We start from the raw sequence: 47,024 nt of genomic DNA, 5'->3' as shown, positions 1-47,024 counted from the left end.
AGGCCGCAGGTTCGAATCCTGCCACCCCGACAAAAGCCGAACAGAAATGTTCGGCTTTTTTGCTTTAATCCCAACTTCTATGTTTTTCGTTTATATTCTTTACAGTACTACAAAAGAAAAGTTTTACATCGGTCAAACAAATGATATCGAAGATAGACTGAGAAGACACAATAGTGGACAATCATTATCTACAAAAAATGGTATTCCATGGAAAATCATTTATACAATTCAACTAGATTCAAGATCTGAAGCAGTGACTTTAGAATCTAAAATAAAGAAACGAGGTGCAAAAAGATATCTGTAAGACATCGATTTTAAATATCAATTGTAGCATAGAACCTTTATCGTGTCCCGCCTTAAAGCGGGAAGGCCGCAGGTTCGAATCCTGCCACCCAGACAAAAGTCTTTTCATTTTTTTTTTGAAAAGACTTTTTTTTTGCAATAAACTCAAAATCAACTAACCGGTTATTACATCCCAATTGTTTTATTGAATTAATTCAAAATTACATAATCAAATAAACAACTGAATCTAAACATAGCCCTTGATTTTAACCACGGGGACGCATTGTAATATCACACGATATACTTCCCGTGGTTAAAACCAAAGGCTATATTTAAAAAACTATATCTCAATCTATTTATCCATTTTAATGTAAGCAGGATAAGATTCATTATTTGGCAAAGTAAATTCTTCATCATAAGGCTGAACACCTTCTCCATTATGATATGAAGTTACACGTTTTGCACCAGTTGCCGTACTTCCTCCTGTACTGTTTACTACATTTTGAATATTCCCTGGCCCTGCAAAACGGGTAATGCACATTTTTTCCAACTTTACATTTAAACTATTAGGTGCTTCAAAACCATTTTTCTTATTTACTTTTCCATCAGTTCCTGTAAAAACCGCATAAGATCCCATACCAATACTATGATGTTCTTTTACTCTATTAGCAACTTTAAATGCCGCATAACCCTCAACTCTCCCATCCTGACTACTCCAGCTTGCCTGATTTGGAGCATCATAAGGCGGTTCGTTCTGGAAGAAAAAAGTTCTGCCACGTTCTCCCAGCCACAAAACCTCATATTCTTGATAATGTTCTGTGAATAACCCGTAAAGCGTTACATCATTGCCGGTTACTATAAGTCCGTTTTTACATCTATCTCTTGTCCAGCGTAAGTCTCCGCCTTTTTGCGAACCATGATCGGCACGCCATAACCAAAAGTGATCGCCAACGACATTGTTACTATTGATCTGCATCGAAACCTGAATCTGAATATTTTTTGACTGAACACCACCTACTCTGCAAGTAATATCTGAAAGCAATATAGGATCTGCCGAATGATCTGCTTTTACTACTTCATTGCCAATTCTAATTTGATACGTTGTACTATTAAAGGAATCCATCAAAAGTCCGGCAATAATAATCCCATCTTTATCATCTGCATAAATGCACCCCCAGGTATTTTTTTCTGTTGGCTCTAATGTTACAGATGCAATACCTGCACCTAAAAGCATCGCATCTTTTCTATTTACCTGAATTGGAGCATTCAATGAATAATGACCTGGGGTAAAAAATATATTTTTCCCCGCTTTTAATGCCACATTAATTTCTACATCTGTATCCCCTGCTTTAGTGACGTACCAATTTGTAAGCAAATCTTGAATTTCACCCTCTCCCATATCAGTTGATGACCAAGAAACTCCTACTCTATCTTTTTGCCATGCTGGAACAAATATTTTATATTCTCCATCATCATCTAAAAAAAGAAAAGGTTTTTCTCTAATAATTGGCGTTGTTGAAATTGGAGAATTCACATCATCAGCTTGTGGCGGATTAACACAACCTTGCCAAACCATATTATACGAACCGCCCATCACGTCTGAACCCGAAGGAAAAACAGCATTTCTAGTGTACCATTGCTGCTGTCCTCCCCAATTTGGTCTTGATGAGGCATAATGTGTATCGGCAATAAAACCGCCGCTTCCCCAAAAATTAGTATTCCCAATATCCGAAATATACTTTGAAGTACTTTCAAGCAACATTCTTCTGGCACTAGTTGACTGAGAAACTGTCCAGGCAAAATCACGCATTACGGTTAAATTTTCTATAGAACGCCAAAAAGTGCAAGTCGCATTTGCCCCTCCTGAAAGATGAGGTCTGGTAAAAATAGAACCTAATTTAACAGCCGAGGGAACTTTGCCCAAACCTCCAATATGAGAATAAAACCCTAATTCTATTGAATTCGACTCGACAGACGATGCAGAACCGGATCCTCCTGAATCATAAGTCTGCCCATTAACATTTGGTTTAAAATAGTAAGCTTGACGTTTTGTTGTCCATTCGCCATTTGCACCACCTAATCCAATAGTTTCAAATTGTGCATTAATGTCGTTTCTAGCAGTTTCTGCTTTTTCATATTTCCTGTCATAGAAATACATATTACTACCAAAAATCTGATTTTCTAACGAAATTAGTACTGTCATACCGTTACGAGTAACTTTATAATAGTTCTCATATTTATTTTTATTAGGTTTAACATCAGTAAATGAGAGCTTAGAAGTAGTACCAACCTGTATAAATTCAGATGCCAGACGACTTCCTCCTCTTGTAATGATATAATTTCCCGAAGAACCAAATGCCGGCCATGACAATGTTATATTGTGTTTCTTTTTATCATAAACAATTTTGTACTCTATATTTTCCTGTTGATTTTTTTTCTCAGATAAATCAATCATCTCAAAACTGCAAAGAATGAGCATAAAGGTAAATCCAACAAATGCCAAGGCTAACTTTTTAATCATAAATATTCTTTTTTGGTTTAATAGTAATAAGTTTTTCTAAAAAGCCAAAATACCAATAATCGTTAATCTAAAAGTCCGTTTTTAGTTCCTATTTTCTTATCAAAAACTATACAAAAGCTACCTTTTCATACCTTAACGACAGAAACAGCCGCTTTTAACATATTACCTTCATCTCAAGTAAACATTTTCATTTCCAATAATCATCTTCAAAAAAAAACACTTACTGCAAAATTGATATCGCTAGATTAAAATGAATTCTTCTAAAAGTAATCCTCTTTGATTACACATCAAATTAATAAAAAATCGGAATAAAAATTTGAAAACAAAAATCAATTAAAAAACAGTTCAAATTTTGCAAACTGACAAAAACTGGCAAAAAACCATAACGAATTGGAAAGGATCATCGTTAATAATTTCTAATGAAAACAAAATAAATATCCGTAAACACCCACCACACAACGGATAACCAAACTTTCTTAAATGTTAACAAAATAGATTTTCAAAAACCATAAATAATTGTATTTTTACGGTTCAAAATTCAGAAAATAAATGGGCAAAATCATTGCTATTGCTAATCAAAAAGGAGGCGTTGGAAAGACTACTACATCAGTAAATCTTGCAGCCGCATTAGGTGTTCTAGAAAAAAAAGTATTATTAATTGATGCTGATCCTCAAGCCAATGCTACATCTGGTCTTGGAATTGATGTAGAAACAGTTGAAACTGGAACTTATCAAATTCTTGAGCATACTGTAACACCAAAAGAAGCCATTTTAAAATGTACAGCTCCAAACGTAGATGTGATCCCTGCTCACATTGACCTTGTTGCTATCGAAATTGAATTGGTTGACAAAGAAAACCGTGAGTATATGCTTAAAAAAGCATTAGAAGAGGCAAAACAAGAATATGATTACATCATTATCGACTGTGCACCATCTCTAGGTTTGTTAACCCTGAATGCCTTAACAGCATCTGATTCAGTAGTTATTCCTATTCAGTGCGAATATTTTGCACTTGAAGGACTAGGGAAATTATTGAACACTATTAAGAGTATTCAAAAAATACATAATCCTGATCTTGACATTGAAGGTTTATTATTAACAATGTACGATTCAAGATTACGTTTATCTAATCAGGTTGTTGAAGAAGTTCAAAAACACTTTAACGATATGGTTTTTGATACTGTAATTCAGCGAAATGTAAAATTAAGTGAAGCTCCAAGTTTTGGTGAAAGTATCATTAATTATGATGCAACCAGCAAAGGTGCTGTAAACTATATTCATTTAGCTCAAGAGATTATAAAGAAAAACAGCAAATAGTTTTTATGACAAAAGTAATTAAAAAACAAGCCTTAGGAAGAGGATTATCAGCACTATTAAAAGATCCAGAAAACGACATTCAATCAGTAGAAGACAAAAATGCTGACAAGGTTGTTGGAAATATCATTGAACTTGAGATAGACGCGATTGAAATAAATCCATTTCAGCCTAGAAGCAATTTTAATGAAGAATCTTTACGCGAATTAGCCACTTCCATTAAAGAACTTGGTGTAATTCAACCTATTACTGTTCGTAAATTAGATTTCAATAAATATCAGTTAATCTCTGGAGAACGTCGTCTTCGTGCTTCTAAATTAGTAGGCTTAACAACTGTGCCTGCTTATATTAGAATTGCAAATGACAACGAATCTTTGGTTATGGCCTTAGTTGAAAACATTCAGCGTCATGACTTAGACCCAATTGAGATTGCACTTTCATACCAGCGTTTGATTGACGAAATTCAATTAACTCAAGAACAAATGAGTGAAAGAGTTGGAAAAAAACGTTCAACAATCGCGAATTACTTACGTCTTTTAAAACTAGATCCGATTATTCAAACTGGAATCCGTGACGGTTTTATCAGTATGGGTCACGGTCGCGCTATTATTAATATTGATGACTTAGAAGCTCAAACCGATATCTATCAAAAGATTGTGAGCCAAAACCTTTCGGTTCGTGAAACAGAAGCTTTGGTAAAAAACTACCATGAAGGTGTTCCGCCAAAAGCAGAAGGAAAACCAAAAGCTGATTCTGCATTCCAAGTAAGAGAGACACAAAAAAACACTTTCAACGACTATTTTGGTTCGAAAGTTGATATAAAAGTCGCTGGTAACGGAAAAGGAAAAATTACAATTCCATTTAATTCTGAAGCTGACTTTAACAGAATTATAAAATTAATAAACGGATAGTGAATAAAATTGTCCCCATCGGTCTATTGTTCTTTCTAACAGGAACCGTTTCTCTTTTTGCCCAGGTAAAAAAAGACACGGTTTTGGTCGTAAAAGACACTACTGCATTACAAGAAATAGATCCGCTTACACCAGCAAAAGCAGCTTTTTATTCTGCTATTCTACCTGGTTTAGGCCAAGCATACAATAAAAAATACTGGAAAATTCCATTGGTTTACGGAGCAATCGGAACCAGTTTATATTTCTACATAGACAACAACAATAAATACCGTGATTATCGTAATGCCTACAAGCGAAGACTAGAAGGCTATAATGACGATAATTATAAATTTCTAGATGATAGCCGGTTAATTGCAGGTCAGAAATTTTACCAAAGAAACAGAGATTTATCAGCTTTATTTGTTGTCGGTTTTTATGTTCTCAACATAATAGATGCCAATGTTGACGCAGCCCTGATTCAGTTTAACGTAAACGAAAGATTGTCAATGCGTCCAGAAATTTATCCAGCCGATGTAACATTTAAACCAAACGTTGGACTAACTTTTAATTACAAGTTTTAATAGATTCATTTCTATTTAACAAATCAAAAAAATATAATCATAATGAAAATTGCGCTTTTAGGATACGGAAAAATGGGTAAAGTAATTGAACGAATTGCTTTAGAAAGAGGTCATGAAATAGTTTTAAAAAAGGATGAATTTAACACCTATGACGGACTTTCAACAGCCGATGTTGCCATAGATTTCAGCGTTCCATCAGCAGCCGTAAGCAATATATCTGCCGCTTTTAATGCCAATGTCCCTGTAGTTTCTGGAACAACTGGATGGTTAGAACATTATGACGAAATGATCGCGCTTTGCAACGAGAAAAAAGGCGGTTTTATCTCTAGTTCAAACTTTAGTTTAGGAGTAAATATTTTCTTCGGATTGAATGAATATTTAGCTAAAATCATGAAACAATTTGATTCTTATAAAGTTTCAATGGAAGAAATCCACCACATTCACAAATTAGACGCACCAAGCGGTACTGCAATTTCATTAGCTCAAGGCGTTATTGAGAACAGCAACTATAATGAATGGACTTTAGAAGAAGCAAAAAACAATCAAATTCATATTGAAGCAAAAAGAATTGGAGAAGTTCCAGGAACTCATACTGTCAATTATGATTCTGCTATTGACAGCATAGAAATAAAACATACCGCACATAACCGTGAAGGTTTTGCCCTTGGAGCCGTTGTAGCTGCCGAATGGCTTGCAGGAAAACAAGGAATTTTCAGCATGAAAGACGTTTTAAACTTACAATAAACTGACAAGATTCAGAAAACGTAAAAAATGATTCTGAATTTAAAACTTAAAAATACATTATTATGACACTTTACTCTTGGTTCGTATTTTTCTTAGCTGTACAGATCATTCATTTTCTTGGTACCTGGAAATTATATCAGGCAGCGGGAAGAAAAAGCTGGGAAGCTGCAGTTCCGGTATATAATTCGATTGTTTTAATGAAGATCATCGGACGTCCAACTTGGTGGACACTGCTTCTTTTTATTCCAATTATCAACTTGATCATGTTTCCGGTTGTTTGGGTAGAAACTTTGAGAACATTTGGCAAAAAATCTACTTTAGATACTATTTTAGGGCTTTTCACTTTAGGTTTTTATATCTATTATGTAAATTATACTCAAAAATTAGAGTATCATAAGGATCGTAAATTAACTCCTGAGAATAAAACGGCAGACACAATCAGTTCATTGCTTTTTGCTATTATTGTTGCCACTTTAGTACATACTTATGTGGTACAACCCTATACAATTCCGACATCATCTTTAGAGAAATCTTTATTAATTGGCGACTTCTTATTTGTGAGTAAAATAAACTATGGCCCAAGAGTTCCAATGACAACGGTAGCATTACCAATGGTTCACGACTCTATTCCATTAACTAAGAGTAAATCTTATTTAAGCTGGCCGCAATTACCTTATTTCAGACTTCCTGCCATTCAAAAAATAAAACGATGTGATATTGTCGTTTTCAACTGGCCCGTCGATACAGTTCATTATTTCTTTGAACCAAAAGGAAGACCAGGCGTCATCAAACCTATCGATAAAAAATCAAATTATGTAAAAAGATGTGTCGGTATTCCTGGAGACAGCTTATCTATCAAAGACGGTTTTGTTTTCATTAACGGAAAAAAATTAGTTCTTCCAGAAAGAGCTAAACCACAATATTCTTATTCTGTAGCACTGGATGGAAAAACTCCGATTGATTTTGAAAGCTTATTCAAAGAATTAGACATAACAGACCCTGCAGGCTTTACATCTGAAAAAAGAGACACTCTTTACTTAGGTTCTTTAACAGAAGCAGGTGCTGAAAGATTTAAAAATACTCCGGGTGTAACTGCGGTAATTCGTAAAATTGACAGAACGAACGACAATAGAATTTTCCCGCATATCAATAAATGGAGTCAGGATAATATGGGACCAATCTACATTCCTGAAGCTGGAAAAACAGTTGCTTTAAATAATGAGTCACTTCCATTCTATAAAGAAATCATTACGAATTACGAAGGAAATAAATTAGAATTACAAGGTTCGAAATTTTTAATCAACGGAAAACCTGCAACTACTTACACTTTCAAACAAAATTATTACTGGATGATGGGAGACAACCGTCATAACTCTGAAGACAGCCGTTATTGGGGTTATGTTCCCGAAAATCATATTGTTGGAAAACCCGTTTTTATCTGGATGAGCTGGGACACGAATGGAAAAGGCATCAATAAAATTCGCTGGAGTAGAGTTTTCACTACTGTTGATGGTGAAGGCCAGCCACAGTCATACTTTAAATATTTCTTAATTGCTCTTGCCTTATATTTCGTTGGAGATTTTGTATGGAGAAAAAGAAGAGAAAATAAAGCATAATTAAAAAAATGTTATTTTTGTTTGCTTCGCCTGTTCGAGCAAGCTCTTGAGTCAGGTTTCAAGTTTCACGTTCTTAACGTTAACTTGAAACCTGAAACATTTAAACCTGAAACAAAAACAAAATGAATTCCTTACTACTTCCTACCTATTTTCCATCTATCAGTCATTTTGCTGTAATTGTACAATCTGACAAGATTACTTTTGAAATGGAAGATAATTTTCAGAAACAAACTAATAGAAACAGAACCTATATCTATAGTCCAAACGGAATTCAATTATTAAATATTCCCGTTAAACATTCAAAGGAAGCACATCAGAAAACCAAAGACATTTTGATCGAAAATGAATTTGACTGGCAGAAACAACATTTTAAGTCTCTTGAAGCAGCTTACAGAAGCTCTCCTTTCTTCGAGTACTTTGAAGACGATATCGTTCCAATTTTCGAAAAAAAACACACTTTTTTAATGGATTTAAACTTTGAAGTATTAGAGATTGTATCAAAATGTCTTCGAATGAAATTTGAGTTTGGAAAAACAACTGAATATTTCCACGAAACACCTGATTATTCTGATTTCAGATATTTAGCAAATGGAAAAAAAGACACTAATTCTTTTGAAAAATACACTCAGGTATTCAACGACAAACATGGTTTTATCAATAACTTAAGCGTTTTGGATCTGCTTTTTAACGAAGGAAAATTTGCTGCAGATTATTTAAAGAATCAGAAAATAGTTTAAGTTATGAGTATTATTTAATTTTCAATATTTACTCATAACTTTTAACTTCCCTCTAAAATTGATCGATTGAAAGCCTAGTCATAATTGGATAATGATCTGAATTTTCGAAATCAGGAAAACTTTCGAACTGTTTTACTTTCATTTTGCCGTCAGTAAAAATATAGTCAATTCGGGCTGGATAATATTTAAACTTATAAGTTGCTCCAAAGCCTTCCCCTGCTTCCTCAAAAGCATCTTTAAGTTTACCTTTAATGCTTCTATAAATATAAGAAAACGCACTATTATTCATATCTCCGCAAATAATAATTGGGTATTTGCACTTTTTGATATGCTCTTTAAAAATTTCTGCCTGCTCTTGCTGCTGCTTGAAACTTTTACTGATTCGAGCATAAATACGCTGTGATTTCTTTTGATTTACATTATCAATATCATCAGAAATCTCACTTACATCTGGAGATATTTTAATGGACTGCAAATGCATATTGTAAACACGAATAATATCTTTTCCGCGTTTAATATCGGCATAAACCACATTATTATCTGACTTCGGAAAAACAATATTCCCTTCATCAATAATTGGAAATTTAGAAAAAATAGCCTGTCCTGTTTTTATCTTTTTTCCATCTATAAAAATATAGCGATGCGGATACACCTTTAAATCCAAATGTGCTGAATTTGAGTATTCCTGAATACATAGAATATCAGGGTCTTTCTCATCTATAAAAACTTTTATATTTTCGGGAATATCATCGCGATCCAGCCATTTAAAAACATTAAAAAGACGAACATTATAACTCATAACAGAAAAGTCTTTTTCGTCTTGAACATATTCTTTAGCAGAAAATTTATAAAACTTGTTTATAAATGTGATTCCCGTTAGCAAAACCAATCCAGACAAAATAAGACGTTTTTTAAACTGAATTGCCCAGTAAACAAAGAACAACCCATTTGCAACAAAAAAAGCAGGCATAAACAATGTAAGCACCGATAAAAGCGGAAAACTCTTAGGTGCTAAAAACGGCATAATATAAACGCTGAATGTAAGCACAGTCAGCACTATATTCAAAAAGAACATTATCTTATTAAACCAAGAAAGGTTTTTCATATCTGTCTCCTACAAGTTTATTTTCCAGCTTTAAATAAAAACTCTTTTTCTTCTTTTGTCAGACAATCATATCCAGACTGGCTGATTTTGTCTAATATCTCGTCAATCTGTTGCTGCGTCTTGTCTTTCGTGACAATTCTTGATGTAGATTTTTGTGTAGGTTTTTGGTAATTTTTATGAACTTTTTTAAATGGGGTCGAAGGAGATTTTCTAAAAAGATTAGCAAAAAAATCTAATGTTCTAGAAACAATGGTACTCAAATCAGTACCATTCTGCAATAGTTTAATATAAATAAAGCCGAATAAAGCACCCGCAAGATGCGAAATATGTCCGCCAGTATTTCCTAGACGAAACTGCATTAAATCTAAGACCAAAATTACAGCGGTAATATGCCAGAGTTTAACATTTCCGAACAGAAACAGACGAACATCCATAAGCGGAGAATAAGTCGTTGCAGCAACCAAAATTGCCATAATAGCCGCAGATGCTCCAACTATAGAAGCTGCAGTTCCTAAAACATAAAAACTTAAGGCAAAAATAATTCCAGCAAAAATCGCACTCAAAATGTACAAACCTAAATATTGCTTTTGAGTAAAATAGGTTAAAAATAACTGGCTGGCAAAATTAAGCACCAACATATTGAATAACAGATGAAAGAATCCGTCATGAAAAAATGCATACGTTAGCAAAGTCCACGGTTTAAACATGAAAACCTGAGGATCCGAAGATAAAGCAATCCAGCTCGGAAAATCAAATAGACCAATTGAATATTGATAGAAAAATATCAAAGAAACAATAAAGCATGCGATGTTCCAATACATAACACGCATAGCAATACCTCCCAATCTATATTGTAATTTTAAATCATCTAGAATATTCATAGAAACTTCTTTTGTTTTTAGAATTCAATCTTAAAGTTATAAATTAATTCCAACGATTGTTATTGAACTGATTTTTTTTCCAGTACCACATCATTAAAAAACCAGTAATTGCACCTCCAACGTGTGCGAAATGTGCTATTCCTGTACCGCCTCCGCCGAACAAAGAAGTCCCTTTAACTCCTAAAAACAAATCGATTAACAAAAGTCCAGGAACAAAATATTTAGCTTTAATTGGAATTGGAATAAACATAAGCGCTAATTCAGCATTAGGAAACATAAAAGCAAAAGCAGTCAGCAAACCATAAATAGCTCCAGAAGCTCCTACAACTGTTCCGATATAAGCACTTGTAAACCCATCAAATTGAGCAGTGCTTACTAAAGTCTGCCATCTAGTATCTATTTTTCCTTGACTTAAAATATTTAAAATATCAGCCTTATGATAACCATTAGCAGATAAAATATTAATTGTATCTTCAAAAAAGTAATAGTTTACCGCTGTGTGAAGTAACGCAGAACCTAAGCCACATGAGATATAAAAAAATAAAAACTTTTTACCTCCCCAAAAATGCTCTAAAGCAGATCCAAAAGAAACCAATGCAAACATATTAAAGGCAATATGCATAATTCCTCCATGCATAAACATGTGTGTAATAGGCTGCCAAACTTGAAAACTTGGATTTTCTGGAAAGAACATCGCAAGATATTCATAAGAAATTGGCACTAACTGAGAGCCAATAAAAAATATAATATTAATAATTAGCAGTTGTTTAACCACTGGAGTCATATTCATCATAAAGCAAACTTTTTATCTATATCTTCCACACGCATGGTAATGAAAGTAGGTTTTTGAAAAGGTGAAATATTTGGATCTTTACAAGCAAACAAACCGTTTACCAAATTATCTTGTTCTTTTTCGGTTAAATAAGATCCTGTTTTAACCGCTAAACTTTTAGCCATTGATTTAGCAATGGTATCATTTTGACTGTAACTATTTGCTGGAATTCCATCTTGTAAATCACTCAATAATTGTTCGATCACCATAGAAACTTCACTTTCTGTGATATTAACTGGAATTCCCGATACCACAATATGATCTGTTTTCGAATCATCAAAAACAAATCCAGTTGTCTCCAAAGATGGTTTTAATTCTTCAATCTGTTTCATTTCTGAAGCAGAATAAAACAAATCTAAAGGAAATAATAATTGTTGGCTAGACGCTTGATTTACCGTCATATTCAATAAAAACTGTTCATACAAAATACGCTGATGCGCACGCTGCTGATCGACAATTATCATTCCTGATTTAATTGGCGAAACAATATATTTTTTATGAATTTGATACGTTTTCTGAGTTGCCTGTTCTACTTCATCATCATTAAACAAAGAAGATGTTACTTCTTCATTTTCGAATGTAAAGGGTGAACTTTCTATGGTTTCAGGATTTTCTGTATCCAAACCAACATATAAACTTTCCCAGCTTGCTGTTGGCTCTACTCGTTTAGAATAACCTGAATACGAAGAACTGGAACTTGACCCCGAACCTGAATAAGACGACGATGAAGATCCCGAGCTATAACTTCCAGAACTTGATCCAGAACCTGTTTTAGTATAATGCTGATTGGTCTTATCATCTGTAAAAGGATTGAATGTTCCATCAACTTGAATGGTTGGAATTCCAACTTCCACATCTTTATAATGATAAGGCGTATCCAAATTAGAATCTCGATCAAAATCTAAAACAGGCGCAACATTAAATTGTCCTAAACTATGTTTAATTGAAGCTCTTAAAATAGCATACAAAGCCGACTCATCATCAAATTTAATTTCTGTTTTAGTTGGATGAATATTGATATCGATTGTATTTGGCGGCACTTGCAGATACAAGAAATAACTTGGCTGAGAACCATCTTTTAATAAACCTTCGTAAGCTGCCATAACCGCATGATGCAGATAACCGCTTTTAATAAAACGATCGTTTACAAAAAAGAACTGCTCTCCTCTATTTTTCTTTGCAAATTCAGGCTTACAAACAAAACCCTGTATATTTATAATATCAGTATCTTCATTTACCGGCACCAGTTTTTCATTGGTTTTACCAGACATAATTCCCACAATTCTCTGACGATAACCTGCAGCAGGAAGATTATACATCTCACTTCCATTATGATAAAAGCTAAAATGAATATTAGGATGCGCCAACGCTACACGTTGAAACTCATCCATGACATGACGAAATTCAACTGTATCTGATTTTAAGAAATTACGACGGGCTGGAATATTATAAAATAAATTTTTAACCGCAAATGAAGTTCCTTTAGGCAAAACAGCCACTTCCTGCGAAACAAATTTACTTCCTTCGATTACGATATGTGTTCCTAGTTCGTCTTGTTCTTGTTTGGTTTTCATTTCCATGTGCGCAATCGCAGCAATAGAAGCCAAGGCTTCTCCACGAAAACCTTTTGTTCCAAGTGAAAATAAATCTTCAGCCTGGCGAATTTTTGAAGTCGCGTGACGTGCAAAACACAGACGCGCATCGGTAACGGTCATTCCAACACCATTATCAATAACCTGCACCAGCGATTTACCAGCGTCTTTTATAATCAATTTAATATCGGTTGCTTTTGCATCAACGGCATTTTCTAACAATTCTTTTACAACTGAAGCGGGTCTTTGAACCACCTCTCCAGCAGCAATTTGGTTAGCAACGTGATCAGGAAGCAATTGAATAATACTCGACATTAAGCAAAAATAGTTTTAGAGTTTAGATTAGTTTGTATAAACCAAGAAATACAAATTTAATGAATTTTGGTTGTCTTTTAGAAGAAGAGGTGTCATAAAAAAAACAAAAAAACCTATACCGTTATGACACAGTATAGGTTTAAATATTTTTAAAACAATTGTGTTTTATTCGTTTTCTATTTTTCTAGGAGAATCTTCTATTTGAAGCGCTCCCGAAGTTAACAATGGTTGATTAAAAGCGTGTGAAATCGAAGCCTGCTGACGAATGTAAGCCATTTTTATCGCTGCAATTGCAGCTTCAGTCCCTTTATTTCCGTGAACTCCACCGCTTCTATCGATAGATTGCTGCATATTATTATCTGTTAAAACACAGAAAATAACTGGGATATCCGTTTGCACATTTAAATCTTTAATTCCTTGTGTAACACCTTCACAAACAAAATCAAAATGTTTTGTTTCTCCTTGAATTACACATCCAATTACGATTACGGCATCAACATTTTGAGTTTGAAGCATTTTTTTTGCTCCGTAAATCAACTCAAAACTTCCAGGAACATTCCAGCGGATAATTTGCTGAGCAGGAACATCGCAATCGACTAGAGCGTCAAAAGCACCATTATAAAGCCCTTCTGTTATAGTATCATTCCATTCAGAAACAACAATCCCAAATCGAAAGTCTTTCGCATTTGGGATTGTGTTTTTATCGTATTCTGATAGATTTTTATTTTCAGTAGCCATCTGTATATTTTAGATATTAGATTTATAAAATTTAGACTGCTAAAATACGAATCTAAAATCTAAAATCTTAACTCTACAATAATATTTATTGTGCTAATCCGATCAAAGCATCAACGAATGCTGCTTCTGGAGCACTGTCGTAATTGTCTTTGATATCGTTAAAATATTTCAACGCATCTTCTTTCTGACCTAAAGCTAGTGCTGTTTTTCCTGCTTTTAATAAGAAACGAGGTGTAGTAAAGTCATTTTTATTAGACTCCGCTGCTTTAATATAGTAAGACAAAGCTTCTTTTTGGTTATTTTTTTGAGAATAAGCATCTCCAGTTGCACCTTTAGCCAACGCACTTAAGATAACATCTTCAGATTTAAATTCACCTAAATATTTAATTGCCTCATCAAATTTACCAGTATTTAAGTAAGCCATACCAGCATAATAGTTTGCTAAATTTCCAGCATCTGTTCCAGAATATTCGTCAGCGATTTTAATAAATCCGAATTTACCTTCTGAACCATTTAATGATAATTTGAATAATGAATCACTAGAAACACCGTTAACAGCTTTTTCAAAATTTTGCTGTGCAACAAACATTTCGCTAGCAGCCTCATCTTGTTTAGGAGTTGCAACAAATTTTTGGTAAGCCAAATATCCAATTGTAGCAACAGCAATACCAGCCACTAAACCAATAATGATTTTTTGATTTTTAGCCACCCAATCCTCAGTTTTTGAAGCTGTCTCATCTAATTTTGAGAAAACACCAGCAGTTGTGCTGTCTTTTTCGTCAATAACTACTTGTTGTTCTTCAGTAACCGCTTCTTTTACTTCCTTTTCTTTTGGTGTCTTATATCCTCTTTTATTGTAAGTTGCCATTTAAAATTTATTTAGTGAACGGCAAAAATAAAATTTTTCTTGAAACTGAGGTAAAAAATTTCAATTTTATCACTATTTTAAAAGAAATATTTTCATAATCTATTTTCTCTTCCGCGAAAGCGATAAAATAAAAGAACCTTAAACTTCTCCAAATCCAATTATATCGATAATTTTCGGTAATTTGCACCCTCAAATTTTCACTGCTAAAAAACAGTAATTTTTACATCTGGAGTTCCTAAAAATGCATCTTAACAAAATTTCATTATTCAATTATAAAAACTTTTCCGAAGCAAGTTTTGATTTCGACATCAAAATCAATTGTTTCGTGGGTAAAAATGGTATCGGAAAAACCAATGTTCTGGATGCTATTTACCATTTAGCTTACGGAAAAAGTTATTTTAATCCGCTGGCAGTTCAAAACATCAAACATGGTGAAGAGTTTTTTGTAATTGATGCTGAGCTGGAGAAAAACGAAAGAACTGAACAGATTGTCTGCAGTCTAAAAAAGGGACAGAAAAAGGTTCTAAAACGAAATGGAAAAGCTTATGATAAGTTCTCTGATCATATCGGATTCATTCCTTTGGTTATTATTTCACCTGCTGATAGAGATTTAATTATTGAAGGAAGCGAAACACGCCGTAAATTTATGGACAGTGTGATTTCGCAGTTAGATTCTACTTATCTGCATCAGCTTATTCAATATCAAAAAGTCATTGTACAGCGAAATGCTCTTTTGAAATATTTTGCGCTCAATCATACTTACGATAATGATACCTTATCTATATATAATGAGCAATTAAATGAATATGGAAAATCGATCTTTGAAAAACGAAAAGATTTCTTAGAACAATTTATACCTATATTTAATATACACCATCAAGCCATAACGGGATCTGAAGAATCGGTTCAATTGGTTTATGAAAGTCATTTGTTTGAAAAAGATTTACTAACACTTTTACAGGAAAACATTAATAAGGATCGTGCATTGCATTACACAACTGTCGGAATTCATAAAGACGATTTATCTTTTGAGATCGATTCGCATCCGATAAAAAAATTCGGATCACAGGGACAACAGAAATCTTTTCTGATTGCTTTAAAACTGGCTCAATTCGAATTTCTAAAAAAGCAAAGCGGTGTAAAACCTATTCTTTTGTTTGATGATATTTTTGACAAATTGGACGAAACCCGTGTTGCGAAAATTGTAGAAATGGTAAATAGCGAAACTTTTGGTCAACTTTTTATTTCGGATACGCATCCTGAACGAACAGAAGCCATTGTAAAATCTACCCATCAGACTTATAAGATTTTTAATTTGTAATTTTTGTTTCTGAAAAATTGATATAATTTGTATCAGCTTTCTACATTAATCCCAAATTAGAAATCACTAAATTAGCCTGAACAAAACTTAAAAAACAACTGCAATAAATATTAAAGGAATATGTTAACGAAAGAATCATTGCAATTTTTAGACGATTTAAAAAAGAACAATAACAGAGAATGGTTTCAGGAGAATAAAAAGAGATATGAGGTTTTCAAAAAAGACTATCATCAATTGGTAAGCGCTTTTTTGGATGTCATGAAACCGCTTGACCCTTCTTTAGATTTACTAGAAGTTAAAAATTGTACTTTCAGAATCAATCGTGACATTCGTTTTTCAAAAGACAAATCACCTTATAAAGCTCATTTAGGCATCTGGATGTCGGGCGGAACTAAAGGTTTGAATCGTGCCGGATATTATGTTCATATTGAAAAAGGTGCCAGTTTTATTGCAGGAGGATTTTATTCGCCTGAATCTGAAGACTTGAAAAAAGTCCGTAAAGAAATTGCTTTTTTCTATGATGATTTAGAAGAAATCCTGAACAACAAAGACTTTAAAAAAGAGTTTAGAAGTTTTGACACAAACGAAAACAATTCTCTAAAAAGTATGCCTCGCGGTTATGAAAAAGATCATCCAGCAGCCGAATTCCTAAAACTAAAAAGTTTTACAGCTTCTCAGCCCTATGATATTTCTGAAGTTACACAGAAAGACTTCGTTTCAAAAATGAGTAAAAAGTTAATCGCTTTAAAACCCTTGAACGAATTCATCAATCGCGCTTTAGATACTGAAGAATAAAAAAGATAGCCACGAATTCACGAATTAATTTTAAATAATTTGTGAATTCGTGGCTAAAAACACTTTTGTAATGAAAAGAAAAATACTTTTTCTTGGAGAATCTTACCGCGCCGACGCGATAACTTGGATGAAAGGCCTTAAAGAATTTGGCGATTTTGAAATTATCACTTGGGAACTTCAAACTTCAAATACGCAAAGATTCAACCGAATTCTAGAATATTTATTCGCTCCTTTTACCATTCGAAAAATCATTCGAGAAGAAAAACCAGACATGGTCATTGCGGAAAGAACAACGAGTTATGGTTTTCTTGCTGCATTATCAGGATCTAAAACTATCGCCATTGCCCAGCAAGGACGAACCGATTTATGGCCTGAAGAATCTAAATTGTATCCTCTTAAAAAATTCATTCAAAAACAAGCTTTCCAAAAAGCACATTTAATTCATGCATGGGGACCTGCCATGGCAATTCACATGAAAGCTTCTGGCGTTGATATGAATAAAGTTTTAGTACTCCCAAAAGGAATTGATCTATCTCTTTTTAAACCTTCAACCAACAATTCAAATAAAATTGAAGCGATTGTGACGCGCTCTTTAATGCCAGAATATCGTCATGATTCTATTTTAAAAGCATTTGGAGTTTTACATCAAAAAGGAATTGATTTTTCACTGACAATTGTCGGCGACGGAACAAGACTGCAATATTTAAAAGATTTGACCAAAGAACTTCAAATCGAAAACAAAGTAATTTTTACAGGAAGAATCCCAAATACGGAACTTCCCAAATTATTACAACAATCTAATATTTACATCAGCATGCCAATAACAGAAGGCGTTTCGGCATCTTTATTTGAAGCAATGGCTTGTAATTGTTATCCGATAGTGTCAGATATTCCAGGAAATCAAAGCTGGATAACACATCGAGAAAATGGACAATTGATTGAAGTTGATAACGTCAAAATGCTAGCCGAAGAATTAATATGGTCTTTTGAAAATCCTGAGTTTAGAAATAAAGCCATTATTCGAAATAGAAAGTTTGTGGAAGAAAATGCTAATTATGATATCAATATGAAGTCTATTTCTGAGAAATATCATGGGTTGATTGATTCTCGAAAATAGTTAACTTTTATTTTTAGGATAAGCCAAAGAAACTTTTCTATTCACAGCATTATAAACCACATAATGATAATTTTCATTTTCTCTTAAAAGAAAAACGTTTCCATAAGATTCATTTTTAGAAAAAACAATTTTATAATTATCCAAATCAACTAAATTTCTTTTACAATCTGTCACTATTTCTTCTGGCTGATTTCCATCTGTATTACTCCAAACATAATTATAGGATTTCCATTCTTTAACAAAAGAATCCAACATTTGAGCATAAAGCATTTTATCTCTATCATTTTGCAAATCGCCAGTACTAGGAATTAACCGTATCGCATCACCTTCTTTATAAATATAAAAAACACCTAAATCTTTAATAGAATCTTCTCTTTGTACTTTCTTCATTCCACATGTTAAGCCTACAAAACGAATATTTTCCACAACCAGATGTACATGATCATTATCAATCATTGCATAAGTTCCTGAGGTAAAAACAAAACAGTCTGTAAGACATTGCATTGTTTCACCGCATGAAAACGAACCATCTAAATTAAATTCTACACTACGGTAATAATTCTGTGCTTTTTCTTTTAGTAAAGAATATTCAGCAACATTTGTGTAACCAATTATATCCTTCGTTTCCCATTTACCTACAATGCTTAACTGAGCAAAATTAGGTGTTGACAAAAACAACCCTAAAAAGAGTAAAATCTTACTCTTAAGAAAAAAATATTTCATGATTATATCATTACAATTCTTTCAAATTTATAAAAGAAATCGATTTGTTTTTTGAATCTTGATATTTATTTAAAATCCATTCCAAATAAATTATAATCCTTACTTTTGACTCAGATTAAAAAGCCTTTTATTTATGGAAATCCAATCCAATTTTTCTTTAAAAAACTATAACACTTTTGGTATTGAAGCCAATGCAAAACAATTCGTTGCAGTACATTCGATTAATGAATTGAAAACTATCCTAGAAGAAAACAAAAACGAGAAAAAATTTATTTTGGGAGGCGGAAGCAATATGCTATTAACGAAAGACATTGACGCTTTGGTAATTCATATCGATTTAAAAGGTAAAAAAACAATCAAAGAAGACGATGATTTTGTCTGGGTTGAAAGTCAGGCTGGAGAAACCTGGCACGATTTCGTTCTTTGGACAATCGACAATAATTTCGGCGGACTAGAAAATATGTCGCTCATTCCAGGAAATGTCGGTACAACGCCAGTTCAGAATATTGGAGCTTACGGAACCGAAATTAAAGACACTTTTGTTTCTTGCGAAGCGATGAATATTGCCACTCAGGAAATGAAAACTTTCGACAATGCCGAATGTAATTTTGGTTATCGTGAAAGTATTTTCAAAAATGAGGTTAAAGATCAATACATTATTACTTCAGTTATTTTTAAACTGACTAAACGCAATCATAAAATCAATACTTCTTACGGCGACATTTTAGCTGAATTGGCTAAAAACAATATTTCTGAGCCAACATTAAAAGACGTCAGCAATGCTGTAATTGCAATTAGACAAAGTAAACTTCCTGATCCGAAAGAACTTGGAAATAGTGGCAGTTTCTTTAAAAACCCGATTTTATTGAAGTCTGATTTTGAAAAGATCCACCAAAAATTTCCAGAAATGAAGTTCTATGAAGTTTCGGAAACTGAAGTAAAAGTTCCTGCAGGATGGCTGATTGAGCAGACAGGCTTTAAAGGAAAACGTTTTGGCGACGCGGGAGTTCATAAAAACCAAGCTTTGGTTTTGGTAAATTACGGAAACGCAACAGGACAAGAAATTTTAGCGGTTTCTAAAGAAGTTCAAAAAACTGTTTTTGAAAAATTTGGAATTCAGATTGAAGCAGAAGTAAATGTGATTTAAAACATTTTCTCTGTATTCAATTACATAAAAGACCAAACAAAATGACCGAGAACATTTCCATAAAAATTACAAATCCTGATTCTGATGAAGCCTTTCCAATTTTAGAGGAATTGTCTGCAAATCTTCATCTTCGTTTTGGAAGTGATGGAAGAAACTCATTTACAGACTGGGAAAACAATAATGAAAGTTTTGTTTTTGTTGTTGCCGAGATGAATAATGAAATTGTTGGATGCGGTGCAGTAAGACCAATAAACAAAACTATTGGCGAAGTAAAACGAATGTATTCTAAATTCTCCAGAAAGAAAATTGGACAAACTATTCTAACTTTTCTGGAAAAAGAAGCCAAAAAGATTGGTTTTACAGAGTTAGTTTTAGAAACTAGAGTCAAAAATGAGAGCGCTGTACATTTCTACCAAAAACAACAATACAAAGTAATTCCTAATTACGGGAAATATATAAACAGGCCAGAAGCCATTTGCTTTGGAAAAACCTTGAAATAAAAGAAAGAAAATGCACATACCAGATTTATACAAAAACGAAAATCAGGAAGAAATCAGAACCTTTCTAAAAGAAAACAGTTTTGGAATCCTGATCAATCAGACCAACGGAAAATTATGTGCAACACATATTCCGATTGAACTTGAAATTAATACTGATGGGAAAGAAATTTTACAGGGACATATTTCAAAACTAAATCCGCAGGCAGAAGGTTTTAAGGAAAACGATCAGGTTTTGGCAGTTTTTACTGGCCCTCATAGCTATATTTCCTCTTCTTGGTACGACCATGAAAATGTTCCAACCTGGAATTACATAGCCGTACATGTTTATGGAAGAATTAAAATTGTTGACTATGAAACTTCTGTGGAACAATTGAAAAAATTAGTTGATAAATATGAAGTTAATTCTGTAAATCCCGTTCGAGTTGAGGATTTATCAGCCAAAACAATGCGTGAAGCGAGAGGCATTTTTGGTTTTGAAATAGAAATTGAAGAAATTCAGGCCACAAAAAAGCTATCTCAAAATCGAGACGATCACAATTATAAAAACATAATTTTGGAATTAGAAAAAACTGAAAACCCTCAGTCTATTGCTGTTGCAAAAGAAATGTCTAAATGCCGAAAGTAAATTAAGCTTTAGCTATTGAATTTAAAGAATTCATAAGTACATTTGCAGTCGCAGAACGTGAAATTAAATAGAACCAAATAAATCAGATGCTTATATACATATTTTACTTTTTTATTACTATTGTTGTTGTTCAACTATTTTATTATCTCGGAATTTTTGGAAAGTTTGCTTTTAGCAAACCGCAACATATTACGCCAAAAAACCTTCCTGTTTCTGTAATTGTATGTGCAAAAAATGAGGAAGAAAATGTAAAAAAATATATTCCGCTTTTGGCACAGCAAAATTACCCTGATTTCGAAATTGTCTTAATTGACGATGCTTCGAGAGATGAAACTCTTGAAATATTTGAAGAGTTTGAAAAAGAATTCTCTAATATTCGTCTGGTAAAAGTAGAAAACAATGAAGCTTTCTGGGGAAATAAAAAATACGCTTTAACACTTGGAATAAAAGCAGCAAAAAAAGATTATCTTTTATTTACAGATGCCGATTGCTATCCAAGTTCTAAAGATTGGATTACCTCTATGTCTTCGCAGTTTACTATGAACAAAACGATAGTTTTAGGATACGGAGGTTATGAAAAAGTAGAACGCTCGTTTTTAAATAAAATTATTCGTTTTGAAACGGTTTTGACTGCTCTTCAATATTTTTCGTGGGCAAAAGTAGGACTTCCTTATATGGGAGTGGGAAGAAATTTAGCTTATAAAAAAGAAGAATTCTTTAACGTAAACGGATTTATTGATCATATTCAAGTTCGTTCCGGCGATGATGATTTGTTTATCAATCAAGCAGCGAACAAAGCGAATACAACTATTTCCTATACGCCCGAAAGTTTTACATACTCAAAACCAAAAAAAACGTTTGGAGAATGGTTCACACAGAAAAGAAGACATATTTCTACAGCAGAACATTACAAGTTTTTTGATAAAATGCAATTAGGATTATTTTTCTGCTCACAATTATTTTTCTTTTTATTAGTTATAATTCTGCTTGCTTTTCAATTTCAATGGATTGCAGTATTGGCAATTTTAGCGACACGTTATACCGTTGTCTGGACAGTAATTGGATTCACAGCGGGAAAACTGAAAGAAAATGACCTTAAAATTTGGTTTCCAGTTGTTGAGATAGCGCTTATATTAACGCAAATTAATATCTTTATAACTAATATCTTTTCAAAACCGGTATATTGGAAATAAATTCTAAAATAGAAAAAGCAAAAAAAGGCGATCAAATCGCCTTTACTTTTTTATTAGATCATTATTGGAATGAGGTATATTCCTTTATGCTTAAAAGAACCGAAAACGAAACCACCGCAGAAGATATTACAATTGAAACTTTCTCTAAAGCTTTTGACAAAATAGCTTCTTATAATCCAGAATTTCAATTCAACACCTGGCTTATCGCCATTGCCAAAAACGTCTATATTGATTTACTTCGAAAAAAGAAAACCAATCTTTTTATTGAAATCACAGACAACGAAGACCAACAGGCTTACAATATAGCCGACCCTACCCCCTCTGCTGAAGATGCATTAATTAAAGAACAGAATCTTTCCCGTCTGCTTTTATGCATCAAAGAACTAAAACCACACTATCAAGAAGTAATTCAGCTTCGTTACTTTCAGGAAATGTCTTATCAGGAAATTGCAGCTAAGATTGACGAACCTCTAAGCAGTGTAAAAGTTAAGCTTTTACGTGCCAAAAAATTATTAGCAGAAATTATCGAACGTAACAGATAATTCCTTATCTTTAAAACAAGAAAAATATACTATTCGTATTTTTATTCTTAAAATAATCTATTTTATCACATACTAAAACTACAATTTTCTCGTTGTAGCTCCAAACCTAAATCCTTTATGCGTATGATTTAAAGTTACTTAACCTTAAAACCCAAAAATTATGTCTAAATTGAACATTTATGAAAACAAGTGGAACGATCTTGTTTTCGAAAACAGAAACAAAGAGTATGGAGCGTATCAATTACGCCAAGAGAATCCTAGAACTACGGTTAATGCTCTCTTTATGGGTTTATTGTTAATAACTGCTTTGGGAAGCATACCTGTTTTAATTAACAAGTTTAAGCCGCAAGTTGTCGAACCAACATCAACTGACGTTCCTTTTATAGACGAACAGCTTGTTGTTACGCCTTACAATCCTACTGTAGCACCTCCACCGCCTGCTCCACCAGTACCTAGGGTAGAACAAACTACTACACAAGTTACAGATGCAAGGCAATTAATTAATCCAGTTGTGGCTGCCCCACAGGATGCAGTTGATGACATTGCACCAAACACAGATAACACACCTGCTGTAGTAAGTACTTCTGGAACAGGAGATCCTTCTAGTTCAGTTACATCACCAGGAGGAGGAAGTAACGGTACTGTAATTTCAGCTACACCAACAATAAGTGACGGGCCTGTTTCTGTAGCAGTTCTCGACAAACTACCTGAGTTTCCGGGAGGAATCGCTCAGTTCTATAAATATGTTGGAAATAATTTCCGCAGACCAGAATTAGACATGGAAAAAACATTAAAAGTGTATGTTTCTTTCGTTGTTGAAAAAGATGGATCACTTACAGATATTATCGTTAGAAACGATCCTGGTTATGGAATGGGGAAAGAAGCGGTTAGAGTATTAAAATCATTAAAAACAAAATGGAGTCCAGGAATTCTAGACGGAAAACCTGTTCGAACAGCATATAGCCTTCCGATTACAATAAAAACGGAAATGGAATAACTAAAAAAGCAGAACTTAGGTTCTGCTTTTTTAGTTTTAGAAGCCACAAATTCAATTCATTTTTGTTTTTGATTTTTAGCTACTTTTACAAGATAATCATCAAAAATAAAATTATAACAATGGGAATATTTTCTGCAATTCTTGGCAATGCAGGTGCTGTAAGCCAAGAAGATTTAATTAAAAAATACGGACAGCTTTTAACTACAAATGAAGAAATCGAAATGGGTTTTAAATTAATTCGTGATACCTTTATTTTCACAAACAAAAGATTAATCTTAGTTGACGTACAAGGAATCACAGGAAGCAAAACAGAATACAAATCGATTGCTTATAAAAACATCACTAGATTTAGTGTAGAAACAGCAGGAACTTTTGACCTTGATGCCGAATTGAAAATCTGGATTTCGAGCGAACAACAGCCAAGTATCGTAAAACAGTTTAACAAATCGGTCAATGTTTACGAAGTACAGAAGATTCTAGCTTTTCATGTTTTAGGATAAAAAAACAAACCCGACAAAATAAATTTTGTCGGGTTTACTATTTCAGGAAACAGCTATTATTTCTTTTTTGTAGTCGTTGTTTTCTTAGTTGTAGTGGTCTTTTTCGTAGTTGTAGCAACTGGAACTGTATTTACAATTTTCTGCTGTACATATGGTTTATACAAACCATCTTTTTCTGCTCTCTTTTTAGCATCATCAGCTCTTTGTTTAGAATCTGGATGCGAGCTCATCATTCTCTCTATAAATGAAGCCTCTGCCCCTTCACTCATTTTAGCTAAAATTCTAAAAGCAGATTCTTCAGCATTCACATCGTAACCGTTTTTCTTCAGAAAATTATATGCAAACAAATCTGCTTCAGATTCTTGTTTACGGCTGTGTTTGCTATCAATTAATGCACTTCCTATTTTTCCTAATTGGCTATCTGTAACAGCAGCAATTTTTGTAGATTGAGAAGAAGCCCCATCGATTAAAGCTTCTTTTTGGTAAGCCGCACGCATTGCGTCTCTCGAATCGTTATTGGCTACGTGACCAATTTCATGCCCAATAACAGCAAGCAATTCGTTATCATCCATAATATCCATTAACCCAGAAAAAACCCTTACACTTCCATCTGCAGTAGCAAAAGCATTTACATCTTTAACTTTATACACTTTGTAATTTAATGTATACCCTTCGCCAGTAGAATGTTTCCCAAAAACTCTGTTCAAACGTAAAGTATAACCATCATTTGGCCCTGCAACTTCATTTTCTGTATCCATTTTTGCTACAGCTTCTTTAGACAAAGCGGCTGCATCTGCATTGGTTAGAGTAAAAGCTGTCACTCCTTTTTGAACAGCGCCTATTGCTTTATCTCCGAAATTAATCTGTGCAGTCATTTTAGTTACACCAAATGTCGCAAATAAGAGTCCTACTATTATAAATTTCTTTTTCATGTTTTTTTATGATTACAATTTAACAACAAATGTAAATAACAAAAATGCTTTTTCATTTCTCAAAAAGCATGTTTTTTCAACAATTAAAGATATGAAATTTAAGTAGACTAAGAATAGCATAACAGCCAAAAAAAACGACAAAACTAAATGATTTGCCGTTTTCAAGTTGTGTTAGAATTACTTCTTTTTTGTAGTTGTCTTTTTAGCTGTAGTTTTTGTTGCTGTTTTAGCAGCAGGAACAACAGGCGCAGTATTTACAATTTTCTGTTGTACATATTCTTTATACAAGCCATCTTTTGTAGCTCTTTTTTTGGCTTCATCTGCTCTTTTACCAGAATCTGGATGCGAACTCATCATTTTTGTCATAAAAGAAGAATCTGCTCCTTGGCTTAAATTTTGTAAAATCCTAAAAGCCGATTCTACTGCATTTACATCATATCCATTTTTTTTCATAAAATCATATGAGAATGTATCTGCTTGTGATTCTTGTTTTCTGCTGTGTTTGCTGTCGATCATAGCACTTCCCAAAACCCCTAACTGAGATTTTGTAATAGTCTCAATTTTACCAGATTGTGATGAAGCAGCATCTAAAAGTGCCTCTTTTTTATAAGCTGCTTTAACAGCATCTCTAGAATCATGATTCACAACGTGACCAATTTCATGCCCGATAACAGCCAACAATTGATTGTCATCCATAATATCCATTAAACCTGCAAATACACGAACGCTTCCATCTGCACAAGCAAAAGCATTAATATCTTTCACTAAATAAACCTTATAATTCAAGGTAACACCATCAGTAGTTGCGTGTTTTGCAAAAACTCGGTTTAAGCGAATGGTATAGCCATCTGCTGGTCCTGCAACAGGATTAGTGGCATCCATTTCGTCAATTGCTTGTTTAGCTAAAGCCGCCGCATCAGCATCACTGAATGTAAATCCCGAAACACCTTTTCCCAGAGCTCCCATCGCTTTATCTGAAAGTATCTGTGCATTTACATCAACAAAACTAAAAGTCATCAATAAGATCCCTAAGGCAATAAATCTTTTTTTCATATTTTTAAAACTATTAAATTAACAACAAAGTTAATTTTGAAAGAATTTTCAATTATCTCTGAAAGTCAAATTTGTAATAAATTAAGACAGAAATGCGAAAAGTGAACGAAAAGCAAATTTAGTCCTCAAAATGAACTACATTCCGTATCTTTGTGCTTTGATTATTGATATATGGAAACATCCGAAGCAAACATAACTACTGCAAAACCTAAGTGGTTAAAAGTAAAACTGCCAATTGGACAAAAATATACCGAACTAAGAGGTTTGGTCGATAAATATAGTTTAAATACAATTTGTACTTCAGGAAGCTGCCCAAATATGGGAGAATGCTGGGGTGAAGGAACAGCAACTTTCATGATTTTAGGAAATGTCTGCACCCGTTCTTGCGGATTCTGCGGCGTTAAAACTGGGAGACCAGAAACGGTTGATTGGGATGAACCTGAAAAAGTAGCTCGTTCTATTAAAATCATGAACATTAAGCATGCCGTTGTTACAAGTGTTGACAGAGACGATTTAAAAGATGGAGGTTCGATCATCTGGATGGAAACTGTTAGAGCAATTCGCAGAATGAATCCAACTACAACTCTAGAAACTTTGATTCCCGATTTTCAGGGAATTGAAAGAAACTTGGATCGTATTGTAGAAGCAAACCCAGAAGTAGTTTCTCATAATATGGAAACGGTAAGACGTTTAACCCGTGAAGTTCGTATTCAAGCAAAGTATGACAGAAGCTTAGAAGTTCTTCGTTATTTAAAAGAAAAAGGCATCAACAGAACCAAATCTGGAATTATGTTAGGTCTTGGAGAAACAGAAGAAGAAGTTTTCCAAACTATGACTGATTTACGAAATGCTAATGTGGATGTCGTGACTATTGGACAGTATTTACAGCCTAGTAAAAAACACCTTCCTGTTAAAGAATTTATTACTCCTGAACAATTTGCCCGATATGAACAATTCGGACTTGATTTAGGTTTCCGACATGTAGAAAGCGGACCACTTGTTCGTTCTTCATACAAAGCACAAAAACATATTTTATAAAAAAGTTTAATTGTTTAATCGTTTAATTGTAAAACCGATTAAATGATTAAATGGTTAATCGAATAAATAAAAAATTGAAAACAAGAATTGCCATTAATGGATTTGGGAGAATAGGAAGAAATCTATTCCGTCTCCTTTTAAACCATCCTGAAATCGAAGTCGTTGCTATCAATGACATTGCTGACAATAAAACGATGTCACATTTAATTAAATATGACAGTATTCACGGTGTTTTGCCTTTTGAGGTCAGTCATGACGAAAATAGTATTATTGTAGACGGGAGGCATTTTTTCTTTTTTCATGAAAAAAACATTTCAAATTTAGACTGGAAATCACATTCGATTGACATCGTTATTGAATCAACAGGAAAATATAAAACACATGAAGAATTAAATAGGCATCTGGAAGCAGGTGCAAAAAAAGTAATTCTTTCTGCACCGTCTGAAGTAGACACTATAAAAACGGTAGTTCTTGGTGTAAATGAAACTATTTTAGATGGAGATGAAACTATCGTTTCTAATGCAAGCTGTACCACGAACAATGCCGCACCGATGATCAAAATTATCGAAGAATTGTGTGGTATTGAACAGGCATATATTACAACAATACATTCTTTTACAACAGATCAAAGTCTTCATGACCAACCCCATAAGGATTTACGTCGTGCAAGAGGTGCAAGTCAATCAATTGTTCCAACAACTACTGGAGCAGCTAAGGCATTAACAAAAATTTTTCCTAAATTGCACAACAAAATGGGAGGATGCGGAATAAGAGTTCCCGTTCCCGACGGTTCATTAACAGACATTACCTTCAATGTAAAACGTGCTGTAAACATTGAAGAAATAAATAAAGCATTTAAAGAAGCCTCAAAAACAAGTTTAAAAGGAATATTAGATTACACCGAAGATCCTATTGTCTCGGTAGATGTAATTGGCAATACACATTCTTGTTTATTTGACGCACAGCTTACTTCGGTTATTGATAAAATGGTAAAAGTAGTAGGGTGGTATGATAACGAGATTGGCTATTCATCAAGATTAATCGATTTAATTTTACTCATAAGAAAAAAATAAGATTCATTGTAAAAGCACTGCCATACATGAAATACTATCTTTTTATTGTTGTTTGTTTTCTTACAACTTTGTATTCTCAAGCCAAAAAGAATACGGATAGTATTATCTATTATAACAAACTAGCGAATTCTAATCTTGACAATAAAAGATACAATGAGGATGCTGTTTACACTCAGAAATCTATTAATTTTTGTGAAGTACATGGTCAGACAGAAAATTTAGCTAATCAAACTTTAAAGCTTGGCAAAATTTTTTATAATCAAGGAAAACTAGAAGACGCCCTAAAGAACTTCCATAAAACAGTTGCCATATATGATACGCTAAAACCAAGTTGTATTAAGGCTTTAGCATTATATTACATTGGAGTAGCAAATACAGCAAAAGGCGACTATAAAACTGCCGATTTATATTATTCAAAAGCTGAAAGTTTACTTAAAGAACTTAATATTACTGATCATGCCGAAGCATTACGCTATCAGAAAGCATTAGCACAAAAGAAAAATAACGATCTAGTTTTAGCAGCAAAAACTTTCGGGAGCATAATAAGAAAAGCAAACAATCCTAACATTATAAAAACAAAAGTCGATTCTTATTATCAGCTTGGTTTAATTGAAACACAGCTGAAAAGGAATGATTCTGCTATGATTTATTTTGACAAAGCATTAGATTACAATGAAAAAAGTAATGATCTCCCAAAAAAATCTAAAATCGTTTTAGCCATAAGCCAATATTATAAGCAGAATAAGAATTATGATATGGCTTATTCTTTTTTAGACGAGCATTATCAGCTAGAAAACTATCTATTAAGATTAAAAAATGCGAAAATTGATTTAAATGAATTTGAGAAATTCAAAAAAAATCAATCTTTAAACAATACCATAAAAAGAGAAAGCGAGGAAAAAATCCAACTTAAAACATATCGTTATTCAAAGTTAGTCAGCATTCTGGCCATTGCTTTGATTTCGATTCTGTCTCTTTTGAGTTTAGCTTTGTACAAAAACAATATTATTAGAAACCAGAATAATTTACTGCTCCGCGAAAAAAACAAAGAGTTAATTTTGGCTAAAAACAAAGCTGAAAAAGCATCGAAAGCACGATCTGAATTCTTATCTACAGTAAGTCATGAATTAAGAACTCCGTTAAACGCCATTAACGGAATTACACATATTTTACTGGAAGACAATCCAAAGAAAAAACAATTAAAATATCTGGAATCTTTAAAATTTTCAGGAAATTACCTGACTACTTTTATCAATGAAATTTTAGAAATCAATAAAATTGATTCCACTAAAGTTGAGGTCGAAAATATTAGTTTTAATCTAAAAGAACTTTTATTCAATATTCAGAGTTCTTTAAAAGAATTAGCTACCGCCAATAAAAATTATTTCAATTTAGAAATAGACAAATCGATTCCTGACAATTTGATGGGAGATCCAACAAAACTATCTCAAATTATATTGAATCTGATCAACAACGCTTTAAAATTTACTCAAAATGGACATGTAAGCGTTATTGCGAAACTATATTCTCAGGAAGATGATACCGCTACTGTTTATTTCGAAATTGTGGACACTGGAATTGGAATTCCCGAAGATAAATTACAAACTGTTTTTGAAAGTTTCTCACAAGGGTCTATTGAAGTAAACCGAAAATACGGCGGAACTGGACTTGGTCTTACTATTGTAAAAAAACTAATTGAGCTTCTTGGAGGCGAAATAAAACTAAAAAGTGAAGTGGGTAAAGGTTCTACTTTTACCTTCAAATTAAATTTTAAAATTAACCACGAACCATTGGAAGTAATTGAAGAAGTAAAACCATATAGTGACACGCAATTGAAACACAAATCTATTTTATTGATTGAGGACAATAAAATCAATCAAATGATAACTCGAAAAATGCTTGAAAACAAAGACATTAGTTGCGAAATCATTGATAACGGAGAAGATGCGGTTGAGCTTTTAAAGATCAAACGTTTTGATATGGTTTTGATGGATGTTCACCTTCCAGGCATTAATGGTACGACAGCTACCAAACTAATTCGGGAATTTGATAAATCGACTCCGATTATCGCATTGACGGCTATTTCGCTTGACGAAAATCGTGACATGCTTCTTTCTTTTGGAATGGATGATGTAATTACTAAACCTTTTGTACCAGACGAATTTTACAGCACAATTGCTAAGTTTTTTTCTACGTAATTTAGAATTGAACCATCAAAGTTTTGTTTATGATTGATGAAAGTACTTTTTATTGGAAGGTAATACAGTTGAGAAACCAATTTCGAATCTTTTAAACGAACATAATCTTTCTCGGTTGTAATTATTTTTTTTCCGTTTGCTTTCGCTAAAATTGTTTCTAAATCGTCATCAGAAAAATGATGATGATCTGGAAAAGTCAAACATTCATCATTTTCATTCTTTAAAAAATCAAAAAACGGTTTTGGTTTTGCAATTCCAGCCAAAAGTAATTTTGCTTCAGATTTAATTTCATCTACTTCAATTTTCTCTTTTGATCCGTAAATTTCTTCATCATAATCGATAAAAGTAAAAAAGATCTGCTGCGAACAATTTAATTTTAATTTCAATCGAATTTCAGCTTGTTTTTCTTCCGATAAAACTTTTGGACATTTTGTAATCACTATGACATTAGCTCTTTCAGCTCCGCTCCTGCTTTCTCTCAAATTTCCTGTTGGAAGCATAAAATCATCCGCATACAAATCATCATAAGCGGTTAATAGAATATAAAAACCTGCCTTTACCTTTCTATGCTGGTATGCATCATCAAGTAAAATAACTTCTGATTTTTCATTCTGCGAAAGCAATTGCTGAATTCCATTGGTACGATTCGCATCTACGGCTACCATTACATTTGGAAATTTTTGATAAAACTGAAACGGTTCGTCCCCCAGAATTTCAGCATTCGAATTTTTATCGGCTAAAACAAATCCTTCTGATTTTCTTTTATAACCACGGCTTAAAGTTGCGACTTTATATTTATCAGCTAATAATCGGATTAAATATTCTATTTGAGGTGTTTTCCCGGTTCCGCCCACGCTTAAATTTCCAACTGCAATAACTGGAAGATCAAACGAAGTCGATTTTAAAATTCCTTTATCAAAAAGAAAATTACGAATTGAAGTAATGAATCCGTATAAAACGGCGAAAGGGAAAAGTATTTTTCGAAGTATGTTCATAGAATTATTTATCAGAATAATGCCCCATTGCAGAAACGATAAAAATTGTCACTGTATCATCTTCTAGATAATATATCATTCTGTCTTTTTGATTTATTCTTCTAGACCAAAATCCAGAAAGTTCATATTTTAATGGCTCAGGATTACCACTTCCTTCGAAAGGAGTTTCAGTCAGTTCTAAAAGAATTTTTTCAATATTTTTAATGCTTTTTTTATCACCTGACTTATAATGCTGAATTATGTGTTTTTTTGCCAGGTCTTTTATTTCAATCCTAAACTTCCCCATACATCCTTAGGATTAACTTCAGTACTATTTTTACTTTTGGCAGATTTCAAAACCATATCTACAAATTCTGGATTATATGGACTTTCTTCTTCATTAACCTGTCCATAACTATCTGTTTCGACAATTTCAATACCATCAAGACCCTTAAAAAAAGCTTCGAACATTTCCATAAATGCTTTTCCAGTCTTCGTACGCTCGTTAATTTTTATAGTTGTCATGACTTATAAATTTTATATTACAAATGTACTAAATTTGTACTTTTTAGTACCAACTATTTATACCATTAGTAGAAATAATCTATACTAGTAAAAATCTGAAAAACATAAAAATGAAAATCAAAAATATTATATCCGTTCTGGAAGAAATGGCACCTTTGGCATACGCCGAAGATTTTGACAATGTTGGTCTTTTAGTTGGAAACTCAGAAACTGAATGTTCGGGTGTTTTAGTATGTCATGACGCATTAGAAAATGTAATTGACGAAGCCATATCTAAAAACTGTAATCTGGTTGTATGCTTCCACCCTATTTTATTTTCTGGAATTAAGAAAATTACAGGCAAAAATTATGTCGAACGAGCTATTTTAAAAGCCATTAAAAATGACATCGCTATTTATGCCGTACACACAGCTTTAGATAATCATTCAGCTGGAGTAAATAAAATTTTCTGTGATACTTTAGGTTTAGTTAATACTAAAATATTAATTCCTAAAAATAACTTTATACAAAAACTAGTCACTTTTACCGTTCCGGATAATGCAGACAAAGTTCGAAATGCTTTATTTGAAGCCGGTGCAGGAAAAATTGGAAATTATGACAACTGCAGTTTTAATACACAGGGATTTTTTACTTTTCAAGGAAACGAAGACAGCAATCCTGTAATTGGAGAAAAAGGAAAGCTTCATACTGGAGAAGAAATTAAAATCGAAGTTGTTTTTGAAAAACACCTTCAATCCAGAATTTTAAAAGCGCTTTTTTCGAACCATATTTATGAGGAAGTAGCTTATGAAATTTACGATTTACAAAACCAGCATCAAAATATTGGTTTAGGAATGATTGGCGAATTGGAAAATGAAATAGATGAAAAAGATTTTCTTTTGTCTGTGAAAGATAAAATGATCGCTGACGGAATTCGTCATTCTGCTTTTTTAGGAAAAAAAATAAAAAAAGTAGCCGTCCTTGGAGGTTCTGGAAGTTTTGCCATAAAAAATGCAATTCAGGCTGGAGCCGATGCTTTTTTGACGGCAGATTTGAAGTATCATCAGTTTTATGAAGCTGAAAACAAGTTACTTTTGGCCGATATTGGTCATTTTGAGAGTGAACGTTATACAAAAAATTATATTGTTGATTATCTTCGAAAAAAAATTCTTAATTTTGCAATCATTTTATCGGAAGAAAATACAAATCCAGTTAAGTACTTATAGAATATGACGAATACGAAAGAATTAAGTGTTGAGGACAAGTTAAGAGCAATATACGATTTACAGCTTATTGACTCTAGAATTGACGAAATCAGAAACGTTAGAGGAGAACTTCCTTTAGAAGTTGAAGATTTAGAAGATGAAGTTGCAGGTTTGAGCACTCGTTCAGAAAAACTGAAAGGTGAACTTGAAGTGATTGAGGAGCAAATCAAAGCAAAGAAAATTGCTATTGAGGAGCATAAAGAAGTGATCAAAAAGTACACAAAACAACAAGAATCAGTACGTAACAACAGAGAATTTAATTCTTTGACAAAAGAAGTTGAATTTCAGGAATTAGAAATTCAATTGGCTGAAAAGCAAATCAAAGAAATGAAAGCTTCTATCGAGCACAAAAAAGAAGTTATTTCTAACTTAAAAGAAAAACTTGATGCTAAAAGCTCTCATTTAAAACATAAAAAATCTGAATTAGATGCTATTATGGCTGAAACTCAGAAAGAAGAAACTTTCTTAACTGAGAAATCTGCTGAATTTTCTGCGCAAATCGAAGACAGATTATTAGCTGCTTACAACAGAATCAGAAGCAGTGTTCGTAACGGATTAGCTGTAGTTTCTATCGAAAGAGGGGCTTCTGCCGGATCTTTCTTTACAATTCCACCACAAACTCAGGTTGAAATTGCTTCTAGAAAGAAAATCATCACTGATGAACACTCTGGAAGAATCTTAGTTGATACACAATTAGCTGAAGAAGAAAAAGAAAAAATGGAACAATTGTTCGCAAAATTCTAAATATCAAGTCCCGATTAAATCGGGACTTTTTTTTGCAGTTATTTTTTTGCCACAGATTAAAAAGATTAACACAGATTAGGAATACTCAAATTTTGAGAATAAAAATCTATTTCATCTTTTTAATCTGTGGCAATTTTTTTTTTTTTAGCAAGTTTATAATCATATTTTTTACCTTTAGAAAAAATTAAGTTTTGAAAATTAAAAAAGGAATTCGTTTTATTACATTAAAATCCGTTGGATCTTATATTAATTTTTTGAGTTATGTGCGTCCGCAAAGAGCCATGGAGCTTTCTTATGCCCTTTTTAGCCAGCCACGAGTTGGAAGATTAAAAAAAGAAGAACTTCCAAAAATCTTAAAAAATACAGAAACAGAAACATTTCATCATAATGAACATCATTTTCAAACTTATATCTGGAAAGGAAACGAAACCAAAATTCTTTTAGTTCATGGCTGGGAAAGCAATTCTTCTCGCTGGAAAAAAACACTTCCTCATCTTCAAAAATCAGGAAGTACGATAATTGCTCTTGACGCACCAGCTCATGGACAAAGCAGCGGTAAAGAATTTAATGTGCCACTTTACGCTGAATTCATTAATAAAGCGGTTGAAAAATATCAGCCTGAAATTATTATTGGACATTCTATTGGAGGTGCGGCCTGCGTTTATCATCAATATTTATTTCCTAATACCAGTATAAATAAAATGGTGATTCTTGGTGCTCCATCCGATTTAAAAACGCTGATTGACAATTATATCTCAATGCTGAGTCTAAATAAAAGAATGCTTTCTCTATTAGAAAGTAAATTCATAAATCGTTTCAACTTTAAACTGGAAGATTTCTCGGGACAAAAATTTGCCTCAGAGTTTAACGTTCCTGGCTTTATAGCACATGATATTTCAGATAAAATTGTAGCTTTTGAAGAAGGGAAAAAGATAGCCAGCAATTGGAAAAACAGTCAGTTTATTGAAACTGATGGGTTAGGCCACGGAATGCACGATGATGAATTATATGATAAAGTGATTGAGTTTCTTTTTGAAGATTCTGAGCCGCTAAGTCGCTAAGACACTAAGTTTTTATTCTCAAAGCTCAAAGTAACAAAGAAGCAAAACAACAAAGGCTTTTCTCAAATCTAAAATCTGAATTCTAAAATCTACAATTAAAATGATCGCTGTAATTTTTGAAGTAATTCCTAACGAAGGCAAGAAAGACGAATATTTAGATATTGCAGCAAGTCTTCGTCCTGAACTGAACCACATTGATGGATTTATTTCCATTGAAAGATTTCAGAGCCTTAGTGATCCTGAAAAAATATTGTCTTTATCTTTTTGGAAAGACGAAGAAAGTATTCAGCAATGGAGAAATCTTGAAATGCATCGTCATGCGCAAGCAAAAGGAAGAAACGGAATTTTTAAAGATTATCATTTAAGGATTGCAACTGTAGTTCGCGATTACGGCATGTTTGAAAGAAAAGAAACTCCAGAAGACAGCTCTCAGTTTCATTCTTAAAAAAGATGCAAAGGTACAGAGATCCAAAGTGACAAAGGTTTCTATCCCTATTTCAAAAAAATCTAAAATCTAAAATCTGAAACCTAAAATCATTTTTTTAGCTACTTTTGCAGTATGGAAGAAAATTTAAAACGTCTTAATAAATTTATAAGCGAAACAGGATATTGTTCTCGTCGTGAAGCTGACAAATTGATTGAAGAAAGACGCGTGACAATAAATGGTGTTGTACCAGAAATGGGAACTAAAGTTTCACCGGATGATGAAGTGCGAATAGACGGAAAGTTGATTGTTGAAAAAAACGAAAAAATGATTTATCTAGCATTCAATAAACCTGTTGGAATTGAATGCACCACCAACCTGGAAGTTAAAAACAATATTGTAGATTATATTAATTATCCCAAACGAATTTTCCCAATTGGAAGATTGGATAAAGCCAGTGAAGGATTGATTTTTATGACCAATGATGGCGATATTGTAAATAAAATTCTTCGTGCCAGAAATAATCACGAAAAAGAATATACCGTTACAGTTGACAGACCAATTACAGATCGTTTTATCCAGCGTATGGGAAATGGTGTTCCGATTTTAGATACGGTTACAAAAAAGTGTAAAGTCGAACAAATTAGTAAATATACTTTCAAAATCATTTTAACGCAAGGATTAAACCGCCAGATTAGAAGAATGGCTGAATATTTGGGCTATGAAGTTACGGCATTAAAACGTATCAGAATCATTAATATTTCTTTGGATGTTCCCGTTGGACGTTATCGTGATTTGACTGATGCTGAAATCAAAGAATTAAACCAATTGATTGAGCCTTCTAGTAAAACGGAAGAAGCAAGTCTGCCAAAGGTTGAAAATACCAATAGAAGTTCAGATTTAAATTCAAATAGAAATTCAACTGGAAGTTCAAGTCGAAGAACTGCTTACATTTCTAAAAATGATCCTCGATTCAAAAAAAGAGGTAATAGTTAAAATTAAAAAGTCCCATTTATAATTTAAAATGGGACTTTTTGTTTACTTACTTTTTCTTATCTAAAAATTCATAATACAAAGCTTTAGATAAAAATCCTGCCGTTTGATAATTTGCAATCAATTCTTCTCTCATAATTTCAGAATTCTTTCCATCGAGATTGTTTTTTTTCAAAATAGTCTCTTCGAGCATCATCATTAAAATTTAATCCACTTAGAAAAACGGGTTCTACTCCTTTGTTTACAGAGATATTATAAGTGGTTACTATATTCCCCCAATTCACATAACTGCACAAAAGAATCGTTCCATAGAAATACCAAACCATTTGGTTAAAAAGATAAGCATTGGTTTTCTGTTTTCTGATTTTCTGAAATGAAATTATCAATCCTACAATAGACAAGATTAAAAAGGCATAAACTCCTAGACGCTTGTATGTCAAGCCATAAAATGAAACATATTCGGTATTTTTTATAATTGCACTTATAATTAAAACTACATTTAATGTAAGCCATATTTTAGCTAAGTTTTTTAACGTTTTTGCTTTCTCATCAAAATTAAATCCACCTTTAAAATAAAATAGAATTACGCCTACCGCCATTAAAATAGAGAAAATTACTGCGTTTACTCTTTCATGTATATCAGCGCTTAAATTGCTTTTTTCGACAACTTCAAAGAATTGTTCGTAGTTATAAGTTCCAATAAAAACCAAAAGCATAATGTTTAAAAGAAACAATGTGATTTCACCACTTTTTCTTTCGAAGTCTAGATCAAGAAATGTAAATGTGCTTTGATTTTTTAGTTCAGAGATATTAGTGAAGTCATTTTTCAATTTTGGATTGAATTCGTAACAAGCATCTGGAACCCAGTAATTCCAAAAACTAAATGAAATATAAAATCCAAGTATGCTGATTAACACCAACTGGAAAATATCAATATCTAAAGTGTAATCTGTAAATAATGAAGAGAAATGATTGCTTCCGAAAGAGTAAACAATGAAAAACAATCCTAGAAATAGTACTGGAATCAACACAAAGGCTACGAGTTTCTTAGCAAAATCATTATGAATTTTTCGCTCAGGAAGCCATTGGCTGAAAATAAAAATCCTCCCTATCGATGTAAATCCATTTAATATTATTAATGGAAAAATCTGTATGATTTTAAGTCCGTCGTCTTGTGTTTTAAATTGTAAAAACAAAATGGATAAGGCTAAAGAAAAAAACGATGCTGCATCTCCATACCAAGCAAAAGCAAAGCAAGATAAAATAGACGTCATAACCAAAATAAGATGCGACCTGTCCACCAGTTTTTCCTGAAAGAAATAACTAACTAACAACGTCAACACTACTCCAAAAATAGAAATATTGATTCCAGGACCTTCATTGTAAAAAAGTAGCGCAAAAACTACTGTACAAGCCAAAATAATTTGATGTTTTTTCATGATTTTAATTTTTAAAAGTACTTTGTAATTCAAAGTTTTTAGATAAAAAATTTTAGTTTCTAAGATTTCATTAATTTTTCGAGATAAGAAAGGTGTTCTTTAAACGCCGCGCGGCCAAGCGGTGTTACCTGATAAGATGTTTTTGGCTTTTTACCCACAAATTCCTTTTTAATTTCAATATATTCGGATTTCTCCAGTGCAGAGGAATGACTTGCCAAATTTCCATCTGTGATATTCAAAAGCGTCTTCATCTCGGTAAAATCTACCCAGTCATTAACCATTAGAATGGACATAATACCCAATCTAACACGGCTTTCGAAATCTTTATTTAGTTTGTCAATAATTCCCATTCAATTATTTGTATTTTTTGAACATTACTAAACCATATAAAATATGTAGAATTCCGAATCCTAAAATCCAAAAAATCAAACCATATCCAATATAGAACATAGAAATAAGTCCTAAAATTAATTCAGAAAAGCCTAAATACTTGATATCAGAAAAAGTATATTTTTCTGCATTTAGAACAGCAAGTCCGTAAAATATTAATGTTGAAGGTGCTACTAATCCAAAATATCCGTGATACATTAAAGCAAGACAAAATATTCCACCTGCAAAAAGCGGAACTGCCAGATTAAACAGCATCTTTTTTGTAGCTGATGTCCAGATTGGCAAATTATATTTTCTACTTTTTCTGATGGTAAAAAAGATTCCGAATACAAATGCACACGTCATAATTATGATTCCAATCCAAAATAATTCGGTTACCAGATTAGCTGAATACAATCTATGTTCATCACTTAGATAATCCATCCCATTCGCTTTAAAAAGCTGGTAAACATATATGCCACCAATTAAAGCCGAAAGACCCGCGAAAACTCCCGAAAGTCCGCTTAACGATATAAATCTGGAAGAGCGCTCCATCATGGAACGAATATGTGCTAAATCTTCTTGGTGCTTTTGATTCATAATTAAAGTACTTTGCGCTACAAAGTTATTATTTATTTTGGAATAGCAAATAAAAAAGTAAAAAATATTTATGAAAGTAATCCAAACTCCTGAAAGGTTTTCAAAATCTTGTAGGTTTAAAGCTGAACTTGAATCAAAAACTAAAATCGTCTTTTACTTTAACTTCCTAAATATACCTACAAGGTTTTGAAAACCTTGCAGGAATGAGAATTTCTTATTACATGAGACCGCGTGAGGGATAGGAATAAGCTACCAAAGTAGCATGGATAGCCCGACCGTGTTTGCAGAAAGGCGCACATACGCACAAAGATTGGAAGCGCCTTTTTGCAAACATGGTCACGCCCAAATTATAAAAACTGAAAAGCCCAATCATAACGAAAAGGCTTTTGAATTATTTAAGTTTTAGAACCATCTTCTTCTTTTGAATAAAAAGACTCCAAAAGTGGATAGAATTATAGAAACTAAGAGTAGAATCCAGATTCCGTATTTACTTTCTTCTAATCCGTTTGGGACGTTCATTCCGTACAAACTGGCGATAAGAGTTGGAATCATTAATATGATAGAAATAGAAGTCATCTGTTTCATAATATTGTTCATATTATTGGAGATTACAGAGGCGTAAGCGTCCATCATTCCAGTTAAGATGTTGTTGTAAATATTGGCAGTATCCTGCGCCTGATTTAATTCGATTTCAACATCTTCTAATAATTCTGGATCATAATTAGCTTTATGTGCTTTTAGATTTTTGATTCTTTGGAACAAAACATCATTTGCTTTTAGAGAAGTGATGAAAAACACAAAACATTTTTCGATTTGAAGCAAAGCTTGTAATTCTTCATTTTTAATGGATTTCTCCAAATTATCTTCTGCAAGTTTTATTTTATGATTGATTTGTTTTAGATATTTCAAATACCAAACGCTTGATGATAAAAGCAATCGTAAAACCAAATTGAAATTATCTTCTATCTCGATGTTTTTGCGCTGTGAATAAGCTACAAAATCTTTGATTATCTCTGTTTTATAAAAACTGATTGTAACGCAGATATCCTCTTTAAAAATGATTCCAAGAGGCACGGTATGGAAAGGGATTTTCACATCGCCGCTTTTTATAGGAATACGCATAATAATCAAAGTCCAGCCGTCTTCGATTTCGATACGAGGTCTTTCGTCGATATCCTCTATATCATTGTAAAAGGCTTCAGGAACCTGAAGTTCTTCTAATAAGTAATTTTTATCTGATTCTGTTGGAGATTCGATGTGAATCCAGCAATTTGAAGTCCATTTTTGGATTTCTACTAATCCGTTGTTGTTGGTGTAAAAGGCTTTCATTTCAAAATACAGGGTTTTAACGCAGCATTTTGAAATTTCAAAAGCTGCTTAATTTAATACTAACGAATAATAATAATCGTCCATTTGGAGAAGTGTTTTTTAAGTGGTGCAAAAGTATCCTTTATTTTTAAGAACCAAAACTTTAAAGTATTAATAATATATTAAAATGGCCGTTTGGGAAGTTTTTTTAAACACATAGAGGCATAGATATTTGTTACTGTAAAAAGGCGCTTCACTTATTGTAAAAAACATAGATACTTTAGCTATGTGAGAGAAACTAGTTTCTCTTTTATATTCTTTTACGGAAAATTAATTCTATGTTTCTATGTGTTTCAAAAATTTATACAACAAAAAAAAGCCTGCTCAATTGAACAGGCTTTCATAGTATTTTGAAAAAGAAATTATTTATTTCTTGCGCTTCTCATTTTACGCGCTAAAAGTGTGTTTTTAAGTAACATTGCAATTGTCATTGGCCCTACTCCACCTGGAACTGGCGTAATGAATGATGCTTTTTTACTTACTCCGTCAAAATCAACGTCACCTTTGATAACATATCCTTTTGCATTTGATGCATCTTCTACTCGAGTAATACCAACATCGATAACGGTTACTCCTTCTTTTACCATATCTGCTTTTAAGAATTCTGGAACACCTAAAGCTGTAATAATGATATCAGCATTTTTAGTGAATTCTGCCAAGTCTTTAGTGCGACTGTGAGTCAAAGTAACTGTAGAATCTCCCGGATTTCCTTTACGGCTCATTAAAATACTCATTGGACGTCCCACGATATGGCTTCTTCCAATTACAACGGTATGTTTTCCTGAAGTTTCTACTTTATAACGCTCTAACAATTCCATAATTCCGAATGGTGTTGCTGGAATAAAACTTTCCATTTCAAGCGCCATTCTACCAAAGTTTGTTGGATGAAAACCATCAACATCTTTTTCAGGATCGATTGCTAATAAGATTTTCTGTTCGTCGATGTGTTTTGGCAACGGTAACTGCACAATATACCCGTCTAGATTATCATCTTCGTTTAATTCTTTAATCTTAGCAAGCAGTTCGTCTTCAGTAATTGTTTCCGGCAGACTTACTAAAGTAGAATCAAATCCGATTTCCTGACAAGATTTTACTTTACTTCCTACGTAAGTTAAACTTGCTCCATTATTTCCAACTAAAACCGCTGCTAAATGAGGCACTTTTCCTCCAGCTGCTTTTATAGATTGAACTTCGGCTGCAATTTCGTTTTTAATGTCGTTAGATGTTTTTTTACCGTCTAGTAGCTGCATTGTTTTTGTTTCAGGTTTATCTTTTTATTTCAAGTTTAAAGTTTCAAGTTTGCTGCGCCAATTCGGCTTTTAGCCTCGGGTCACGTTGAAACGAAACTGTATTTATTTATCGAAAAAAGTTTCAAGTTTTGGTTTCTTAACTTGAAACCTTAAACTTGAAACTTTTAATTTTATTATCTCGGCATTCCTCCTGGCATTCCTTTCATACCTCCCATCATTTTCATCAGATTTTTTCCGCCTGGGCCCTGCATCATCTTCATCATCTTACTCATTTGGTCAAACTGTTTCATCAGCTGATTTACCTGCTCGACTTTAGTTCCGGAACCTTTAGCGATTCTGGCTTTTCTTTTTACGTCGATAATGGCTGGTTTGCTTCTTTCGGCTGGCGTCATCGAATAAATAATCGCTTCGATATGTTTGAAGGCATCATCTTCGATTTCTACATCTTTCATGGCTTTTGAAGCTCCTGGTATCATTCCTACCAAGTCTTTCATATTACCCATTTTTTTCACTTGTTGAATCTGAGTTAAGAAGTCATCAAAACCGAATTCGTTTTTAGCGATTTTCTTTTGAAGTTTTCTTGCTTCTTCTTCGTCAAATTGTTCTTGAGCTCTTTCAACAAGAGACACAACGTCTCCCATTCCTAAGATACGCTCTGCCATACGTTCTGGATAGAAAACATCAATTGCTTCCATTTTTTCTCCAGTACCAACAAATTTGATTGGTTTGTTTACAATCGATTTGATTGAAAGCGCTGCTCCACCACGAGTATCACCATCTAATTTCGTTAAGATAACTCCATCAAAATTCAAGATATCGTTGAAAGCTTTTGCTGTGTTTACAGCATCTTGTCCTGTCATAGAATCGACAACGAACAATGTTTCCTGTGGCTGAATTGCTTTGTGAACACGTGCAATTTCATCCATCATTTCCTGATCAACTGCTAAACGTCCTGCTGTATCGACAATTACAACATTGAATCCGTTTGCTTTAGCGTGTTTGATTGCGTTTTGAGCAATCTCTACAGGATTTTTATTTTCTGGCTCTGAGTAAACCTCTACACCTATTTGGTCTCCCACAACATGCAACTGATTAATCGCCGCCGGACGGTAGATATCACAAGCTACAAGAAGTGGTTTCTTGTTTTTCTTTGTTTTTAAGAAGTTGGCTAATTTTCCTGAGAAAGTAGTTTTACCAGAACCCTGAAGTCCTGACATCAAAATAACAGTTGGATTTCCTGATAAATTAACACCAGCAACATCTCCACCCATTAATTCTGTCAACTCATCTTTTACCAGTTTGACTAATAATTGTCCTGGCTGTAAGGTTGTCAATACGTCCTGTCCAATGGCTTTGTCTTTTACTCTGGCAGTAAAATCTTTAGCAATTTTAAAGTTAACGTCGGCATCAAGTAAGGCACGACGAACTTCTTTTAAGGTATCGGCAACGTTTACTTCTGTAATTTTACCGTGTCCTTTTAATATATGGAACGCTTTATCTAACTTATCACTTAAATTATCAAACATACTATTTTCTTTATTTGAAGTGCAAAGATAATCTAATTAGATATTTCAGGCAATTTTTATTTATACGCTTTTTTTGCCACGAAGGCACTAAGACGCAAAGTTTTTTACCACGAATTACACTAATTTCCCGAATTATTTTTTCTCTCGCAGATTTAGCAGATCAAAACAGATTTTTTATTTTTAAAATAAAAATAATCTGCAAAATCAGCTAAATCTGCGAGAGAAAAAAAGTTTTGCGCCTTAGTGGTAAAACAAAAAAAGCGCAAAAGAGTAAAATCTTTGCGCCTTAGTGTCTTCGTGGCTATATCTTCTTAGAATTGAAAATAAATAAACGGCTGTGAACCTGCCACTGCTGTTGCGTAAACAATCCAATAAACAAATCCTAAGATTATTGCTTTTATTAATAATGGAGTTTTGTCAAAAACCGATTTCATTCCGTTTGTGAATGTTTCAGGTAAGAAATGCCAAACATAACCGAATAACATTAATCCGAATACATTTTTATATCCAAGAACAATTGTTTTCCAAAGTTCTGGTTCGAATGTTAATTGTCCGATATTATTAATTACCTGCAATGCTGTTTCGAAATCTCTAGCACGGAAGAAGATCCAGCAGAAAACTACGAAGTGAAATGTAATTAGGATGGAGAAAAATCTCCATAAGAAATTAGGTTTCTTATCTTTCTTAGAAGGAAAGAATTCCATGAAAATTTTATGGATTGCTAATGCTAATCCGTGCAAAGCTCCCCAAACAATAAATTGTGCTCCTGCTCCATGCCACAAACCTCCTAAAAGCATAGTGGTAAACAAATTAAAATTGGTTACTAAAGTCTGTTTTATTTTGCTTGAAAGTAAAAACGACAGACAGAAAACCAAAATACTGCTTCCGGCAACAATCAACGGAATTACACTTTCATTATATTTTGAAATTCCCCAAAGCAATAAACCAAAGAAAAATAAACTCGGAAATAAATATCCTGCGAAAGATCCTTGACGATTTCCTCCAATTGAAATATATAAAAAGTCTTTTAACCAAGTGGAAAGTGAAATATGCCATCTTCTCCAGAAATCGGTAATTGATGTTGATTTATATGGTGTTCTAAAATTGACTGGTAATTTGAATCCTAGTAACAATGCTATACCAATTGCCATATCTGAATATCCTGAGAAATCACAATAAATTTGAATAGCATATCCGTACGAAGCCATTAAATTCTCAAAAGAAGTATAACTTAATGGTGTATCAAAAACACGATCCACAAAGTTTACCGAAATATAGTTTGAAATTACCGTTTTCTTAATTAAACCTCCAATAATTAAGAACAAAGCATTGTTAACATCCTGCTTTGTCAAATTTAATTTTTGATAGATCTGAGGAAGAAAATCCTTCGCACGCACAATTGGCCCGGCAACTAACTGAGGGAAAAACGAAACAAAGAATAAATATTCAATGTAATTTTTGGTTGGTTTAATTTCTTCTCTGTAAATCTCAATGATATAACTCATAGACTGGAAAGTATAAAACGAAATTCCAACAGGAAGAAAAACATTATGCAGTGCAAAATTACCATGAAACATGTCGTTGTAAGTCACAATCAAAAAGTTCATGTATTTGAAATAGCCCAAAAGTGCTAGATTCAAAATTACGCTTATAACGAGATATAATCTTTTAACACCGTCTCTACTTTCTCGGTAAATAATTTGGCTCAAACCATAGTCTACAACAGATGAAAGCAATAATAACAGAAAATAAATCCCACTCGATTTATAATAAAAGAAAAGCGAGAACAGAATAACATACGTTAATCTCAAATAAAATGTTTTGCGTAGAAAACCATACACAAAATAGAAAACCAAAAATAAACCAAGAAATAATCCGGTATTGAATAAAAGTTTTTCGTCTGGATTATAAACAAACCAGCTTTCAACTTGTTCTGTTGTAATTGCACCAAAATTTTGAATGAACCAATTATTAATGCTATCTATTGTTGTCAACTTAATTCTTTAATTTAAAATTATCGTATGTTTTAAAAAACGCCTGTGTAAACAAGTTTCCTTGTTTCTCATATCCTTTTTTGGAATAATGAACCCAATCCGGCCCAATTAATCCTTGTACTTTTAATTGTTTGATGCCACTCATACCTCCAAATTCATCATATAAATCCCAGACTGCAAAACCGTCTTTTTGAGCTGTATCAATAATCTGCTTTGCATAATCACTAATATAATAATTCGGTTTTCTTCTTAATAAAGATGGCGCCGGTGTCATCACTATTATCGGCACATCTATTTTCTGAGCTTTTATATTACTAATAAAATCTCGCAATTCTTTAATATAACTTGAAGCATCCAGATGATCATAACTTTCATTTGTTCCTAATGAAAAGATAAGTAAATCGGGGTGCAAAGCTTTTAATTGTTCAAAAAACAAAGGATATTTATTGTAATCCGAATATTTGGCACCATTTACTCCAATACTGCTGTAGATAACTCCTGAAGCATCTTTTTCTAAAACCAATCCATTTAATTCATAATTAGAAGCTTCTTTATTCGGAATCAAGAAAATTCGACTTAAAGCATTATCCGAATTATAATAATGTGAAAAGGAATCCGACTCGATTGTTAAAGGCACAAATTCCGACATTGAAATGGTCTTTGGCCTTGTTTCGTTTGTTGCAATTTTTAAAGTTCGTCCAGCGCGAATATTATTCGATTTTAAACGATTGTCTCTTTTAATTTCAGCAACAGAAACATTGTATTTATCAGCAATCGTCCCCAGAACTTCTCCTTTTTTAATCTTGTGTGTTATAACTCTTCGTTCTGTTGTTTGAATAGAGTTAATCTTGGAAGAAACTGCCAAATCAAACATATCTTGATTCTGAGGTGTTATAATTTTTATGGTATTGAAATTATAAGCGGGATCTTTTACATTCATTTCCATTACAAATCCGCCCGAATCTCTCCAAAGTCCAATACCGCTTAAACCAACGGGATTACTTTTGAACGGAAGGATATTTCTATAACTTTCCCAACCGCGATTTGATTTGAAACGCTCGTTGTAAGATCCGTTTGTTTTTGCCAATTGATACGGAAACACCAAACCTCTTCCTGCATTTCCAAATCTTTGCTGCAAATTCTTTCTAATCTCATTGGTCATTAAATCACCTTGGATATGAGAATCGCCAATATGAACGATATTGATTTTCTGGTTTTTCTGGCTTTCGTTCTGCTCCAGTTTTTCAAAAAAGCTTTTTAAAACTTGGGCATTATAAATTTGACCCTCTATTGGAGCTTCCGCTTTTGCGGTATCAACTTTTTGAATCATTTTTTTGGGTATTGGATCTACATTAGCTTTTGGTGGCTTTTCATTTGTTGTAAAAAAAAGGCAACAAAAGAACACAATAAGTTTATTCATCATACACTGTCTTTTGTTATTGAAACGGAATCAGGTCTGGCTCTTCTTACTGGTTTTGGTTTAGTTCCTTCTGCATCACGTTTTGCTCTGAGCGTTTTAAATTCTTCGTATCCTTTGTTTAACTGTTCGTACAACAAATTACCGATAGCTTTTGCTCCTCGCTGGTTAAAATGCGTATAATCTTTATTAGCTTTCGCTGGTGCTTCGTCAACCCATTTAATCATTGATCCGTCACCGCCCATTAAAGTATATAAGTTTACAAATCCAGATTCTGTTTCTAAAGCATAATGTTTTTGCGCCTTCATTAAAGGTACAACGGCCGA

At 33.1% G+C, this 47,024-nt stretch carries 47 protein-coding genes (1 of these 47 only partly in view); 25 read left to right on the top strand and 22 right to left on the bottom strand.

Annotation, left to right across the window (positions count from 1 at the left end):
- On the top strand, positions 1–304 hold a 304-nt coding region (locus GSY47_RS20825), incomplete at its 5' end, for a GIY-YIG nuclease family protein (protein WP_246611369.1).
- A gap of 330 nt (positions 305–634) precedes the next feature.
- On the opposite strand, the gene GSY47_RS20820 is transcribed toward GSY47_RS20825, so the two are convergent.
- Positions 635–2,803, bottom strand: a complete 2,169-nt coding sequence (locus GSY47_RS20820) for a pectate lyase family protein (RefSeq protein ID WP_179008002.1) — start codon at positions 2,801–2,803, stop codon at positions 635–637.
- Between the two features lie 549 nt (positions 2,804–3,352).
- On the opposite strand from GSY47_RS20820, the gene GSY47_RS20815 reads away from it, so the two are divergent.
- The 6 genes from GSY47_RS20815 (at position 3,353) to GSY47_RS20790 (ending at position 8,685) form a co-directional block, all read left to right on the top strand.
- Positions 3,353–4,120, top strand: coding sequence for a ParA family protein (locus tag GSY47_RS20815; protein WP_091496335.1), 768 nt, complete (start codon positions 3,353–3,355; stop codon positions 4,118–4,120).
- Positions 4,121–4,125: 5 nt separating this feature from the next.
- Entirely contained in the window at positions 4,126–5,028 is a 903-nt protein-coding gene (locus GSY47_RS20810; RefSeq protein ID WP_179008000.1) for a ParB/RepB/Spo0J family partition protein, read from the top strand.
- Positions 5,028–5,588, top strand: a complete 561-nt coding sequence (locus GSY47_RS20805; RefSeq protein WP_179007998.1) for a DUF5683 domain-containing protein — start codon at positions 5,028–5,030, stop codon at positions 5,586–5,588. Before GSY47_RS20810 ends, GSY47_RS20805 begins: the two co-directional genes overlap by 1 nt.
- Positions 5,589–5,630: 42 nt before the next feature.
- The gene (dapB, locus tag GSY47_RS20800) at positions 5,631–6,332 is read left to right on the top strand and encodes a 4-hydroxy-tetrahydrodipicolinate reductase (RefSeq protein WP_179007996.1); all 702 of its coding nucleotides are present in this window, start codon (positions 5,631–5,633) and stop codon (positions 6,330–6,332) included.
- A gap of 62 nt (positions 6,333–6,394) precedes the next feature.
- The gene (lepB, locus tag GSY47_RS20795) at positions 6,395–7,948 is read left to right on the top strand and encodes a signal peptidase I (RefSeq protein WP_179007994.1); all 1,554 of its coding nucleotides are present in this window, start codon (positions 6,395–6,397) and stop codon (positions 7,946–7,948) included.
- 122 nt (positions 7,949–8,070) lie between these two features.
- Positions 8,071–8,685: a WbqC family protein gene (locus GSY47_RS20790; RefSeq protein WP_179007992.1), complete on the top strand. Its 615-nt coding sequence runs from the start codon at positions 8,071–8,073 to the stop codon at positions 8,683–8,685.
- A gap of 52 nt (positions 8,686–8,737) precedes the next feature.
- Here GSY47_RS20790 and GSY47_RS20785 read toward each other — a convergent pair whose 3' ends face one another.
- The 6 genes from GSY47_RS20785 to GSY47_RS20760 all read right to left on the bottom strand — a co-directional run bounded on the left by GSY47_RS20785 (position 8,738) and on the right by GSY47_RS20760 (position 15,016).
- Positions 8,738–9,790: an endonuclease/exonuclease/phosphatase family protein gene (locus tag GSY47_RS20785; protein ID WP_179007990.1), complete on the bottom strand. Its 1,053-nt coding sequence runs from the start codon at positions 9,788–9,790 to the stop codon at positions 8,738–8,740.
- A gap of 17 nt (positions 9,791–9,807) precedes the next feature.
- Positions 9,808–10,671, bottom strand: a complete 864-nt coding sequence (locus tag GSY47_RS20780; RefSeq protein ID WP_179007988.1) for a rhomboid family intramembrane serine protease — start codon at positions 10,669–10,671, stop codon at positions 9,808–9,810.
- Between the two features lie 43 nt (positions 10,672–10,714).
- Complete coding sequence (locus tag GSY47_RS20775) at positions 10,715–11,464, bottom strand: rhomboid family intramembrane serine protease (protein WP_179007978.1); 750 nt, start codon at positions 11,462–11,464, stop codon at positions 10,715–10,717.
- Positions 11,461–13,410, bottom strand: a complete 1,950-nt coding sequence (mutL, locus tag GSY47_RS20770) for a DNA mismatch repair endonuclease MutL (RefSeq protein WP_179007975.1) — start codon at positions 13,408–13,410, stop codon at positions 11,461–11,463. Before mutL ends, GSY47_RS20775 begins: the two co-directional genes overlap by 4 nt.
- A gap of 165 nt (positions 13,411–13,575) precedes the next feature.
- The gene (ribH, locus tag GSY47_RS20765; RefSeq protein ID WP_179007973.1) at positions 13,576–14,148 is read right to left on the bottom strand and encodes a 6,7-dimethyl-8-ribityllumazine synthase; all 573 of its coding nucleotides are present in this window, start codon (positions 14,146–14,148) and stop codon (positions 13,576–13,578) included.
- Between the two features lie 85 nt (positions 14,149–14,233).
- The gene (locus GSY47_RS20760) at positions 14,234–15,016 is read right to left on the bottom strand and encodes a tetratricopeptide repeat protein (RefSeq protein ID WP_179007971.1); all 783 of its coding nucleotides are present in this window, start codon (positions 15,014–15,016) and stop codon (positions 14,234–14,236) included.
- Between the two features lie 241 nt (positions 15,017–15,257).
- Here GSY47_RS20760 and recF point away from each other — a divergent pair, with 241 nt between their 5' ends.
- The 3 genes from recF to GSY47_RS20745 all read left to right on the top strand — a co-directional run bounded on the left by recF (position 15,258) and on the right by GSY47_RS20745 (position 18,249).
- Complete coding sequence (gene recF / locus GSY47_RS20755; RefSeq protein WP_179007969.1) at positions 15,258–16,337, top strand: DNA replication/repair protein RecF; 1,080 nt, start codon at positions 15,258–15,260, stop codon at positions 16,335–16,337.
- 120 nt (positions 16,338–16,457) lie between these two features.
- Positions 16,458–17,132 (top strand): DUF2461 domain-containing protein, encoded by a 675-nt coding sequence (locus tag GSY47_RS20750; protein ID WP_179007967.1) that lies wholly within the window; start codon positions 16,458–16,460, stop codon positions 17,130–17,132.
- Between the two features lie 70 nt (positions 17,133–17,202).
- Complete coding sequence (locus GSY47_RS20745) at positions 17,203–18,249, top strand: glycosyltransferase (RefSeq protein WP_179007966.1); 1,047 nt, start codon at positions 17,203–17,205, stop codon at positions 18,247–18,249.
- Here the strand turns inward: GSY47_RS20745 and GSY47_RS20740 are convergent, their stop codons facing one another.
- Positions 18,250–18,972 (bottom strand): hypothetical protein, encoded by a 723-nt coding sequence (locus GSY47_RS20740; protein ID WP_179007964.1) that lies wholly within the window; start codon positions 18,970–18,972, stop codon positions 18,250–18,252. It lies immediately after the preceding gene.
- A gap of 133 nt (positions 18,973–19,105) precedes the next feature.
- Here GSY47_RS20740 and murB point away from each other — a divergent pair, with 133 nt between their 5' ends.
- The 7 genes from murB to GSY47_RS20705 all read left to right on the top strand — a co-directional run bounded on the left by murB (position 19,106) and on the right by GSY47_RS20705 (position 24,476).
- Positions 19,106–20,119: a UDP-N-acetylmuramate dehydrogenase gene (gene murB / locus GSY47_RS20735; protein WP_179007962.1), complete on the top strand. Its 1,014-nt coding sequence runs from the start codon at positions 19,106–19,108 to the stop codon at positions 20,117–20,119.
- A gap of 41 nt (positions 20,120–20,160) precedes the next feature.
- Positions 20,161–20,619 (top strand): GNAT family N-acetyltransferase, encoded by a 459-nt coding sequence (locus GSY47_RS20730; RefSeq protein ID WP_179007960.1) that lies wholly within the window; start codon positions 20,161–20,163, stop codon positions 20,617–20,619.
- A 10-nt stretch (positions 20,620–20,629) separates the two neighbouring features.
- Positions 20,630–21,244 carry an FMN-binding negative transcriptional regulator gene (locus tag GSY47_RS20725; protein ID WP_179007958.1) on the top strand — a complete coding sequence of 205 codons (615 nt, stop codon included), beginning with the start codon at positions 20,630–20,632 and terminating at the stop codon, positions 21,242–21,244.
- A gap of 86 nt (positions 21,245–21,330) precedes the next feature.
- Complete coding sequence (locus tag GSY47_RS20720) at positions 21,331–22,437, top strand: glycosyltransferase (RefSeq protein ID WP_179007956.1); 1,107 nt, start codon at positions 21,331–21,333, stop codon at positions 22,435–22,437.
- Complete coding sequence (locus GSY47_RS20715; protein WP_066033644.1) at positions 22,428–22,979, top strand: RNA polymerase sigma factor; 552 nt, start codon at positions 22,428–22,430, stop codon at positions 22,977–22,979. The genes GSY47_RS20720 and GSY47_RS20715 overlap by 10 nt, the downstream gene beginning before the upstream one ends.
- 160 nt (positions 22,980–23,139) lie before the next feature.
- Positions 23,140–23,976: an energy transducer TonB gene (locus GSY47_RS20710; RefSeq protein WP_179007954.1), complete on the top strand. Its 837-nt coding sequence runs from the start codon at positions 23,140–23,142 to the stop codon at positions 23,974–23,976.
- Between the two features lie 119 nt (positions 23,977–24,095).
- Complete coding sequence (locus GSY47_RS20705; protein WP_179007952.1) at positions 24,096–24,476, top strand: PH domain-containing protein; 381 nt, start codon at positions 24,096–24,098, stop codon at positions 24,474–24,476.
- 56 nt (positions 24,477–24,532) lie between these two features.
- Here GSY47_RS20705 and GSY47_RS20700 read toward each other — a convergent pair whose 3' ends face one another.
- Both GSY47_RS20700 and GSY47_RS20695 read right to left on the bottom strand, forming a co-directional pair.
- Complete coding sequence (locus GSY47_RS20700) at positions 24,533–25,408, bottom strand: M48 family metalloprotease (RefSeq protein ID WP_179007950.1); 876 nt, start codon at positions 25,406–25,408, stop codon at positions 24,533–24,535.
- Between the two features lie 177 nt (positions 25,409–25,585).
- Positions 25,586–26,461, bottom strand: coding sequence for a M48 family metalloprotease (locus GSY47_RS20695; protein ID WP_179007948.1), 876 nt, complete (start codon positions 26,459–26,461; stop codon positions 25,586–25,588).
- A 171-nt stretch (positions 26,462–26,632) separates the two neighbouring features.
- Here GSY47_RS20695 and lipA point away from each other — a divergent pair, with 171 nt between their 5' ends.
- From lipA to GSY47_RS20680, 3 genes are all read left to right on the top strand, one after another.
- On the top strand, positions 26,633–27,499 hold the full coding sequence (gene lipA / locus GSY47_RS20690; RefSeq protein ID WP_179007946.1) for a lipoyl synthase: 867 nt from the start codon (positions 26,633–26,635) through the stop codon (positions 27,497–27,499).
- Between the two features lie 74 nt (positions 27,500–27,573).
- On the top strand, positions 27,574–28,572 hold the full coding sequence (gene gap / locus GSY47_RS20685; RefSeq protein ID WP_179007944.1) for a type I glyceraldehyde-3-phosphate dehydrogenase: 999 nt from the start codon (positions 27,574–27,576) through the stop codon (positions 28,570–28,572).
- Positions 28,573–28,598: 26 nt separating this feature from the next.
- Positions 28,599–30,770, top strand: coding sequence for a tetratricopeptide repeat-containing hybrid sensor histidine kinase/response regulator (locus GSY47_RS20680; protein ID WP_179007933.1), 2,172 nt, complete (start codon positions 28,599–28,601; stop codon positions 30,768–30,770).
- Here GSY47_RS20680 and lpxK read toward each other — a convergent pair.
- From lpxK to GSY47_RS20665, 3 genes are read right to left on the bottom strand one after another with little or no spacing between them, the layout of a single operon-like run.
- Positions 30,737–31,765, bottom strand: coding sequence for a tetraacyldisaccharide 4'-kinase (gene lpxK / locus GSY47_RS20675; protein ID WP_179007931.1), 1,029 nt, complete (start codon positions 31,763–31,765; stop codon positions 30,737–30,739). The two genes, GSY47_RS20680 and lpxK, sit on opposite strands and share 34 nt — an antisense overlap.
- Before the next feature lie 4 nt (positions 31,766–31,769).
- Complete coding sequence (locus GSY47_RS20670) at positions 31,770–32,051, bottom strand: Txe/YoeB family addiction module toxin (protein ID WP_179007929.1); 282 nt, start codon at positions 32,049–32,051, stop codon at positions 31,770–31,772.
- Positions 32,027–32,269, bottom strand: coding sequence for a DUF2683 family protein (locus GSY47_RS20665; protein WP_179007927.1), 243 nt, complete (start codon positions 32,267–32,269; stop codon positions 32,027–32,029). Before GSY47_RS20665 ends, GSY47_RS20670 begins: the two co-directional genes overlap by 25 nt.
- A 110-nt stretch (positions 32,270–32,379) precedes the next feature.
- Here GSY47_RS20665 and GSY47_RS20660 point away from each other — a divergent pair, with 110 nt between their 5' ends.
- From GSY47_RS20660 to rluF, 5 genes are all read left to right on the top strand, one after another.
- The gene (locus GSY47_RS20660) at positions 32,380–33,474 is read left to right on the top strand and encodes a Nif3-like dinuclear metal center hexameric protein (RefSeq protein WP_179007925.1); all 1,095 of its coding nucleotides are present in this window, start codon (positions 32,380–32,382) and stop codon (positions 33,472–33,474) included.
- 3 nt (positions 33,475–33,477) lie between these two features.
- On the top strand, positions 33,478–34,257 hold the full coding sequence (locus GSY47_RS20655) for a zinc ribbon domain-containing protein (RefSeq protein ID WP_109190517.1): 780 nt from the start codon (positions 33,478–33,480) through the stop codon (positions 34,255–34,257).
- A 191-nt stretch (positions 34,258–34,448) separates the two neighbouring features.
- Positions 34,449–35,318, top strand: a complete 870-nt coding sequence (locus GSY47_RS20650; RefSeq protein WP_179007914.1) for an alpha/beta fold hydrolase — start codon at positions 34,449–34,451, stop codon at positions 35,316–35,318.
- 100 nt (positions 35,319–35,418) lie between these two features.
- Positions 35,419–35,763, top strand: coding sequence for an antibiotic biosynthesis monooxygenase family protein (locus GSY47_RS20645; RefSeq protein WP_179007912.1), 345 nt, complete (start codon positions 35,419–35,421; stop codon positions 35,761–35,763).
- Positions 35,764–35,877: 114 nt separating this feature from the next.
- Positions 35,878–36,738: a 23S rRNA pseudouridine(2604) synthase RluF gene (gene rluF / locus GSY47_RS20640; RefSeq protein WP_179007910.1), complete on the top strand. Its 861-nt coding sequence runs from the start codon at positions 35,878–35,880 to the stop codon at positions 36,736–36,738.
- Positions 36,739–36,875: 137 nt separating this feature from the next.
- Here rluF and GSY47_RS20635 read toward each other — a convergent pair whose 3' ends face one another.
- From GSY47_RS20635 to GSY47_RS20595, 9 genes are all read right to left on the bottom strand, one after another.
- A complete protein-coding gene (locus tag GSY47_RS20635; protein WP_246611368.1) occupies positions 36,876–38,174 on the bottom strand; it encodes a DUF4153 domain-containing protein in 1,299 nt (432 codons plus the stop codon).
- Between the two features lie 59 nt (positions 38,175–38,233).
- Positions 38,234–38,524, bottom strand: a complete 291-nt coding sequence (locus GSY47_RS20630) for a winged helix-turn-helix domain-containing protein (protein ID WP_179007906.1) — start codon at positions 38,522–38,524, stop codon at positions 38,234–38,236.
- Between the two features lie 4 nt (positions 38,525–38,528).
- On the bottom strand, positions 38,529–39,143 hold the full coding sequence (locus tag GSY47_RS20625) for a hypothetical protein (protein WP_091496400.1): 615 nt from the start codon (positions 39,141–39,143) through the stop codon (positions 38,529–38,531).
- A gap of 402 nt (positions 39,144–39,545) precedes the next feature.
- Positions 39,546–40,472: a magnesium transporter CorA family protein gene (locus GSY47_RS20620; RefSeq protein WP_179007904.1), complete on the bottom strand. Its 927-nt coding sequence runs from the start codon at positions 40,470–40,472 to the stop codon at positions 39,546–39,548.
- A gap of 401 nt (positions 40,473–40,873) precedes the next feature.
- Positions 40,874–41,761, bottom strand: a complete 888-nt coding sequence (locus GSY47_RS20615) for a bifunctional 5,10-methylenetetrahydrofolate dehydrogenase/5,10-methenyltetrahydrofolate cyclohydrolase (protein WP_179007902.1) — start codon at positions 41,759–41,761, stop codon at positions 40,874–40,876.
- 173 nt (positions 41,762–41,934) lie between these two features.
- Complete coding sequence (gene ffh, locus GSY47_RS20610; protein WP_109190528.1) at positions 41,935–43,287, bottom strand: signal recognition particle protein; 1,353 nt, start codon at positions 43,285–43,287, stop codon at positions 41,935–41,937.
- 311 nt (positions 43,288–43,598) lie between these two features.
- Complete coding sequence (locus GSY47_RS20605) at positions 43,599–45,281, bottom strand: MBOAT family O-acyltransferase (RefSeq protein ID WP_219071521.1); 1,683 nt, start codon at positions 45,279–45,281, stop codon at positions 43,599–43,601.
- A gap of 1 nt (position 45,282) precedes the next feature.
- Positions 45,283–46,611, bottom strand: coding sequence for a GDSL-type esterase/lipase family protein (locus GSY47_RS20600; RefSeq protein WP_246611367.1), 1,329 nt, complete (start codon positions 46,609–46,611; stop codon positions 45,283–45,285).
- Positions 46,612–46,700: 89 nt separating this feature from the next.
- Positions 46,701–47,024, bottom strand: the 3' portion of a protein-coding gene (locus tag GSY47_RS20595; protein WP_179007898.1) for an SGNH/GDSL hydrolase family protein. Its footprint extends 1,155 nt past the window's final position; only the last 324 of its 1,479 coding nucleotides appear in the window; the start codon falls outside the window, past its right edge; the stop codon is at positions 46,701–46,703.

Source organism: Flavobacterium quisquiliarum (assembly GCF_019308285.1).
GTDB classification, from domain to species: domain Bacteria; phylum Bacteroidota; class Bacteroidia; order Flavobacteriales; family Flavobacteriaceae; genus Flavobacterium; species Flavobacterium quisquiliarum.
This window is presented reverse-complemented; position numbering and strand designations above follow the sequence as displayed.

Bases quoted from the DNA above. Each gene is read 5' to 3' on its own strand.
- GSY47_RS20680 (WP_179007933.1), top strand. From the start codon at position 28,599: ATGAAATACTATCTTTTTATTGTTGTTTGTTTTCTTACAACTTTGTAT.
- lpxK (WP_179007931.1), bottom strand. From the start codon at position 31,765: ATGAACATACTTCGAAAAATACTTTTCCCTTTCGCCGTTTTATACGGA.
- GSY47_RS20615 (WP_179007902.1), bottom strand. From the start codon at position 41,761: ATGCAGCTACTAGACGGTAAAAAAACATCTAACGACATTAAAAACGAA.
- GSY47_RS20780 (WP_179007988.1), bottom strand. From the start codon at position 10,671: ATGAATATTCTAGATGATTTAAAATTACAATATAGATTGGGAGGTATT.
- GSY47_RS20740 (WP_179007964.1), bottom strand. From the start codon at position 18,972: ATGAAATATTTTTTTCTTAAGAGTAAGATTTTACTCTTTTTAGGGTTG.
- GSY47_RS20745 (WP_179007966.1), top strand. From the start codon at position 17,203: ATGAAAAGAAAAATACTTTTTCTTGGAGAATCTTACCGCGCCGACGCG.
- GSY47_RS20645 (WP_179007912.1), top strand. From the start codon at position 35,419: ATGATCGCTGTAATTTTTGAAGTAATTCCTAACGAAGGCAAGAAAGAC.
- lepB (WP_179007994.1), top strand. From the start codon at position 6,395: ATGACACTTTACTCTTGGTTCGTATTTTTCTTAGCTGTACAGATCATT.
- GSY47_RS20790 (WP_179007992.1), top strand. From the start codon at position 8,071: ATGAATTCCTTACTACTTCCTACCTATTTTCCATCTATCAGTCATTTT.
- GSY47_RS20625 (WP_091496400.1), bottom strand. From the start codon at position 39,143: ATGAATCAAAAGCACCAAGAAGATTTAGCACATATTCGTTCCATGATG.
- lipA (WP_179007946.1), top strand. From the start codon at position 26,633: ATGGAAACATCCGAAGCAAACATAACTACTGCAAAACCTAAGTGGTTA.
- GSY47_RS20815 (WP_091496335.1), top strand. From the start codon at position 3,353: ATGGGCAAAATCATTGCTATTGCTAATCAAAAAGGAGGCGTTGGAAAG.
- GSY47_RS20655 (WP_109190517.1), top strand. From the start codon at position 33,478: ATGACGAATACGAAAGAATTAAGTGTTGAGGACAAGTTAAGAGCAATA.
- GSY47_RS20695 (WP_179007948.1), bottom strand. From the start codon at position 26,461: ATGAAAAAAAGATTTATTGCCTTAGGGATCTTATTGATGACTTTTAGT.
- GSY47_RS20820 (WP_179008002.1), bottom strand. From the start codon at position 2,803: ATGATTAAAAAGTTAGCCTTGGCATTTGTTGGATTTACCTTTATGCTC.
- GSY47_RS20710 (WP_179007954.1), top strand. From the start codon at position 23,140: ATGTCTAAATTGAACATTTATGAAAACAAGTGGAACGATCTTGTTTTC.
- GSY47_RS20700 (WP_179007950.1), bottom strand. From the start codon at position 25,408: ATGAAAAAGAAATTTATAATAGTAGGACTCTTATTTGCGACATTTGGT.
- GSY47_RS20785 (WP_179007990.1), bottom strand. From the start codon at position 9,790: ATGAAAAACCTTTCTTGGTTTAATAAGATAATGTTCTTTTTGAATATA.
- ffh (WP_109190528.1), bottom strand. From the start codon at position 43,287: ATGTTTGATAATTTAAGTGATAAGTTAGATAAAGCGTTCCATATATTA.
- GSY47_RS20660 (WP_179007925.1), top strand. From the start codon at position 32,380: ATGAAAATCAAAAATATTATATCCGTTCTGGAAGAAATGGCACCTTTG.
- GSY47_RS20670 (WP_179007929.1), bottom strand. From the start codon at position 32,051: ATGGGGAAGTTTAGGATTGAAATAAAAGACCTGGCAAAAAAACACATA.
- GSY47_RS20760 (WP_179007971.1), bottom strand. From the start codon at position 15,016: ATGGCAACTTACAATAAAAGAGGATATAAGACACCAAAAGAAAAGGAA.
- mutL (WP_179007975.1), bottom strand. From the start codon at position 13,410: ATGTCGAGTATTATTCAATTGCTTCCTGATCACGTTGCTAACCAAATT.
- murB (WP_179007962.1), top strand. From the start codon at position 19,106: ATGGAAATCCAATCCAATTTTTCTTTAAAAAACTATAACACTTTTGGT.
- GSY47_RS20635 (WP_246611368.1), bottom strand. From the start codon at position 38,174: ATGAAAAAACATCAAATTATTTTGGCTTGTACAGTAGTTTTTGCGCTA.
- GSY47_RS20630 (WP_179007906.1), bottom strand. From the start codon at position 38,524: ATGGGAATTATTGACAAACTAAATAAAGATTTCGAAAGCCGTGTTAGA.
- GSY47_RS20775 (WP_179007978.1), bottom strand. From the start codon at position 11,464: ATGATGAATATGACTCCAGTGGTTAAACAACTGCTAATTATTAATATT.
- GSY47_RS20810 (WP_179008000.1), top strand. From the start codon at position 4,126: ATGACAAAAGTAATTAAAAAACAAGCCTTAGGAAGAGGATTATCAGCA.
- ribH (WP_179007973.1), bottom strand. From the start codon at position 14,148: ATGGCTACTGAAAATAAAAATCTATCAGAATACGATAAAAACACAATC.
- GSY47_RS20750 (WP_179007967.1), top strand. From the start codon at position 16,458: ATGTTAACGAAAGAATCATTGCAATTTTTAGACGATTTAAAAAAGAAC.
- GSY47_RS20705 (WP_179007952.1), top strand. From the start codon at position 24,096: ATGGGAATATTTTCTGCAATTCTTGGCAATGCAGGTGCTGTAAGCCAA.
- GSY47_RS20665 (WP_179007927.1), bottom strand. From the start codon at position 32,269: ATGACAACTATAAAAATTAACGAGCGTACGAAGACTGGAAAAGCATTT.
- GSY47_RS20730 (WP_179007960.1), top strand. From the start codon at position 20,161: ATGACCGAGAACATTTCCATAAAAATTACAAATCCTGATTCTGATGAA.
- GSY47_RS20720 (WP_179007956.1), top strand. From the start codon at position 21,331: ATGCTTATATACATATTTTACTTTTTTATTACTATTGTTGTTGTTCAA.
- dapB (WP_179007996.1), top strand. From the start codon at position 5,631: ATGAAAATTGCGCTTTTAGGATACGGAAAAATGGGTAAAGTAATTGAA.
- rluF (WP_179007910.1), top strand. From the start codon at position 35,878: ATGGAAGAAAATTTAAAACGTCTTAATAAATTTATAAGCGAAACAGGA.
- GSY47_RS20620 (WP_179007904.1), bottom strand. From the start codon at position 40,472: ATGAAAGCCTTTTACACCAACAACAACGGATTAGTAGAAATCCAAAAA.
- recF (WP_179007969.1), top strand. From the start codon at position 15,258: ATGCATCTTAACAAAATTTCATTATTCAATTATAAAAACTTTTCCGAA.
- GSY47_RS20600 (WP_246611367.1), bottom strand. From the start codon at position 46,611: ATGATTCAAAAAGTTGATACCGCAAAAGCGGAAGCTCCAATAGAGGGT.
- GSY47_RS20725 (WP_179007958.1), top strand. From the start codon at position 20,630: ATGCACATACCAGATTTATACAAAAACGAAAATCAGGAAGAAATCAGA.